55 protein-coding genes (2 of these 55 running past the window's edge) are annotated in these 56,013 nt (G+C 60.5%); 29 read left to right on the top strand and 26 right to left on the bottom strand.

Annotation, left to right across the window (positions count from 1 at the left end; all coding sequences use genetic code 11):
- A protein-coding gene (locus ACN0SW_RS00825; protein ID WP_417725986.1) for an alpha/beta fold hydrolase crosses the window boundary here: on the bottom strand, positions 1-411 show its 5' portion. Its footprint begins 384 nt before the window's first position; the window shows 411 of its 795 coding nt (coding positions 1-411); its start codon is at positions 409-411; its stop codon lies beyond the left edge, outside the window.
- On the bottom strand, positions 412-1,008 hold the full coding sequence (locus tag ACN0SW_RS00830) for an amino acid synthesis family protein (protein ID WP_417725987.1): 597 nt from the start codon (positions 1,006-1,008) through the stop codon (positions 412-414).
- A gap of 129 nt (positions 1,009-1,137) precedes the next feature.
- Between ACN0SW_RS00830 and ACN0SW_RS00835 the strand changes: the two genes are divergently transcribed.
- Positions 1,138-2,025, top strand: a complete 888-nt coding sequence (locus ACN0SW_RS00835) for a LysR family transcriptional regulator (RefSeq protein ID WP_417725988.1) — start codon at positions 1,138-1,140, stop codon at positions 2,023-2,025.
- 50 nt (positions 2,026-2,075) lie between these two features.
- Here ACN0SW_RS00835 and ACN0SW_RS00840 read toward each other — a convergent pair whose 3' ends face one another.
- Positions 2,076-3,170, bottom strand: coding sequence for a LacI family DNA-binding transcriptional regulator (locus ACN0SW_RS00840; RefSeq protein ID WP_417725989.1), 1,095 nt, complete (start codon positions 3,168-3,170; stop codon positions 2,076-2,078).
- Positions 3,171-3,312: 142 nt separating this feature from the next.
- Between ACN0SW_RS00840 and denD the strand changes: the two genes are divergently transcribed.
- Genes denD through ACN0SW_RS00880 form a run of 8 tightly spaced genes read left to right on the top strand, consistent with a single transcriptional unit; the run spans position 3,313 to position 10,716 of the window.
- On the top strand, positions 3,313-4,296 hold the full coding sequence (gene denD, locus ACN0SW_RS00845; RefSeq protein WP_417725990.1) for a D-erythronate dehydrogenase: 984 nt from the start codon (positions 3,313-3,315) through the stop codon (positions 4,294-4,296).
- A gap of 56 nt (positions 4,297-4,352) precedes the next feature.
- Positions 4,353-5,321, top strand: coding sequence for a TRAP transporter substrate-binding protein (locus ACN0SW_RS00850; protein WP_417725991.1), 969 nt, complete (start codon positions 4,353-4,355; stop codon positions 5,319-5,321).
- 60 nt (positions 5,322-5,381) lie between these two features.
- Positions 5,382-5,882 (top strand): TRAP transporter small permease, encoded by a 501-nt coding sequence (locus tag ACN0SW_RS00855; protein WP_417725992.1) that lies wholly within the window; start codon positions 5,382-5,384, stop codon positions 5,880-5,882.
- Complete coding sequence (locus ACN0SW_RS00860) at positions 5,879-7,165, top strand: TRAP transporter large permease (protein ID WP_417725993.1); 1,287 nt, start codon at positions 5,879-5,881, stop codon at positions 7,163-7,165. Before ACN0SW_RS00855 ends, ACN0SW_RS00860 begins: the two co-directional genes overlap by 4 nt.
- Entirely contained in the window at positions 7,162-8,052 is an 891-nt protein-coding gene (gene ltnD, locus ACN0SW_RS00865; protein WP_417725994.1) for an L-threonate dehydrogenase, read from the top strand. The genes ACN0SW_RS00860 and ltnD overlap by 4 nt, the downstream gene beginning before the upstream one ends.
- Complete coding sequence (gene otnK, locus ACN0SW_RS00870; protein WP_417725995.1) at positions 8,052-9,302, top strand: 3-oxo-tetronate kinase; 1,251 nt, start codon at positions 8,052-8,054, stop codon at positions 9,300-9,302. Before ltnD ends, otnK begins: the two co-directional genes overlap by 1 nt.
- Positions 9,299-9,943, top strand: a complete 645-nt coding sequence (otnC, locus tag ACN0SW_RS00875; RefSeq protein ID WP_417725996.1) for a 3-oxo-tetronate 4-phosphate decarboxylase — start codon at positions 9,299-9,301, stop codon at positions 9,941-9,943. Before otnK ends, otnC begins: the two co-directional genes overlap by 4 nt.
- On the top strand, positions 9,943-10,716 hold the full coding sequence (locus tag ACN0SW_RS00880; protein ID WP_417725997.1) for a hydroxypyruvate isomerase family protein: 774 nt from the start codon (positions 9,943-9,945) through the stop codon (positions 10,714-10,716). The genes otnC and ACN0SW_RS00880 overlap by 1 nt, the downstream gene beginning before the upstream one ends.
- 257 nt (positions 10,717-10,973) lie before the next feature.
- Here the strand turns inward: ACN0SW_RS00880 and ACN0SW_RS00885 are convergent, their stop codons facing one another.
- The 4 genes from ACN0SW_RS00885 to ACN0SW_RS00900 form a co-directional block, all read right to left on the bottom strand.
- A complete protein-coding gene (locus ACN0SW_RS00885) occupies positions 10,974-16,184 on the bottom strand; it encodes a calcium-binding protein (RefSeq protein WP_417725998.1) in 5,211 nt (1,736 codons plus the stop codon).
- 331 nt (positions 16,185-16,515) lie between these two features.
- Positions 16,516-17,550, bottom strand: coding sequence for a hypothetical protein (locus ACN0SW_RS00890; RefSeq protein WP_417725999.1), 1,035 nt, complete (start codon positions 17,548-17,550; stop codon positions 16,516-16,518).
- A gap of 13 nt (positions 17,551-17,563) precedes the next feature.
- Complete coding sequence (locus ACN0SW_RS00895; RefSeq protein WP_417726000.1) at positions 17,564-18,538, bottom strand: sulfotransferase; 975 nt, start codon at positions 18,536-18,538, stop codon at positions 17,564-17,566.
- 37 nt (positions 18,539-18,575) lie between these two features.
- Positions 18,576-19,847, bottom strand: a complete 1,272-nt coding sequence (locus ACN0SW_RS00900; RefSeq protein WP_417726001.1) for a rhamnan synthesis F family protein — start codon at positions 19,845-19,847, stop codon at positions 18,576-18,578.
- 1,100 nt (positions 19,848-20,947) lie between these two features.
- Here ACN0SW_RS00900 and ACN0SW_RS00905 point away from each other — a divergent pair.
- From ACN0SW_RS00905 to ACN0SW_RS00915, 3 genes are read left to right on the top strand one after another with little or no spacing between them, the layout of a single operon-like run.
- Entirely contained in the window at positions 20,948-21,781 is an 834-nt protein-coding gene (locus ACN0SW_RS00905) for an SGNH/GDSL hydrolase family protein (protein ID WP_417726002.1), read from the top strand.
- Positions 21,778-23,619, top strand: coding sequence for a carbamoyltransferase (locus ACN0SW_RS00910; protein ID WP_417726003.1), 1,842 nt, complete (start codon positions 21,778-21,780; stop codon positions 23,617-23,619). The genes ACN0SW_RS00905 and ACN0SW_RS00910 overlap by 4 nt, the downstream gene beginning before the upstream one ends.
- Positions 23,606-23,926, top strand: coding sequence for a hypothetical protein (locus ACN0SW_RS00915; protein WP_417726004.1), 321 nt, complete (start codon positions 23,606-23,608; stop codon positions 23,924-23,926). Before ACN0SW_RS00910 ends, ACN0SW_RS00915 begins: the two co-directional genes overlap by 14 nt.
- Before the next feature lie 56 nt (positions 23,927-23,982).
- On the opposite strand, the gene ACN0SW_RS00920 is transcribed toward ACN0SW_RS00915, so the two are convergent.
- The 3 genes from ACN0SW_RS00920 to ACN0SW_RS00930 all read right to left on the bottom strand — a co-directional run bounded on the left by ACN0SW_RS00920 (position 23,983) and on the right by ACN0SW_RS00930 (position 25,976).
- Entirely contained in the window at positions 23,983-24,609 is a 627-nt protein-coding gene (locus ACN0SW_RS00920) for a phage tail protein (RefSeq protein ID WP_417726005.1), read from the bottom strand.
- A 76-nt stretch (positions 24,610-24,685) separates the two neighbouring features.
- Positions 24,686-25,309, bottom strand: a complete 624-nt coding sequence (locus ACN0SW_RS00925) for a phage tail protein (RefSeq protein ID WP_417726006.1) — start codon at positions 25,307-25,309, stop codon at positions 24,686-24,688.
- 85 nt (positions 25,310-25,394) lie between these two features.
- Entirely contained in the window at positions 25,395-25,976 is a 582-nt protein-coding gene (locus ACN0SW_RS00930; RefSeq protein WP_417726313.1) for a phage tail protein, read from the bottom strand.
- Positions 25,977-26,232: 256 nt separating this feature from the next.
- Between ACN0SW_RS00930 and ACN0SW_RS00935 the strand changes: the two genes are divergently transcribed.
- Positions 26,233-27,114: a sulfotransferase gene (locus tag ACN0SW_RS00935; RefSeq protein WP_417726007.1), complete on the top strand. Its 882-nt coding sequence runs from the start codon at positions 26,233-26,235 to the stop codon at positions 27,112-27,114.
- 61 nt (positions 27,115-27,175) lie between these two features.
- Here ACN0SW_RS00935 and ACN0SW_RS00940 read toward each other — a convergent pair whose 3' ends face one another.
- The 3 genes from ACN0SW_RS00940 to ACN0SW_RS00950 all read right to left on the bottom strand — a co-directional run bounded on the left by ACN0SW_RS00940 (position 27,176) and on the right by ACN0SW_RS00950 (position 30,539).
- Positions 27,176-28,219, bottom strand: coding sequence for a patatin-like phospholipase family protein (locus ACN0SW_RS00940; RefSeq protein ID WP_417726008.1), 1,044 nt, complete (start codon positions 28,217-28,219; stop codon positions 27,176-27,178).
- Between the two features lie 111 nt (positions 28,220-28,330).
- Entirely contained in the window at positions 28,331-29,344 is a 1,014-nt protein-coding gene (locus tag ACN0SW_RS00945) for an NAD-dependent epimerase/dehydratase family protein (protein ID WP_417726009.1), read from the bottom strand.
- A 22-nt stretch (positions 29,345-29,366) separates the two neighbouring features.
- Positions 29,367-30,539, bottom strand: coding sequence for a MalY/PatB family protein (locus tag ACN0SW_RS00950; protein WP_417726010.1), 1,173 nt, complete (start codon positions 30,537-30,539; stop codon positions 29,367-29,369).
- 98 nt (positions 30,540-30,637) lie between these two features.
- On the opposite strand from ACN0SW_RS00950, the gene def (ACN0SW_RS00955) reads away from it, so the two are divergent.
- From def (ACN0SW_RS00955) to ACN0SW_RS00975, 5 genes are read left to right on the top strand one after another with little or no spacing between them, the layout of a single operon-like run.
- Positions 30,638-31,156 carry a peptide deformylase gene (gene def / locus ACN0SW_RS00955; protein WP_417726011.1) on the top strand — a complete coding sequence of 173 codons (519 nt, stop codon included), beginning with the start codon at positions 30,638-30,640 and terminating at the stop codon, positions 31,154-31,156.
- Between the two features lie 3 nt (positions 31,157-31,159).
- Complete coding sequence (gene def / locus ACN0SW_RS00960; RefSeq protein WP_417726012.1) at positions 31,160-31,654, top strand: peptide deformylase; 495 nt, start codon at positions 31,160-31,162, stop codon at positions 31,652-31,654.
- Positions 31,655-31,713: 59 nt separating this feature from the next.
- Positions 31,714-32,622 carry a methionyl-tRNA formyltransferase gene (fmt, locus tag ACN0SW_RS00965; protein WP_417726013.1) on the top strand — a complete coding sequence of 303 codons (909 nt, stop codon included), beginning with the start codon at positions 31,714-31,716 and terminating at the stop codon, positions 32,620-32,622.
- Between the two features lie 4 nt (positions 32,623-32,626).
- The gene (locus ACN0SW_RS00970; protein WP_417726014.1) at positions 32,627-32,869 is read left to right on the top strand and encodes a hypothetical protein; all 243 of its coding nucleotides are present in this window, start codon (positions 32,627-32,629) and stop codon (positions 32,867-32,869) included.
- Between the two features lie 3 nt (positions 32,870-32,872).
- Positions 32,873-33,112, top strand: coding sequence for a GlsB/YeaQ/YmgE family stress response membrane protein (locus ACN0SW_RS00975; protein ID WP_417726015.1), 240 nt, complete (start codon positions 32,873-32,875; stop codon positions 33,110-33,112).
- Positions 33,113-33,115: 3 nt separating this feature from the next.
- On the opposite strand, the gene ACN0SW_RS00980 is transcribed toward ACN0SW_RS00975, so the two are convergent.
- The 3 genes from ACN0SW_RS00980 to ACN0SW_RS00990 are packed head-to-tail and all read right to left on the bottom strand — an operon-like array spanning position 33,116 to position 34,655.
- Positions 33,116-33,739, bottom strand: coding sequence for a trimeric intracellular cation channel family protein (locus ACN0SW_RS00980; RefSeq protein ID WP_417726016.1), 624 nt, complete (start codon positions 33,737-33,739; stop codon positions 33,116-33,118).
- Entirely contained in the window at positions 33,736-34,203 is a 468-nt protein-coding gene (gene rnhA, locus ACN0SW_RS00985; protein WP_417726017.1) for a ribonuclease HI, read from the bottom strand. Before rnhA ends, ACN0SW_RS00980 begins: the two co-directional genes overlap by 4 nt.
- Complete coding sequence (locus tag ACN0SW_RS00990; RefSeq protein ID WP_417726018.1) at positions 34,203-34,655, bottom strand: DUF3429 domain-containing protein; 453 nt, start codon at positions 34,653-34,655, stop codon at positions 34,203-34,205. Before ACN0SW_RS00990 ends, rnhA begins: the two co-directional genes overlap by 1 nt.
- 130 nt (positions 34,656-34,785) lie before the next feature.
- Here ACN0SW_RS00990 and ACN0SW_RS00995 point away from each other — a divergent pair, with 130 nt between their 5' ends.
- Positions 34,786-36,198 (top strand): FAD-binding oxidoreductase, encoded by a 1,413-nt coding sequence (locus ACN0SW_RS00995; protein ID WP_417726019.1) that lies wholly within the window; start codon positions 34,786-34,788, stop codon positions 36,196-36,198.
- A 289-nt stretch (positions 36,199-36,487) separates the two neighbouring features.
- On the opposite strand, the gene map is transcribed toward ACN0SW_RS00995, so the two are convergent.
- Both map and sfsA read right to left on the bottom strand, forming a co-directional pair.
- Complete coding sequence (map, locus tag ACN0SW_RS01000) at positions 36,488-37,276, bottom strand: type I methionyl aminopeptidase (RefSeq protein ID WP_417726020.1); 789 nt, start codon at positions 37,274-37,276, stop codon at positions 36,488-36,490.
- Between the two features lie 94 nt (positions 37,277-37,370).
- Complete coding sequence (sfsA, locus tag ACN0SW_RS01005) at positions 37,371-38,072, bottom strand: DNA/RNA nuclease SfsA (protein ID WP_417726021.1); 702 nt, start codon at positions 38,070-38,072, stop codon at positions 37,371-37,373.
- A gap of 45 nt (positions 38,073-38,117) precedes the next feature.
- Here sfsA and ACN0SW_RS01010 point away from each other — a divergent pair, with 45 nt between their 5' ends.
- From ACN0SW_RS01010 to ACN0SW_RS01025, 4 genes are read left to right on the top strand one after another with little or no spacing between them, the layout of a single operon-like run.
- The gene (locus ACN0SW_RS01010; RefSeq protein ID WP_417726022.1) at positions 38,118-38,840 is read left to right on the top strand and encodes a competence/damage-inducible protein A; all 723 of its coding nucleotides are present in this window, start codon (positions 38,118-38,120) and stop codon (positions 38,838-38,840) included.
- Positions 38,837-39,556, top strand: coding sequence for a GNAT family N-acetyltransferase (locus ACN0SW_RS01015; protein ID WP_417726023.1), 720 nt, complete (start codon positions 38,837-38,839; stop codon positions 39,554-39,556). The genes ACN0SW_RS01010 and ACN0SW_RS01015 overlap by 4 nt, the downstream gene beginning before the upstream one ends.
- A gap of 3 nt (positions 39,557-39,559) precedes the next feature.
- Positions 39,560-40,132 (top strand): peroxidase-related enzyme, encoded by a 573-nt coding sequence (locus tag ACN0SW_RS01020; RefSeq protein WP_417726024.1) that lies wholly within the window; start codon positions 39,560-39,562, stop codon positions 40,130-40,132.
- Positions 40,133-40,138: 6 nt separating this feature from the next.
- A complete protein-coding gene (locus tag ACN0SW_RS01025; RefSeq protein ID WP_417726025.1) occupies positions 40,139-41,074 on the top strand; it encodes an OmpA family protein in 936 nt (311 codons plus the stop codon).
- A 4-nt stretch (positions 41,075-41,078) separates the two neighbouring features.
- Here the strand turns inward: ACN0SW_RS01025 and ACN0SW_RS01030 are convergent, their stop codons facing one another.
- The 3 genes from ACN0SW_RS01030 to ACN0SW_RS01040 all read right to left on the bottom strand — a co-directional run bounded on the left by ACN0SW_RS01030 (position 41,079) and on the right by ACN0SW_RS01040 (position 45,636).
- Complete coding sequence (locus ACN0SW_RS01030) at positions 41,079-43,100, bottom strand: capsular polysaccharide biosynthesis protein (protein ID WP_417726026.1); 2,022 nt, start codon at positions 43,098-43,100, stop codon at positions 41,079-41,081.
- Positions 43,097-44,197, bottom strand: coding sequence for a polysaccharide biosynthesis/export family protein (locus tag ACN0SW_RS01035; RefSeq protein WP_417726314.1), 1,101 nt, complete (start codon positions 44,195-44,197; stop codon positions 43,097-43,099). The genes ACN0SW_RS01030 and ACN0SW_RS01035 overlap by 4 nt, the downstream gene beginning before the upstream one ends.
- 146 nt (positions 44,198-44,343) lie before the next feature.
- Positions 44,344-45,636, bottom strand: coding sequence for a capsule biosynthesis protein (locus tag ACN0SW_RS01040; RefSeq protein WP_417726027.1), 1,293 nt, complete (start codon positions 45,634-45,636; stop codon positions 44,344-44,346).
- A 149-nt stretch (positions 45,637-45,785) separates the two neighbouring features.
- Between ACN0SW_RS01040 and ACN0SW_RS01045 the strand changes: the two genes are divergently transcribed.
- Positions 45,786-46,373 (top strand): riboflavin synthase, encoded by a 588-nt coding sequence (locus ACN0SW_RS01045; RefSeq protein WP_417726028.1) that lies wholly within the window; start codon positions 45,786-45,788, stop codon positions 46,371-46,373.
- Positions 46,374-46,380: 7 nt separating this feature from the next.
- Here the strand turns inward: ACN0SW_RS01045 and ACN0SW_RS01050 are convergent, their stop codons facing one another.
- The 5 genes from ACN0SW_RS01050 to ACN0SW_RS01070 all read right to left on the bottom strand — a co-directional run bounded on the left by ACN0SW_RS01050 (position 46,381) and on the right by ACN0SW_RS01070 (position 50,507).
- Positions 46,381-47,244, bottom strand: a complete 864-nt coding sequence (locus ACN0SW_RS01050; RefSeq protein WP_417726029.1) for a DUF2189 domain-containing protein — start codon at positions 47,242-47,244, stop codon at positions 46,381-46,383.
- Positions 47,245-47,368: 124 nt separating this feature from the next.
- Complete coding sequence (locus ACN0SW_RS01055; protein WP_417726030.1) at positions 47,369-48,154, bottom strand: ABC transporter permease; 786 nt, start codon at positions 48,152-48,154, stop codon at positions 47,369-47,371.
- Entirely contained in the window at positions 48,151-48,903 is a 753-nt protein-coding gene (locus ACN0SW_RS01060) for an ABC transporter permease (protein WP_417726031.1), read from the bottom strand. The genes ACN0SW_RS01055 and ACN0SW_RS01060 overlap by 4 nt, the downstream gene beginning before the upstream one ends.
- A 5-nt stretch (positions 48,904-48,908) precedes the next feature.
- Positions 48,909-49,670, bottom strand: a complete 762-nt coding sequence (locus ACN0SW_RS01065) for a transporter substrate-binding domain-containing protein (RefSeq protein ID WP_417726032.1) — start codon at positions 49,668-49,670, stop codon at positions 48,909-48,911.
- Positions 49,671-49,709: 39 nt separating this feature from the next.
- Entirely contained in the window at positions 49,710-50,507 is a 798-nt protein-coding gene (locus ACN0SW_RS01070; protein ID WP_417726315.1) for an ABC transporter ATP-binding protein, read from the bottom strand.
- A gap of 95 nt (positions 50,508-50,602) precedes the next feature.
- Between ACN0SW_RS01070 and ACN0SW_RS01075 the strand changes: the two genes are divergently transcribed.
- The 5 genes from ACN0SW_RS01075 to ACN0SW_RS01095 form a co-directional block, all read left to right on the top strand.
- Entirely contained in the window at positions 50,603-51,256 is a 654-nt protein-coding gene (locus ACN0SW_RS01075) for a TetR/AcrR family transcriptional regulator (RefSeq protein WP_417726033.1), read from the top strand.
- On the top strand, positions 51,253-52,440 hold the full coding sequence (locus tag ACN0SW_RS01080; protein WP_417726034.1) for a pyridoxal phosphate-dependent aminotransferase: 1,188 nt from the start codon (positions 51,253-51,255) through the stop codon (positions 52,438-52,440). Before ACN0SW_RS01075 ends, ACN0SW_RS01080 begins: the two co-directional genes overlap by 4 nt.
- A 26-nt stretch (positions 52,441-52,466) precedes the next feature.
- Positions 52,467-53,249: a dimethylarginine dimethylaminohydrolase family protein gene (locus ACN0SW_RS01085; protein ID WP_417726035.1), complete on the top strand. Its 783-nt coding sequence runs from the start codon at positions 52,467-52,469 to the stop codon at positions 53,247-53,249.
- An 81-nt stretch (positions 53,250-53,330) separates the two neighbouring features.
- The gene (locus tag ACN0SW_RS01090; RefSeq protein WP_417726036.1) at positions 53,331-54,653 is read left to right on the top strand and encodes an NAD(P)/FAD-dependent oxidoreductase; all 1,323 of its coding nucleotides are present in this window, start codon (positions 53,331-53,333) and stop codon (positions 54,651-54,653) included.
- A gap of 208 nt (positions 54,654-54,861) precedes the next feature.
- Positions 54,862-56,013 carry the 5' portion of a porin gene (locus tag ACN0SW_RS01095; protein WP_417726037.1) on the top strand. The gene runs 24 nt beyond the window's last position, so the window shows 1,152 of its 1,176 coding nt (coding positions 1-1,152); it begins with the start codon at positions 54,862-54,864; the stop codon falls past the right edge of the window.

The raw sequence follows: 56,013 nt of genomic DNA on the forward strand, positions 1-56,013 counted from the left end.
GGCATCGCGCGCTTGTTCCTCGACCCGGGCCTGAAGCTCTGGGGCGCGTTCATGCGGCGAATTGAGGATGGCTACAGCCGACACGCGCGTCGGGTGATCGAGGGCGACACGCCGGTTGATCATGCCGCCAAGTGAAAAGCCGGTCAGCGCTGCTTTGGGCAGGCCGAGCCGGTCCATCAGGGTGATGATCTGGGTTGCGAGCGTGGTGAGGGTGAGCGGCCCCGTGTGGGGCGCGCTCTCGCCATGGCCGGGCAGGTCGTAGCTGAGCACACGGAAGCGCTGCGCCAAGAGCGGCGCAATCACGCCCCATGTGCTGTTACGCGAAAGACCGAGGCCGTGGATCAGCACTATGGCTGGCGCGTCCGCCGAGCCGATCAGGTCATATGCGGTGCCGTCCGGGGAAAGGGCCATTCAGACCCCCGCCGGATTATCGGGATCATGCCCCATTTCGCGCAGGTCATCGTATCGGTTGCCAATGCGGTGGTGCGGGTGACCGCCAACCGAGGCACCAAGGGCGAGGATGATCTCATCTTCGGCGGGGGCATCGGGGACGCTGGTGTGGATAGTCTGGTAATGTGAGCGCCGCCCGGCGTCGTCCTTGTCCATCAGCGGGATCATGAGCGAGGCCCCGGCGGCACCACGGGTATTGGTAAAGGCGAGGTAGGTCTTGGCCTTGACCGCATCGCGGAATTGATTGCCGAACCACAGCGTATGGGTGAGCGCCATGGCGTGCTCCAACTCGCCCCCCATGCCCACGATGCTGGCCTTGCCATAGCCTTCGAGCCGGTCGCCCGTCACCTCAAGGATCATGTCGGTCAGCATACGGCCCAGTTCCGGGCCATGCGCGCGGATTTCGGGGCTGAGATCCTCGACATGACCGCACCCGAACCACGGGTTGCGGATGATCGCCATGGCCGCGACCAGCAGCGTGGGTTCTGCCACCTCTTGCCACCCTTCGCGGTAGGTGCGTTGCACAAGAGTGAGGCTGCGGCGAAGCTCTATCGTCATGGGTCTGTCCTAAGTGATCTGGGGCGCCGATGCGGCGGGTCGGAGGAAAGTCGCACAAAAGGAGCATTCTTGAAAACGAATTGTTTTGCTGCAAATATGCGGAAAATCCGAATTGAGAGCGCCCCCACGATGAACATCACCGCCTTGCAAACCTTTTTGGCCATTGTCGACACCGGCAATTTGGTGCGCGCGTCGCAAAAGCTGAACGTGACGCAATCGACGGTCACGGCGCGGCTCAAATCGCTGGAGGATGAATTGGGCCAACAGCTTCTCAATCGGCAGAAATCCGGCACCACGTTGACGCCTGCGGGCACCAAGCTATTGCGCTATGCGCGGATCATGACCGGGCTCTGGCGGCAGGCGCGCTATGAGACGGGCCTGCCTGCGGGGCTGAGTTCGGTTTGTACCTTTGGTTGCGATCGTGAGCTGTGGCACGGGCCGGGGCGGCTGTTCTTCGATGGGGTGGTGCAGGGACACCCGGATATGGCCGTGTCGGTGCAGCAGGGCAGCGGGCGCGAGTTGGAGGATTGGCTTGCGGCGGGGCTGGTGGATGTGATCCTGACCTATGGGGCCTCGGCGCGGGGTAACCAGACCGCACATGCGCTGCCACCGGAGGAGCTGGTGCTCTATTCCGACCGGGAAGTGACCTCAATCCGGGCCGACCCCAAGTATATTTTCGTCGATCACGGTGAGGAGTATCGCCGTGCCCATGGCGAGACCTATCACGATGCCGGGATTGCGCGGGTGAGCTTTGACAGCTCTTGGTGGGCGCTGCAATTTCTGTTGGAGCGTGGCGGGTCGGCCTATTTGCCGCGCGCGCTGGCGGCGCCGCATGTTGCCGACGGGCGATTGTTCGAGTTGCGCGAGGCACCGATTTACAGCCGCAAGAAGATGCTGGTGGTCAATGACAGTGCTGCCGCGAATTGGGATTGGTTCGCGCCATTGGTCGGTGCGTTGAGGGTGCAAACCGCGGATTGGCTGGAGCATCCGGACCGGCGCTTTGTCATCCCGGAATAGCGCCGGGCTGAATCTGGCGCGCGATTGTCAGCGTCGCCTTGTGCCGGGCCTTAGGCGGTGCTGCCCGGCACGAGGCGGAAATCTATTCGGGTGATCTTGGGCGGGGTATCGCCTGTGAGGCTGCGCAAGATGTGATCGGCGGCGACATAGCCGATGCGTTCGCGGTTGGAGGCAATGGTGGTCAGGGGGGTGGGCAGAGCCTGACCGATGCTGAGTCCGTTGAACCCCGCCAGAGCAATGTCACCGGGAATGGAGAGCCCGGCGGTTTGACAATGAAAGACGCCCCCTACGGCCATATCGTCATTGGAGAAAAACACGGCCTCGGGGGGCGGGGTGGCTGTGCTGAGAAGCTGCGCCAGACCTTCGCGCCCGAGTGGCACCGACGAGGGGCCAGAAAGCACAAGGCTGTGCGCGAGGGTAAGGCCCACTTCGGCCAGACCGTCCTTGAACCCGTCAAGCCGGGCCACTGCACGAAAATCGGTTGAAATGTCATGGCCGATATAGGCCAGTTTGCGATAGCCGCGCCCGATCAGGTAATGCGCCATCGAGCGTCCGGCGGCACGGTGCGAAAATCCGACAGCCATGTCGGCCACATCTGATTCGATATCCATCACCTCGACCACCGGCATTTCGGCGGCGTGCAACAGGGCGCGCGTGGCCTCGTTTCCGGCGGTGGGTGCCAGAACGATGCCCGCAGGGCGCCAAGACAGAAGGTCACGCAAAAGATGCTCTTCTCGGGCCGCGTCGTAATGTGAAATGCCCAAGATCGGGTGATAGCCGTCGCGTTCGAGCCGGGTCTCTAACCCCTTGAGTACATCCGCAAACACAATGTTCGAGAGCGAAGGTAGTACAACGCCCACCTGTCGCGAGGTGCCGCCCGCGAGTGTGCCTGCCAGACGGTTCGGCACATAGTTGAGGGCGCGCGCGGCCGTTTCGACCTCCTGACGGGTCTGCTTGGCAACGGAACTGCTGCCGCGTAAGGCGCGGCTTGCGGTGATTTCACTGACGCCTGCGGCCTTGGCCACTTGCGACAGGGTCGGGCGACGGGACGGTGTGTCTGGTGCGTTCGGGTCCATACTGTCCAGATTGCGCAAAATGACTGCGCTGTCATTTAGAATCTGTGTGATCTTGATGATTTGTTGCACGGGGCCCCGGCTGTTAAAGCGATATTTTATGAGGAATACACAATAAATTCATGTCTGCTCTATGGGGGGTTAGTGAGGAGGGCAGAAGAATATTGACAGCGCTGTCATAACTTGGTTGAGTTCGCGGCGAGGGGGATTTGATGTGCGTATACTGATTACCGGAGCGGCAGGCTTCATCGGCCAAAGAGTCGTGCGTGCACTGTCCGAGTGTGACAGTCTGGTGGTGGATGGGCAAGAGCGCCGGATTGCGGCTATTCTTGCCACCGATATTGCCGAGGCACCCTTGCGCGAGATGGAGCGGTCCTGTCGGCGGGTCCATGCGGTGCCGGGAAATCTGGACGATGCAGAGGTGTTGGCGCGCATCATCGAGGATGCGCCCGAGCTGGTGATCCATTTGGCGGGGGTTGTCTCTGGTCAGGCCGAAGAGGATTACGCGCTGGGGATGCAGGTCAATTTACAGGCGACCATTGCGTTGATCGACGCCTGCCGCACGCTGCGCAAGCCGCCGGTTTTTGTCTTTTCCTCGTCGGTCGCGGTGTTTTCCTGTGCCGATAATGACACGATTTCCGAAATCACGCAGCCTGCGCCGCTGTCGTCCTATGGCACGCAAAAGCTGATGGGCGAATTGCTGGTGCGGGACGCCAGCCGCAAAGGGTTCATCAAGGGCCGAGCGCTGCGCTATCCGACCATCGCGGTGCGTGCGGGCAAGCCGAACCGTGCTGCCTCAGGCTTTGCCAGCGGGATCATCCGAGAGCCATTGGCGGGTGTGGCGGCGGAGTTGCCGGTGGGGCGGGCGCTGCGCATGCATCTGGCCTCGCCCGCCAAGGCGCTGGAGTATACGCTGAAAGCTGTCGCGCTGGCGCAATCCGAGCTTGGTCTTGAGACCACCGTGACCTTGCCCGGCATTTCGGTGACCGTTGGGACCATGCTCGACACGCTGGAGGCGTTGGCGGGCGCGGAGGTGGCGGCGCTGGTCGTGGAACGGCCTGATGCGGCCATTGAACGGATCGTGGCCACATGGCCGGGGCAGATCGTGACGCCGCGCGCCGAGGCCTTGGGCTTTGCGCCCAATGAGGATTTCGCCGAGATTGTACGGGAGTATATGGCCAGTCTGGCAGCGGAGTGACCGGGGTCGGAAATCCCTGAATTTAAAGCAACGAGAAACCAAGGAGGAGGAAATTAATGAAACATTTCGCATTGGGTGCGATTGCCGCACTGGGTCTTGCGACCGCGGCTGAGGCACAACAGAACATCGTGGTGGGGCATGCTCTGTCGCCCACGTCGCATTACGGGGTCGGGGCGCAGGCGTTTATCGATACGCTGACCGAATTGTCAGGCGGGACCTTTACCGGAGAGCAAGCCCCCGCCGGGCAGTTGGGCGGCGAGCGCGACATGATCGAGGGTTTGCAGATTGGATCGCTCGATGTGGTGATCACATCGACCGGACCTTTGGGCAATTTTGTGCCGCAGGTCTATGCGCTCGATCTGCCGTTCCTGTTCCGCGATTACGACCATGCGCGCACCGTGCTGGATGGTGAGATCGGACAGGAATTGCTGGATGAGATCAGCAAGAACAATCTGGTGGCGCTGGCATGGTCGGAAAACGGATTTCGGCATGTGACCAACTCGCAGCACGCCGTGCGCACGCCCGGCGATCTGGCCGGACTCAAGCTGCGCACCATGGAAAACAAGGTGCATATGGCGGCGTTCGAAGGCATGGGGGCTGCCCCGACGCCGATGGCTTTTCCTGAGTTGTTCACCGCGCTGCAACAGGGTGTGGTCGATGGTCAGGAAAATCCGGTGACGGTGATCACCGCGTCCAAGTTCTGGGAGGTGCAGAAATATGTATCCCTCACCGGACATGTCTATTCGCCTGCAGCAGTTCTGGCTTCGCCTGTGCTGCTTGACAGTCTGACCGATGAACAGCGCGGCTGGTTCCAAGCGGCGGCCAAGGCCTCGGCGGCGGCGACGCGTGCCGAAGTCAACCGTCTGGAAGAGGCCGGTGTCGCGCTCTTGCGGGAAAATGGCATGGAGGTGATTACCGATATCGACAAGGCGCCCTTTGCGGCGCTTGCCGAAGAGGCGTCCTATTCGGTCTACACCGACCAACATGGCAGCGAGATGGTCGAGCGAATCAAGGCGGTCAAGTGATCCGCAGTGCAATCTTGGAACTGGCGCACATCTGCGCCAGTTTCTGACGGAAGGACACCTATGAAGCTGTTTCTCAAACTAGAGGCCATGACGACCCGGCTGGCCTTGCGGTTGTCGATCGTCTTTCTGCTGATCGCAACGGGACTGGCGCTCTATCAGGTGACGACACGGTTCGTTTTCGGGCACCCCTCGACATGGTCAGAGGTGATCACGCGGTCTGCGATGATCTGGTGCGTGTTTCTGGCTGTCGCCCCGGCATTTCGCGAGGGTGCGATGATCGCGGTCGAGATCGTGCAAAAGATGCTGCCGCCGCGATTGGGCTTTGCGCTCTATCTCGTGTCGATGGGATTGTCGGTGGTGTTTTTCTGCATCCTTTTCTGGCAGGGCTGGGCGATGACCGAGCGGGTGATGTCGCAAAAGCTGGCGGCGCTGGAAATTTCAATCGCATGGGTCTACGCGGCCCTTCCGGTGGGGTCCGTGTTCATTCTGCTGGCTATTCTGGGCTGCGTGCTGCGCGCGATCAAGCAAGGCGCGCATGAGTTCGCGGCGGGTCTGCAATGAACGCGGCGCTGGCTCTTTCTCTTGCAATTTTCTTTCTCGCCGGAGTGCCGATTGCCGTGGCGATCGGGCTTGCGTCCGTCATCGGTATCGAGGCGAATGGCCGCCTGCCGCTCTTGTTGGTGGCGCAGCGGATGTTCACGGGGATCGACAGTTTCCCGCTGATGGCGATTCCGCTCTTTATTCTGGCGGGCAATCTGATGTCTGCCGGGGGCATCTCGCATCGGTTGGTGGAACTGGCGAAATCTATCGTGGGTGGCGTTCAGGGCGGGCTTGCCGCGTCCTGCGTTTTGACCTGTATGATGTTTGCGTCGGTTTCGGGCTCATCGGTGGCCACGACCTTTGCGATTGGTGCAATCCTTATTCCGGCGATGGTGAAACACGGCTATCCGGCGCCGATGGCCGCCTCGGTGCAGGCAAGCTCTGCCGAATTGGGCGTGCTCATTCCGCCGTCGATTCCGCTGATCCTCTATGGTGTCTCGACGGACACCTCGATTGGTCAGCTGTTTCTGGCAGGGATCGGGCCGGGAATTCTGGTGGCTGGGTCGCTGATGGCTCTGGTGCTGATCCTTTGCCGTCTTCGGGGTATCGGGCTTGAGGATGGGCGCGACCGCCCGAAAGTGGGTCCGGCGCTCTGGGCGGCGCTGCCCGCGCTGATCGTGCCCGTGGTCATTCTGGGCGGGATCTATTCAGGTATCTTTACGCCGACCGAGGCGAGCGCGGCTGCTGTGGCTGCCGCTGTGATCGTCGGCATGGGATTCTACCGTGAATTGCGGTTTATGGACCTGCCCGAAATCCTGAAGCGGACGGTTTTGTCGACGGCGGCGATCATGCTGATCATTTCCGCGGCGGCGCTGTTTTCCTTTTTGATCACGCGCTCTGGCCTGCCCAATGAAATCGCGGCCTGGTTCAAGGATATTTTCGAGAGCCGCATCGCGTTTCTGCTGGTGGTCAATCTGATGTTGCTGGTGGTGGGCATGTTTATCGAGACCTCGGCAGCGATTCTTGTGCTTGCACCAATCCTGGCGCCGATTGCGGTGTCTTACGGGGTGGATCCGGTGCATTTCGGGCTGATCCTCGTGGTCAATCTTGCACTGGGGATGATCACGCCGCCGTTGGGGGTAAACCTCTTTGCGGCGTGTGCGGTGGCCAATCTGTCGATTGAAAAGGTCATCCCACACCTCTTTTGGTTCGTGTTGACCGTGTTCGGGGCGCTGATGCTCATCACCTATATCCCGGCCATCACGCTCTGGCCGATGCAAATCATTCTCTCGGTAGGTCCATGACACAAATCGTTCACTTCGCGGGGCTGGGGTCGATGGGCCTTGGCATGGCGCAGTCGGCCCTGAGGGCTGGCCTTGACGTCTATGGTTATGATCCTGACGCGGGGCGCTGCGCGCTCTTGTCGGGGGCGGGCGGTAAGGTTCTGGACCGGACATCGCCCAAGGCGGGTATCCTTGTCTGCGTTGTGCTCAATGCCGTCCAAATGCGCGCGGCGCTCTTTGGCCCGGAAGGCTGGGCCGAGCGGTTGGAAAAGGGCGGTGTTATTCTGGGCTGTGCGACGGTCGCGCCAGAGTTTGCTCGCGAGATGGAGGCAGAGGCGGCAAGCCGTGGTTTTCTCTATCTCGATGCGCCAATTTCCGGTGGGGCGGTCAAGGCTGCCGAGGGGCGGCTCTCGATTATGGCGTCGGGGCGGCCTGAGGCGTTTGATCGCGCGGCAGAGGGGCTGGCGGCGATTGCCGAAACTGTGCATCGGCTTGGCGATCGTGCCGGGCCGGGATCGGCGATGAAGGCAGTCAATCAGTTGCTGGCTGGCGTGCATATCGCCGCGATGGGCGAGGCGCTGAGCTTTGCCGCCTCGCAGGAGTTGGATCTGGCCCGTGTTCTGGAGGTGATCAAGGTCTCGGCGGGCAATTCATGGATGTTTGAAAACCGCGCGCCGCATGTGATCGAGGCGGATTACAGCCCGCGTTCGGCGATCGACATTTGGCCCAAGGATTTGGGGATCGTCACGGATATAGCCGCGCGCGTGCCCCTGCGCTTGCCGCTGGTCGAGGCCGCGCTGGCCGAATATCGCGCGGCGTCTGAGGCGGGGCTTGGGCGCGAGGATGACGCGGCCATCACCAAACATATCGCCGCCCGCGCCGGGCTGCGGTTGCCGGAGGGCGACTGATGCTTTTGGGCTGCATCGGTGATGATTTCACCGGATCGAGCGATCTCGCCAACACGCTGACCAAGGCCGGGATGCGGTCGGTGCAATATGTGGGTGTGCCTGATACGTCTGCGGCGGCAACGGTCGAAGCGGGGGTTGTCGCGCTAAAATCTCGGTCTATTCCGGTGCAGGATGCGGTGGCGCAATCGCTTGCGGCGCTGGCGTGGCTGCAGGCGCAGGGGTGTCGGCAGTTTTTGTTCAAATATTGCTCGACCTTTGATTCCACACCTGAGGGGAATATCGGCCCGGTGGCTGAAGCGCTGGCCGATGCCTTGGGCGCGCGTCAGGTGATCGTCTGTCCGGCCTTTCCTGGGGCAGGGCGGACGGTTTATCAAGGGCATCTCTTTGTGAATGATCGCTTGCTGAGCGAGAGCGGGATGCAGCATCATCCGCTGACGCCGATGTCCGATCCGGATATTCGCCGTTGGTTGGCGGTACAGTCACGCGGAAGCGTCGGGCATATCGGTGCGCAGATCGTGCGGCAGGGGGCACAGGCGATCACCGAGGCGCTGACGGCGCAGGATGTGTGCGGGCATCGCCTGATTGTCACGGATGCGGTCAGCGAGGATGATCTGATGGCATTGGGGCGCGCAGCGGCAGATTTGCCGCTGGTGACGGGCGGCTCTGGGATTGCCATGGGCTTGCCCGAGAATTTTCGGGCGCGTGGCGAGCTGTCGGTGCAAGAGAAGGTTTGGCGCGGTCAGATGGGCCCTGCGGTGGTGCTGTCAGGCTCTTGTTCCGAGGCGACGCGGGGGCAGGTGGCGCGGCACGCGGCCTGCAATCCGGCGCGGGAAATTTCGGCCGATGCGGTTATGGCGGGGACGGTTTCTGCTGGTGATCTGGCGGAGTGGGCATTGGCGCAGGAGGGCATTCCGATGATCTATTCCTCTGCGGACCCGGCCCGCGTGGCACAAGATCAGGCGCGGTTTGGCGCGGCAGCTGTCGCAGCCGCTATCGAGGCGTTCTTTGCCGGGGTGGCGCAGGCGCTGGTTGCGCGCGGCGTGACCCGGCTGATCAGTGCGGGGGGTGAAACGTCGGGTGCTGTGGTGAGTGGTCTGTCGCTCGGACAGCTGGAAATCGGCCCCGAGATTGCCCCCGGTGTGCCGGTCATGCGGGCGAATGATGCCCTTGTTCTGGCGCTCAAGTCCGGTAACTTTGGCGGGCCAGACTTTTTTGCAGAGGCCGCTCGGATAATGGAGCATCCCGCATGACCGAGAGCCGTTTGCGCGAGGATCTGTGTTTTTGGGCCAAGTCGCTGTTTGATCGGGGGCTGACCGGCGGGGCGTCGGGCAATATCTCGGTGCGCACAGAGGATGGCGGCCTGTTGGTGACGCCGACGGGGGTTAGTCTTGGCCGGTTAGACCCGGCCCGTCTTAGCCGGTTTGACGCTGCTGGCCATTTGATCTCGGGCGATGCGCCAACCAAGGAAATGCCGCTGCACGCAGCCTTTTACGAGACACGGCGGAGTGCGGGGGCGGTGGTGCATCTGCATTCCACCCATTCGGTCGCGCTGTCGATCCTGCCGGACACCGACCCGGAAAATGCCGTGCCACCGCTCACCGCCTATGCCGTGATGCGGGTGGGCAAGGTGGCGCTGTTGCCGTTCTTTGTGCCCGGCGATGCCGCGATGGCGGATGCGATCCGGGGGCTGGCGGGACGGCGGTCTTCGGTTCTTTTGGCGCATCACGGCCCGGTGGTGGCCGCCAAGGATCTGGATGCGGCGGTGTTCGCGATGGAAGAGCTGGAAGAAACCGCGCGTCTGGCGCTGCTCTTGCGCGGCGCGGGGGCCCGTCCGCTGGATGCGGCGCAGATCGGCCAAGTGGTGCGTAAATTCGAGGTGGAGTGGGACTGATGCGCTTCTCCGCAAACCTTGGGTTTCTTTTTACCGACCGGCCCTTGCCCGCGGCGATTCACGCTGCGGCTTCGGCAGGGTTCGCGGCGGTGGAGTGCCATTTTCCCTATGATTTCCCTGCCTCAGAGGTCAAAGCCGCACTGATCGAGACCGGATTGCCGATGCTCGGCCTCAACACCCATCCGGGTGACCGTGCGGCGGGGGATTTCGGGCTGGCGGCGCTGAGTGGGCGCGAGGCTGAGGCGCGCGGGGCAATCCGTCAGGCCGTGGATTATGCGCAGGCGATCGGCGCGGGTGCTGTTCATGTCATGGCGGGCTGCACCGATGGCGGTGCAGAGGCCGAGGCGAGCTTTCGCGCCAATCTCGCCTATGCCTGCGATCATGCCGCGCCGTATGGTCTGAATATCCTGATTGAGCCGATCAATCACCGGGATGTGCCGGGATATCACCTGTCATCGAGCGCGCACGCGGCAGCGATTATTGGGGCTCTGGGCCGGGATAATCTGCGGATGATGTTCGACTGCTATCATTTGCAGATCATGGAAGGTGATCTGTTGCGGTGCTTTGCACGGTATCAGCCAATCATCGGCCATGTGCAAATCGCCGGAGTGCCGGATCGCGGGGCACCGGACCGGGGCGAGGTGAATTATCCGTGGCTCTTGGCGCAGATCAACGATCTGGGCTGGACCACGCCGTTCGGGGCCGAATACCGGCCGGGCGACGCTGGCACCGAGAGCACGCTGGATTGGTTGCCGCGGTTCCGGGCCTTGTGAGCCATCGTTAAGCGCGCCAAGCGTTAACGCTGCTCCGCGCGATCCCCTGTATCCCGACTGCCAGATGGGCCGCACATCAGAGACCTCAGTTGTGCCCCCTCTCAGGGCGCTTGCATTTCCGCCATTTGTGTCTGGCCCGCTTTCTTGCAGGGAAGGGGATGCAATTCTTTACAAGAATGAGTTTGGCATCATCTGACCGGCCAAAGCATTGGAGGCTCTGGCGTGTTCGCATGTTGGAACCGCGTGGGTTCTCGATCTTAGAGGAACTGGAAATCATCCACGGTCAGATTTGCCGCAGCTACGCCCTCAACCAGCAGCTGATGGCCGTTGACGTTGATCTGTGCCCCCGCAATCGTATCAATAATCCCCAAGGCCGCGACAAAGCCCGCAAGCCCGTTGCCACCGTTGGTGATGTTGGGTGTGCCGGTGTCCGGGTTGTTGATGCGGATAAAGATTCGGTCGATTCCATCCTCGAAATCGGTGATCACGTCGCGTTCACCCTCGGCAAATGCGCTGAACACGAACTGATCCGCGCCCGCGCCGCCGGTCATCGCGTCATTGCCTGCACCGCCGTTGACCGTGTCGTTGCCGGTGCCGCCAACGATCACATCGTCGCGCCCGCCGCCCGCAAGGAAATCATTGCCCGCTCCGCCAAGGATCGAGTCATTGCCCTCACCACCACCGACCCGGTCATTGCCAATGCCTGCATCAATCGTGTCGCGCCCTGTGCCACCCCCGATATCGTCCTCTCCACCGCCGCCACTTATCATATCGTTGCCAAAGCTGCCGGACATGCTGTCATTGCCCGCGCCGCCGTCGAGCGTATCGTTGCCCGCGCCGCCCGCGACCACGTCATGGCCAAGGCCACCTGACATGGAGTCGTCGCCAAAGCCCGCCCCCATGATGTCGTCACCATCCCCACCGCTCAACGTGTCATTGCCCGGCCCCCCCCCGAGCGAGTCATTTCCAGCGTCCCCACTGACCACATCATCGTCATCCGCGCCGGCCACCGTGTCGTTGCCGTCACCACCAGATAACGTGTCATTGCCGGCCTCGCCAAACACGCCATCATCTCCTTCGAGACCGAGGATCGAATCATCCCCGCCCTGACCAATCAGAGTGTCGTCTCCTGCGTCGCCAGTGATGGCGTCGTTGCCCGCCGTTCCGGTTATTTGCCGTCCTGCAGGCGGCAGGGCAAGCACCTGACTGAGCGTGAGGGTGGCGTCAGTGAAACGGAAGCTCTCGATGCTCTCTACGGTATCCTCGCCCTCGAGCGAGATGAGGGACAAAAGCCCGTCCACCTCTGATATGCGCACCTCTGTTGAGGCCACATCGAAGATCGCAAGATCAAAGCCTGCGCCGCCCAGCAGGCTGTCGTTGCCTGCGCCGCCCTCTAGGGTGTCATCGCCCGCGTCACCGTTGAGCGTGTCTTCGCCCAGACCGCCGCTGAGCTGGTCATCGCCCGCAAGGCCCGACAGGTTGTCCTGTCCCCCCGCGCCGGAAAGATGATCCGCTGCGGTCGTCCCGGTAAAGCTGTCATTGCTATCGCCGCCGATCACGCGCTCGAAATCAAGAAAGCTGCCAAAGGCAGCGCTCGCGATGTCGATCAATTCGATTTGAAAGGCGGCAAAGTCGGTATCCGTGAGAGAGGGCAGGACGCGGCTCAGGTCATCTGCGCTGTTGGATTGAATGGGGTTGGCTTCGAGCACGTCTTGCGGTGTCAGCGCGACCCCGCCAAAGATACGGGCCTCGGTTCCATCACTCTCCGCGATGCCGTCGCCGTTGGGATCAAGGTCCGCCCAACGCGGCGATTTGTCGAGCAGGTTGCCAGTGTATGTGCCGGTGCCCAAGTTCAGGGCCACGGAGCCGGAGACCGTGCCAAAGTCGAGCGTATCGAACCCTGCGCCGCCACTCAGGTTTTTGGTGCCGAGGCCAACGACGACGGTGTCGTCACCAGCCCCCCCCGAAACCGAGTCATTGCCCGAGCCTGTGATCAGAATGTCATCGCCGCCTGCGCCCTCAAGGCTGTCGTTGCTGCCGCCACCTGAGAGCATGTTGTCGAGGTCATTCCCGGTCAGAATGTCGCCTGCGCCAGTGCCGATCACATTCTCGATTGAAATCAAGGTATCGGTGCCGAATGCGCCTGTCGCTGTGCCGGTTGCCAAGCTGACCGTCACCGCGCCGAAACTGTCGGCCAATATTTCGCCGGTGAGACCGCCGGGCCGGGCCCATGCATAAGACGCAGTATCGCTATCGGCACCGCCATCAAGGCGGTCATTGCCGGGGCCGCCGTGCAACAGGTCCTCGCCAGCACCACCTTCGAGCGTGTCATTGCCCGCACCGCCAAAGAGTTTGTCACGGCCATCTGCGCCGCGGAGCGTGTCGTTGCCGCCGCGCCCCAGAATCTGTTCCGACAGGCTGCTGCCGTCGATCAGGTCGTTGAATTCGGTGGCGATGATCACTTCAAAATTCTGCAGGGTCATGTCGACCTGCTCGGCATTGTTGACGATCAGCCCTTTGAACGACACCACCGTCCCTGCCGCCAGATCAGCGACAATGCGCGAGTTAAAGTTCACGTCGAAGGCAATCGTGTCATAGCCGGTGCCGCCATCGGCATTGCCGCGGAACCGCTCGATCCGGACGACATCGTTATCCGCCCCCATGATCGCGGCATTGTCGGTATCGGTGTCGTCGAAAACAGCGAAATCGTCGCCCGCGCCTGCGCGAAAAATGCCTCCGCCGCCACGGTTGAAGTTTCCGATGTCATTACCATTGCCAGCATGCACATCGGCAAAGCCGTTTTCGCCGTCAAAGCGGTCATTCCCATCCTGAAGGAAGAACACTGCCGTCGCGCTGCCGCCGGGGGCATAGATCGCGTGGTCGTTGAAATTGCCAAGCGAGATTTCCTCGACGCTGGTGGGTTTGAGCGAAAAGAACACGTCGTTGGCGTTGCGCAGGTCTTCACCCTGAACGGTGGTCTTGTGCGCCCGGAGGGTCAGAGAAATCGCGCTTTCGACGCGATAGAACCAGCGCGCATCGCCCACGCCTTCGAGCAGCAGCCGGTCGAAACCACTGCCGCCTTCGATCTGAAGTGCGGTCGAGCCGCCATCGACCTCTTCGACGAGGATGAGATCGTCGCCGTCGCCGCCGTTGATGTTCTGGGTGCCGCCGGTGTGGATCACATCATCGCCGCCCGCGCCATGCAAAAGCGTGGCCGTCGGCGCGCCAAAGAGCGTATCCGCGAGATCGGAGCCCATGAACCCTTCAACACCATCGGTCGTGTCGGTCGTAACTGCGTTGCCCGCGAGATCGAACCGGGTCACACGCCCTGTGCCCGCGTCGATCCGTACCGGACCGCTGGCCTCGAGGTCCTGCATGTAATTCTTGAGTTGTTGGAGGATCGAGGGGTCATCGCTTTGATCGCTGACATCAAACTTGATCGTGTTGGACGAGCTCGTGTAGGACAAAACGTCAAACCCGTCGCCGCCGATGTAATGATCGCTGACCCCGGCCTGTGCCGCGCTGCCGGAAATCATGACGTCGATACCGCCAGCCCCCGCATTGATCACATCGGCCCCGGCCCCGCCGACGATATAATCATCCTCGCCCCCTGCATCGATGGTATCGTTTCCGCCAAGGCCGCTGATCACGTCGATCCCGTCGCCGGTAAAGATCACATTGGCGCTGTTGGTGCCACGGATCATGTGATCCTCATCGGGTGAGGCGACGACGTTCTCGATGGAACTGAGCGTGTCCTGACCCTGTCCAAAGGATGTGCCGTCGATCAAATCCACCCTGAGACGCGAATTTGCCCCTCTGAGCACCTGAAACGTATCAGTGCCGGAGCCGCCATTCGCCTGATCGTTGCCAAGGCCGGGCAACAGCACGTCGTTGCCTGCCCCGCCGTTCAGCTGATCATTCTGTGTCGAGCCAAAAATCCGGTCGTTTCCGCCCAGACCGTTTGCGACATGAAATCCGTTAATCGGGGTGCCGGAGGCATTGAGGAACATCAAATCGTCTTGGGCGAATCCCAATTGGTCGCCATTCAGAATTGAACCGCCGATGCGCGCATTGTTGAGCTCGGCCCCCGTGAAAGAGATGTCGGTAAACACGACGTTGTCGATGTCTTGAAGTGCGACCAGAACGTCGATGCCGGTGTTTACATTGGTTTGAGGCGCAAGGTGGCTAACGATGATATCCCCGGTATCCGGGTCGCGTGCCAATTCATATTCGGTAAAGCTGGCCGCGAAATAGAACAGATCAGCGCCCGCGCCGCCGTTGAGACTGTCAGAGCCCGCGCCTGCAATGATGACATCGTTGCCGCCACCGCCAAAGATTATGTCACTGCCGTCAAGGGCATCAAGAATGTCATCGCCGTCATCCCCCGCAAGCAGATTGGCGACATCATTGCCCCAGCCTGTGGGGCCTTGATCGGCCTCGCCCACGACATTCCCGAAAAAGGCCGATTCAACCGTGTCCAAAAGCGGAATGGTGCCAAGCCCGTCCACGATGTATTCCAGTAGGAAATCCTGCAGCGGCTGGATCAGCTGTTCGAACGCATCCAGAAGGTCGATCGAAGGAATAAGCGCATCAATTGCCGCCTCTGTGGCCTCCAGAATGCTGTCGAGATTCAGAGTTTCGATCACGAAATCTATGATCGGATTGACGATCAGCCCGATCAGTGCGTCGATCGCATTCAAAAGCGGCTGGATTGGAGCAAGCAGGCTCTCGGCTGCACTGAGTGGCGCTTTCAGGAAATCGAAGATCTTGCCTATCTCATCGAGATCAACAAGATCACCAAGGATTTGCTCGAAGTCGATATCCACCAGCACTGCAAGGAATGCGTCCACCTCTGCCTTGACGTTGGTATACAAGGTTTCAACGCCCTCGATCAGCGCATTGCGCGCAGCCATCTGCGCCTCAATGGCAGAGTTGAGGGCGGTGTAGGTTCCGCTCCAGACCTCTGCGCCGCGCGTGGCGACGCTGATCGCTTCCTTGAAATTTCCCGTGGCCTCAGAGGCGATTTCGAGCTGTCTCACTCTGAGCGTAAGCGCGTCCGAGACGATGCTGAGTGTCAGCTTTGCGCCAGAAAGGCCGGTTTCGAGATTCTCGACAAACTGGCCATCCCCTTCTGTTTCGGGTGTCGAGCTGTCATCCTTGCCGCTGATTTCGTCAAACTTGTCGTCGATCTTGTCTACTGTTGGCTCAATCCGGTCCAAAACCCTCTTTAACGCAGTTACCGGTGTCTTGAGCGGCGCAACAAATCCGGCAACTGTGAGCAGATTGCTCACCGTAAACAGGGAATCGTCTATTTTTTCGGCAGTCTTATCGGCGGTCTTGTATTTCTTGATCCCAAATTGTGCTACGGAAACGAGTGTGCTAATTTTTGATGTGACGTCTTGAAGTGCTTGTAATCTAGGGATTGTTTGATCTGTGCGCGCCTTATAGGCGTCGAGTTCAATGCCCATTGAATCTATCCTTTTGTCGCCTTTAGGAGAAAATTCCTTCAGGTTGGAAATGGTGGTTGTTCAGAAAAATCATCAATCTTATGCTCATGTATCGTAGCAAGAATGGCTTAATCTGACAACAAAACGCTGTCGCCTTCGCCGCGTACAAGGGCTTTGGCGGAGATCCCGCCTGAAAGGTGTGTCGTTGTGCCGGTCAGGAACGGCCTGTCAACCGATGAAGAGTTTTGAGCGTCACGCGTGGCCAGCCCCGCCCCACAAATCTGCGCGGGCGATAGAGGCGTGCCGCGCGACGGTGAGGCCGCCATGTGGACACATGATCGCAGCCTCAGGCTTATGCAAAGGACATGAAATAACGCGAGATGAGGGCCTTGAGGTCACGCGGCAGATCGGAAATGCCGACGGTTGATCCGAGGTAATCTCGGATCTGCTCGATGGTGCGGGGCTCTACTTCGCTTAGGAAGAGATCAAGGGCCTCGGGGGAAAAAACAGGTGCATGTTCTTCTTCATCAGACCGGTATTCAATCCTTGTATTCTCGTAGAGCCAGCTTACATCTGCGGCGTCAACAAGCCCGGAAATCAGGTCACGCGGTAGCTCAAAGCGACCGGGGAAAAGGGCGCGCAGATGCGCGATGCATCTTGCACGCGTCTGTGTCAAAGCTCTTGGGTCGGCGATGGTCGTCTCGAGAGTGTTGAGGTGGTAGATTACCCGCACCGCTTCGGTCGATAGGGATAGGTTCTCATCCCGCGGTCGTCGCGGCACGGGGCAGCCGATCAGATCGGCAAAATCCTCTACGATATCCCCATTCTTGAGCGTGCTACGGTGATAGTCACGAATGATGGTGGCTTCCCTCCCGAAGACGTGAAAAACACGCTCCAGCTTTGCGCGGTATCCGGGTGGTACCGGAGCGTGACCCATGCCACCGTATTTTATGCGCTCTTGCAGTTCGCTTGATATGAACGACACCGGATCGCGCACATAGGCGATCACAACGATGCGGGGAGTGTTCTGGTTCAGGACCGCGTGCAAATGCTGCAATGCCTCTTGTGACATGACCGAGATATCCTCGCCCGAGAGGATCACGTCACGCCGCTGCTCTTGGCGAAAGAACTGGATCGTGGTGGCGGCCAGCTTGTCCCGATGGGCCTCGATCTCTGGAGCAGTCATTCCGGCGCTTTTCCAGATGTGATAGCTTTGGTGATGGCCCGAAAAGATTGTGTAGATCGGAATGGAATGGTTTTCATAGCCGAGCTTGGCATAGCAAAATGCGGTGTCCGCGTAGCCATTGAAACTCGACTGGATGGCGGAACTGCCGGTCTTGTGAAAGCCGATGTGAAGATAGATGGTCTGGCGGCTGGCGTTGCTCATTTGCCCAATCCCTCTATGCGGGCCTGCGGTTTTCACCGCGCCCATGCCGGATGTAATGATCCACCGGGCTGAGCCCGCTGTTGAGGACGTCAAAATAGCGCAAGAGATAGGTTAGTGGTTCAAAGTATACGCCATCCACATTGACATTGGTCGCGGCCAGGCCGAATTGGCCAAGCCGTTCCTTAGCAAGCCCGTGCCTGTCTTGCCAGACTTGACCGTGTCTTGCCCGTTCAACCGGGCCTGCAAAGAAAAGTGAGGCCAATTCTGTCGCCTTCAGAATGCGCCTCTGCAACGCTTCGGGCAGAAGCCCGTCGAACTCTATGACCTTTTCAATGTCCATTTCCGCGGATGTGACATTCTCAAATCGGGATGGGGCGGAGAGCGGCAAAAAGGGTGCTTTGCCCGTAAAATAGCCCAAGACCCTGAGCCACGTCTGCTGCCTGCTGACCAGTTCTTCGAAGGGGACGAAAAGCACATTCGGACGGTCTATGTGGGCAATACATCCGACGAAATATGAGATGTAATTCGAAACAAGCTGGTTGAAATGCTGCTCAATCGTGGCGACGATGTCCTGCGCAGGCTTCAAACGCTTGGAAACCGATACGAAAACTGCCCGAGGATCGCGGTGGATTACGACCGCGCCGCGTACAAAGGGGGCCCTATGCAGGGATTGTCCCAGCACCTCCATGTATTTGGGGGTTTTGTCAAAAAAACCGCCGCTGTGATTGGGAAAAGCCTGCGAAAATACGCTGTTGTAGAATGCGGCAAAATCACCTTGAACCGCCTCGTTTAAGCTCTCTGCGGACAGGGGCCAATATTTGGTCATATTGTCCCAATACGGCTGAATTTTTGGGAATTCGGGCGGCGTGCGTGCCATGAGCACTCCGCATTCAAAGCCCGACTCGTAACCGTTGGCCCGAAACAGCTCGGACAAAAGTGTGGTGCCGCCGCGTTCATAGCCCGCGAGAATAAAGTCAGGGGAGATCATCGGTTTCCAAGCCTCAGTGCCGTGCGCGCTCGGACCATCAGATCAACCCGCGCATAAAGGCTGCGCGCTTCCAGCCCTGCAGCATCTGCGCCCCGAATGGGCGGTCTAGCAATAAGGCACTCAGTTCCTGTGCCTCGTCCGGGTCGAGTTTGCGTTGCAGGCGCAGCAAGTCGTAGTTGTTGAAGGCACCCCGATACAGACCGTCCAACTTTATGATTGGCAGGCCAAGCTCTAGCAGGATCGCCGCATTCTGATGAATCTGGCTTCCCGTCATGAACACTTCGGATGCGACCGCCGTCAGCGCGTCGGTCAGGATGGCGTCGAAGTTTTCCGTTTGCGCCCCGTCTGGAACATGGCGCAACAGATAGTTTGCCAGTTCGGCGCGTGTGGTGATCAACGCATCCTCATGCATTTCGTTGAGTGGTGTGTCGGTTGTGACCTCGATATTAGCTGCAGTTGAGTAGTACGGCACGATAACCCGACCCGCGAGGGATTTGGTTACTTTTGAAATGTCAAAGCGCGGCCATAAAATAGAGCTGCTGGTGCGGCTATCTTCCAGCAACAGGCCCTGCAGGTCCGGACTGCTCTTTAACTTGGTTAAAAACCAATTCGTGCCATAGAGCGCGCGGATCTGATCGGGGGCAGAGATGCAGCGTTTGAGTGTTTTCGACAGCTTCATTTCACCCTGCTTGATCACAATCGGGCGCACGTCTGTCAGTCTGTATGAGGTCCAGTACCTCTGAAAGCTGGGGGCATTCACAACAGTTTGCGCCATTGAGATACAAAAAGAGCCGAGGTGATATTCGATCTCGTAATTCTCGGTTGCACCCAACACCTCGGACTGTGTGCCCATCATGTCCCGGAGGAATTTTTCCAGCCCCCTGCTGCTGTAATACACGCTATCATTGATCATCAGCACGCGCGGACAGCTCTTGTGCCATTTCTGCCTGAACAGATGCAGGAACCCGGTGCGAAAGCTTCCGAAATCGCGCCCGAAATTCGGCCGCTCGATATAACAGTCGACCAGCTCTTGCAGCGCTTCGGGTTGCTTCAGCGTTAGGGTGTTGACCGCCAGAATATACAGGCCCTGCGCCTTGGCCACGCGCAGCATGCGCTTAAGATCGGGTCTCAGAGCACCTTTCTGATAGAGCGCCAAGAGCATGATCGGCTGGCCTGCGTAGGGTCGCTCAAAGTGGCAGATTGACCCCTTGCCAAGCGATTTAACCTGCTGAACCCTCGATTGCAGTTCTACAATGACGCGCGCCATCGGGAAGAGCATCACCGTGTGCAGTTGAGATAATAGCCTCATGCTTTTTCTCCAGAATTCCTAACGGATAAGATCAGGACATCACCCAGAGCGGATGTGCGCAGGGCACGGGCGTGAAGGGACGCGCTGTGGCAAACTTTGGGTCCGCCGTGCGGTTGCAGGTTTTGCCAAACTGCCGAAGGCTAAGCCCTGAGCGCTGACAGATAACGAGAACAGGCTTCATTGTGCTATGCAATCTGTGATTGTGGTTTGTTCGGAGTCATGCCAACGCGGCAAAAGCAGGGCATGGGATTTTTTTTCAATCATCCGTTGGTATTTTTGCGCCCATGCCGCAGTTTAATCCAATTGAGCCGACTAGACATCAAGCGCGCATCCTCTGCCGTCAGAGGGGGCAATAAATATTGTCTGTACCAGTCTGAAACGCCGATGAGTTTTTGAAACAGAAACGCGCGGCACCGTTGGAAAAGTTGAAAAACCAGAGTTTGCATTCCTTTACCAATCAAAAGGGGCTACGGGTGTTAATTGATCCGACAGCCAAACGGCGCTGCCCGATATTCTGCTATAGGAGCTACTCGCAAAAATTGTTAAATTCAGTATTATCTATTACCTAGGGCGGTATTCGTCAATCCGCTATCCCCTCGGGATGGTTTCTGGAAACTCTCTGAAGAGTTGCATTTTTCTATATTCTTCAAGTGGTTGGTTTCGGTAAATCCACCCGATCTTAAGCCCAAACAAACATGAGACACCCGGACTTTCGCCAAGAAGGCAGGTGCTCGAACAGGTCCTCTGCGATCAGTCTGATTTTATGCCGGTGGATTATCGTTTACTCCGATACTATCGCATTGCGTATAGGTCATGCTGTGACACGCGTCACTGTCGTGTTCGGCGTGTCGGATTTACTTGCGCGAGATGTCCGGGATGAGGCCTGCCTCAGGCGCGAACGTGGGTATGTCTGTGTGGCTGCGGCGATCTCAGGCAACAATCATCCTCTCGCCTATTGCGTTGACCTGCTTTTCAACCTTTGGCGGACGTGATTAGACTTGGTCAAAATGCCCTTCCACAGATCCGGGCCGAAACACTGTCAGAATATTATGTCAGCTCATATCTCTGCCGCGCCTAGAATTGTCAGTAAGCCCCGGCTCATGTTTCAGCCGGATCCGGTGTTGGGCTGGCGGTTGACGCCAAACCATGCCGTACAGGTCGGTTTTCGCAAGGACCTCCTGCAACATGTCGCTGCCGACGGGTGGCGCCATGTTCCGGGCTCAGATGCGACCGTGGGGCGGCGCGTCGCCATTTATGGTTGTTCGTTCACCTATGGCACGGGTTTGGCCGATGATGAGACGTTCACCGCGCTCCTGCAGCGCGGTCTACCTGCGGTCCGCATTCTGAACCGGGGGGTTGGCGGTCACGGCACGGTGCAGAATCTCTTGCAACTGCGCCGTGATATTGCCTGCGGTGCAATTGATGCCGCCGTCTTTGCCATTATCAGCGATCACCGGTTTCGCAACATCGCCCATCCGCAACGCATGCAACAGTATCTCAGTCGGGAGTGGTATCAGCTGGGGGTGGAGCATGTCCCTGTTGCGCGGCTCGACTCTATGGGAGGGGTGCGGATTATCTATCCTCCAATCTGGCAGCCGGTGCTGCGCGAGGCTGATTTTCAGATATTCCTACCGGACGACCACATGATCAACACCGCGACCTTTGCGGTGCTTGATCTGGTCCGTGCCACGGCTCAGGCTGCGGGCATTCCGCTTGGGTTTGTCCTGCTTGATGATCTAGACCGAGATTTTAACACCGCCGTCTGCGCCCGGTTCCCCGAGACCCGCGATATTTCGACCCCGTATGATCGGGACCATACTTTTTTGCCGCAGGACATTCATCCCAACGTGCGCGCCAATGCGCTCTTTGCTGATCGGTTGGCCCCGCTGATCGCCGGGTTCAGTGACGGGCTATGGAGCGGGGCAAGGTCATGAACAGCCCCCGGTATACACTCGGAATTTCGTCATATTTCCACGATTCCGCTGCGGCTCTTGTGCAGGGGGATCGCATTTTGGCCGCAGTCCAAGAAGAACGCTTTACTCGCCAAAAGGCCGATTGGCGGTTTCCAGACCATGCCATCCGTTATTGCCTTTCTCATCTGCCGGATGGTGCGGTGCTCGATCGCGTCGCTTATTACGAAGACCCCGGTCTCAAGGTGCGCCGCATGGTCGAGGTGGCACAGACCCGGATGCCGACGGGTGCGCGGCTCTGGCCTCGGATGGTCGAGACTCTGAAATGTCTGGCCGACGATCTGCCAAGGCAGTTGATGCAGGTGGCCGGTGATCCGGGTCGGATCGTATTTGTGCCGCATCATCGGTCGCATGCGGCGTCGGCTTTCTATCCCTCTGGCTTTTCTGAGGCGGCAGTGATGGTGCTGGACGGGGTCGGCGAATACTCCACGACGACGCTATGGTCCGGGGATACCAACGGCCTGCAGGCGCAGGCCGAAATCAGCTTTCCGCACTCTCTTGGTCTCTTCTACAGCGCGTTCACCCAATATTGCGGCTTCAAGGTGAATTCGGGTGAATACAAATTAATGGGCCTCGCGCCCTTTGGAACCCCAGAATTCCACGGGAAAATCCGAGATGAATTGATCGAGCTTGAACCGGACGGCGGCTTTAGTCTCAACATGGCCTATTTCGATTTTGACCGGGGGCTCAGCACCACTGGACCGCTTTTTGAAATGCTGTTTGGACACCCTCAGCGTAAAGCGGCAGAGCCGGTCACGCAGCTTCATATGAATCTCGCGGCATCTGTTCAGGGGGTGCTTGAAGAGGCGGTGCTTGCCCTTGCCAAATCCGCGATGCGGCGCGCAGACAGTTCTAATCTCTGTCTCGCAGGTGGGGTCGCGCTCAATTGTGTTGCCAACCGTCGCATTCTGCGGGATTTGCCCGGCTTGAAGGGGCTGTGGATTCAGCCTGCTGCGGGTGACGCGGGTGGCGCGCTTGGCGCGGCCCTTGAGGCGGCGCGCAACGATCTTCCGTCGCGCGCAGACCGCACCGTCGGTGACTCGATGAATGGCGGGTTTCTTGGCCCCGGCTTTTCCGATGCCGCCATTCGCGCGGAATTGGATGCGGCCGGGTTGATTCACGAAGAGGTGACTGACCCAGAAATCTACGCTGGCCTTGTCGCTGATGCCTTGGCGCATGAGCAAATCGTCGGACATTTCCATGGTCGGATGGAGTTTGGTCCGCGCGCCTTGGGCAACCGTTCGATCCTTGCCGACCCTCGGGGCAAGCACACCCTCAACCGCGTCAACCAATCCATTAAGTTCCGAGAGGGCTGGCGCCCGTTTGCGCCGATGGTTCTGGCTGAGCAGGCCCCGTCCTATTTCGAAGAGCCGAACGATAGCCCCTACATGATGCTTGTTGCTCAGCTAAGGCCCGAATTTTGTGGTCCGGTCGGGTTGCAAGAGGCCCGCGCGCAGGGTCTGCACGGTCCAATTCAGTTGCAACATGCGGTCGCCAGCGATTTTCCCGCTGTCAGCCATGTAGATTTCAGCGCTCGGCTGCAAACCGTCAAACCCGGTGTTGGCACACGCGCCGCTGCGATCCTTTCCGCGTTTCACAAGACAACCGGCTGCCCGATGCTGCTCAATACCTCGTTCAACGTGCGTGGAGAACCAATCGTCTGCAGTCCCAAGCATGCGATTGATTGCTTTCTCAACACAGAGCTTGATCTGTTGGCGATCGGCGGATTTCTGGTTCGTAAATCGGCCCAACCGGATTGGGTGCACGCCAAGATCGGAAGGATGCGTTTTGCCGCAGATTGACCACTCGGAGTTTTTGCAACGGATGATGACCCTGCTTGGCGCGCAGGCTGGATCAATTCCGACAGGCACTGGTGGCCTCAAACCGCCGATGGCTGATCTGAACGTGGCCCCGCTGCAGTTTGCAGAGGTTTATGGTCCTGATGGGCTGCTCAGGCAAACCGCAGGTCGCGCCACGGCCACGGGAAATGCAGAGCTTTCAGCCTTGCTTGTCGCGCTGAGCGAGGCCCTGCAAGACGGCCAGCTCGATCTTGAGCCCTCACCGGCGCGAAAGCGACGATTGATCGGGTATGTCTACCCGGTTGTCTGATCAGTTCGGCCCCCTCTTGCGGCAGTACCCGCGCCGTAAGAGGGGGCTGTTTGGCCTTAGTTCCGTGAGGGGAACACCCCTTCAAGCGCAATGCAATAGCGAATGACCACTGTCGGATCCTGAACCGCGACGGGCAGGTTTTGTCCGGTGGGGGCGATCATCAGCGGCGACATCTGCACAGTGGCCGCCTGATCCGAATAGATTGTCTCCTGACCGCTTCCACCTTCTGGCGCGGCACCCAGTATCTTGCCTCCTGGCCCCGGAAAGTTGCCGTCGCTGTTGGTCGCATGCACCGTATGGCTGTGAGTGGCCATTTCGTTGGTCGTTAATGTCAGCCGTTCCTGACCGCCTGTCTGCCCCCAGACTTTGGGTGTCAGGCCCGGGCCGCTGCCTTGGCCCATTGGGATGCGCCCACGCAGATCAGGCAGACCAAAGGTAGTGCGCCCGTCACCGCCAAATGTGGTGCCAATCAGGGCAAACAGAGGTTCATTCTGAGTGATCGGGAGAAGCTGACCCTCTGCGCTGGCCCACCTGACAGGGCAGAAGCCGACGATGCTCATTGGCGCAATTTCGCCCAAATATGGATCGGAATCGGCGCGGGCCTGTTCTGGCAGGGCGAGGGTGGCAACCCCCAGAAACAGCACGGAAAGTGCGCCACACAACTCGGATTTAAAATATGTCATAGAAATCTCCAAAGTCTTGATATGGATCAGAGGTCCTTAGCGCCACGCGCGTCAGCCCCTTGAGAAAGGACCATGCTCAGCTGCGCGACGGAAATGTGCCTTGGGTGGCTATGCAGTGATAGAGCGCCAGAGAAGGATCCTGCGTATGGATCGCGGTACTTCCTCCGGTCATGCCAATCATCGCAGCATTCATCGTCACATTGGGACTGGCTTGGGAATAGATCGTCTCGTTTCCGGTGCCGCCTGTCGGGGCTGCGGCCAATAGCTTTCCACCGGGACCGGGCAAATCGCCGTCCAGATTATTGGCATTCACCATGTGACTGTGCCCGGGCAGGGTGGCCTCGGTCATGACCTCGGTTTCCGCACCAATTTTCTGGCCCATCTGCCGCGGTGTCAGTCCCGGCCCGGCGCCTTGCCCGAGAGAAAGGCGACCACGCAGGTCAGGCAGGGCAAAGGTGGAAACGCCGTCCCCACCGAATCGTGTTCCCAAGAGGGCAAACAGGGCCTGGTTTTGCGAAATGGATAAGATCTGCCCTGCGGCTTCGGTCCAGCCGACTGGGCAGAAATTAAAGCCAACGATCATGATATCCCCAAGGAAAGGTTCCAAGCCAGCCTCTGCGCGGTTCGGGGTTCCTGTTAGTCCCAGTGACAAGGTCAACGTGCATACGACGGCAGACAGGTTCTTTTTCAAATCTCTCATGTCTCTCTCCGAATTCTTGAATTGCGTTTTTGTTGCGCGGCCGGGCAATCGGAAAATAAATCAGATCGCCGCCAATGGCGCTTGTTCAGGGCCGCTGGGGAAAAACCCCCTCGGCTGCGATGCAGTACCGCACAACCAATGATGGGTCTTGAACATTGAATGGCTGGCTCTGGCCGGTGGTTCCTATCATCGCTGCTGACATCGTGACGGTGGCGGGCTGATCAGAATAGATCGTTTCGGATCCCGCACCGTTTGGCGGGGCCGCCGCCAGCAATTTGCCGCCCGGTCCCGGCAAGTCTCCATCAAGATTATTGGCGTTCACGGTATGCCTATGGCTTGGTAACTGATTAGGGGTCAGGGTCACTGCCTGTGTTCCGAAAACCTGACCTTGCATGCGCTGGCTCAATCCCGGCCCCGTGCCCTGACCCATCGCCACCCGGCCGCGCAGATCTGGCAACCCAAATGTGGTGGTGCCATTGCCGCCATAAGTTGTTCCAATAAGTGCAAACAACGGTGTGTTTTGTGAGATCGCCAAGATCTGCCCTTCCGCGCTTAGCCATCCGCGCGGACAAAAATCGTATCCAACGGCAACGATATCCCCGATGAATGGAGTAACTCCGGCCTCCGCCGGCCCTGGCAGGACGCTTGCCGAGATAGCCAAGGCCAAGCCAAGAGCGCCAACATGTGCGGTTTTGTCTAGGAAATTCATTCAATGCCTCCAAATCAATTTTAAACCAAAGGTTGAATTTTTACCTTCCTATGATTCCCTGAAAAACGCAAAAGCTATTCTCTTTTTCCGCTTTCAGGGGCTTCCCGCCTTGTAAAGCACAACCAATAATTGGGTGGCTTTGTCGGTGCGAGACGTGACAGCACCGCATGGCACGGGCTACATATCGAAGACGAACCCAACTCATGAGGTCTGCGTGTCACATCCTTCTCCGGCAAATCCGCTGGTTGCTATCGGTGGTCTGGGCGGCTCTGGCACGCGGGTGTTTGCGGCAACGCTACGGGCGGCGGGTATTTGCATCGGATCCTGCTTGAATGATCCTCTCGACAACCTCTGGTTTACGGTGCTGTTCAAGCGCGCGGAATGGTGCCGATTGTTGCCATCTGCCCAAGAGGTTTCTGAGGCCGCTGATCTCTTTCGCCGTGCCATGACCACTGGCCTGCGTGGCACCCTGAACCCGGAGGAAATCGCGCTGCTGACCCGGCTTCGAAACGATCTCCCGCCAGGCGGGTCTTGGCATTGCGGGGCGAGTGCGGCCGATGCAGATGCCCTTATGGGCAGCGCTGCGCCGGGGGCTGACCCGGACCAGCCTTGGGGTTGGAAAGAGCCGAACACGCATGTGTTTCTGTCACATCTCGCCAGATGCTATCCCGGATTTCGCTATATCCATGTGGTGCGTGACGGACTCGATATGGCGTTCAGCCGGAACACATGGCAGGCCCAGCACTGGAGCCATCTTTACGGGCTTGAACGGACCCCGGACACACCTTTGCCGTTGCATCAGCTGCGCTATTGGGTCTTGGCAAACCGCGCTGCGCTTGACCTTAGCGCGGTTCAGATGCGCGGTCGGTTTCTCGTTGTGTCATATGAGGCCTATTGCGCAAACCCCGAGCAATACTGGCCCCGGTTGCGTCGATTTCTGGATCTGCCGCGCACTACGGCTCTGCCGGACAATCTGCTTCAACCCACCACGATCGGGCGCAGTCAGCACCACGATCTTTCGGTCTTTCCGCCTGACCTTCTGGCTGCGGTTCTAGAAATGCAGGCCGAAGTCGCCCGACTGAGTACGCCAGACTGAAGCCAAGCTATCATAGGGTTTTTGCTGGGGCTTGCCCTTTGGGGGGGGGACGCAGAAGCGCTCAGCCCTGATGTTCGGCCCCGATTCCCTGGAACATGGCGCGCAGGTCGACTGTGCTCTTGACCCCAATGTTGTCATAGGTGGCATCGAGCCATTCCGCCGCTGTGTCACGCCCGATATCGCGCAGCCGGGTCAGAAAGGCCCATTCGACATTCATCTTGGACGAGGCCCCCATCGGCTTCAGAGCGTTTTCGTTCTCAATCAGGTGCACTTTGACGGGGCGATATTCATCCGTCGAAAGCTTGCCCTGCGTGATCAGCCGGTCCACGAAATCAATCGCCCGCAGCTCTTTCAACAGGCTGGCGTTAAAGCTGATCTCATTGAGGCGGTTCTGTATGTCCTGGGCTGTGCGCGGTGCGCCCTTGCGTTCGACCGGGTTGATCTGAATGACGATGATATCATCTGTTCCGGTCTTGCCATAAAGCGGAAACAGGGCCGGATTGCCCATAAAACCCCCATCCCAATAGGGAATGCCGTCGATCTCGATTGCCTGATACATCTGTGGCAGGCAGGCCGAGGCCATGACCATGTCCACTGTCATCTCCTCTCGGGAAAAGACCCGAACACGGCCTGTCTCGACATTGGTCGCCGAGACAAAGAGCTGAAACGCCGTGCATTTGCGTACCATCTCGAAATCTATGCTTTTCTCCACCAGATCGCGCAGTGGATTTATGTTCATAGGGTTGAGTTGATAGGGCGAGGCGACGCCGGTGAGCGCGTTCATGAAATGGTAAAAGGGATTGTTTTCCAGCCCCCAATTGCCGGCCAGACGATCTATGGGGGTGCGTTGCAGCGGCGAATTCTTGACGCTCTCGCTCATTGACCGCCAAAAGTGATCAAGAGCCTCGCGCGCGCCATCGCGACCGCCTCGGGTATAGCCGTCGGCCAGTGCCACGGCATTCATCGCGCCCGCTGAGGTGCCTGAAACGCCAGCAAGGCTTAGCCGTCCATCTTCCAGCAGGTAATCCAGCACGCCCCAACTGAAGGCGCCATGCGCGCCACCGCCCTGCAGGGCCAGATTGATCGGTTTGCCGGTGCTGCTCATGGGATGATATGTCTCCGTGGTTGTGCCCCGCGCCTGCGGTTCAGCCGCAGGCTATCAGTGTGAACCGGTCTGCGCTACGGCTCTCACTGCCGCATCCTATCACTTTCCGGCTCAGACCCGGTAATACGCGCGATACCAGGTCACGAATTGGGCAATTCCGTCGCGGATATCTGTTTGGGGCCGATAGCCGGTCAGCCGTTCCAGCAGGCGTGCATCGGCCCATGTGGCGGGCACATCGCCCTTTTGCATCTCCATCAGGTTGCGGATGGCGGGGCGGCCAAGCGCCTCTTCGATGGCGGCGATGAAATCCAAGAGGCGCACCTTGTCGGAATTGCCGATATTCACAATCCGGTAGGGGGCGACGGGCGACAGGCTGTCGCCGGGGACGATGTCTTCGGGGCGGTCGGGACGTTCGGGGGCGGTCTCCATCAAGAGGCGGATGCCGCGCACCAGATCACCGACATAGGTGAAATCACGATACATCTCGCCGTGATTGTAAATGTCGATCGGACGGCCCGCCAGAATGGCCTCGACGAACTTGAAATAGGCCATGTCGGGCCGTCCCCATGGGCCGTAGACAGTAAAGAAGCGGAACATCGTGGTGGGCAGGTTCCACAGATGAGCGTGGGCATGGCCCATCGCCTCGGTCGCCTTCTTGGTGGCGGCGTAGATCGTCATCGGGCTGTCGGCCTTCATCGTCTCGGCATAGGGCATCTCGGTATTGGCACCGTAAACCGAAGACGTAGAGGCCATCAAAAGGTGGCGCACCGCGTGGCGCTTGGCCGCTTCCATCACGTTGAATGTGCCGATGATGTTGGCGTCAAGATAGGCGCGCGGGTTCTCAAGGCTGTAGCGCACGCCCGCCTGTGCCGCGAGATGAACGATGATGTCGGGCGCGCAGGCGTCAATGGCCGTATCCACCGCCACCTGATCCTCTAACAGTGCTTCGGTCGCGGTAAAGCCAGGCTTTTGCATCAGCATCTGGTGGCGGCGCTGTTTCAGCGTGACATCGTAGTAATCAGTCATGCCGTCGAGACCGTGCACGGTCATGCCCTCATCCAGCAAAAGATTTGCCAGATGATACCCGATAAACCCGGCGGTGCCGGTGATGAAAACCCGCGTCATGCCCGTTTTGTCCCGGTGCGGGTCATTGAAGATCGGCAAACGCGGTTTGCAGCCGCTCGACCGCCTCGGCCACGCGTGCGCGCGGGGTGGCGATGTTGAACCGGAGGCAGTTCTCGCCACCGGTACCGAACCCGGTTCCGATTGAGGGGACAAGGCGCGCATCCTCATGGATCCGGCGCAGCACCTCCGACATTTCCATGCCCGTATCGGCGAAGTTGACCCACGCAAGATAGGTCGCTTGCATGGGCATCGCTTTCAGCGCCGGAATTTGGCCGATCCCGTCGAGGAACAGCCGGTGATTGCGGTCAATGTAGCTGACCAGCGCGTCCACCCATTCAGCGCCCCCCGGCGAATAGGCCGCCCGCGTCAATTCGACGCCGAGAAGATTGGGCTGTGTCTGATGTTCCACAAGCGCCTGACGGAACCGTTGGCGCAGGTGGTCATTGGGGATGGTGACGGTCCCAAGACGGGCCCCGGCGGTGTTGAAGGTTTTCGACGCTGCCGTCAGGATAAAGCAATACTCCGCTGCCTCGGGCGCCGCATTGAGAAAGCTGGTGAAGCTCTGGCCGGGGTAGACAAGGTCGTGGTGGATTTCGTCGCAGACCATATAGAGATCGTGGCGGCGGCAGAAATCGGCCAACTGGCGCAGTTCCGCCGGTGTCCAGATCCGGCCTGCGGGGTTGTGCGGCGAGGATATGAGCATCATCCGCTCTTTGCCAGTCAGGCCCGCTTCGAGCGCATCCATATCCATGTGATAGACGCCGTCGCGGATCACAAGTGGAGCCTCGTGCACCACACGCTTGTTCAGTTTAATCTTGTAGGCGAATTCGTGGTAGACGGGCGAGAAGATGATCACCTCGTCACCGGGATTTGTATAGGTTTCAAGGATCAGGGCGATGGCATGACCCAGTCCGGCGGTGCTGCTCATGTGGTCGGGATCGACGGTCCAGCCATGGCGCTCTTTCATCCACCACGCGGTGGCCTCTTTCATCTCGTTCTCGCCGGTGAAATAGCCGTAATTGGCGCGCTCGAGCAGGTTGCGCATGGCGTCCTGCAACACATCTGCAGCCTGGAAATCCATATCCGCGACCCACATCGGGATGCCCACGTCTGGGGAAACGCCGCCATATGCTTCCATATTGTCCCATTTGGAACTGAACGTACCGCGGCGGTCGATGATCTCGTCAAAATTCATGGGGCTCTCCGGGATGGTATTCGCGGCGCAGGCTAACGGATCGCAGCCCGAGCGCAAGAGGCGTTGCAGAATGTCCGACCATCGCCTAAATAACCGCCATGAAACGGCCGATCCTGATCCATCCCGACCCACGCCTGAGAAAGGTTTGCACGCCCGTTCCGGACGTGTCCGATGCCTTGCGCAAACTGTCGCAAGACATGCTCGAGACCATGTATGACGCGCCGGGCATTGGCCTTGCCGCGCCGCAGGTGGGGGTGATGGAGCGGCTGATCGTTCTCGATTGCGTCAAGGACGAGGGTGCAACACCGCGCCCTGTCGTGATGCTGAACCCCGAAGTTCTTGCCTCCTCCGATGAGAAAAGCGTCTATGAGGAGGGGTGTCTGTCGATCCCCGACCAGTTCGCCGAGGTCACCCGGCCTGCAGAGGTCGAGGTGCGGTGGATGGACCTTGATGGGGCGGAGCACACGGAGAGCTTTGGCGGTCTCTGGGCCACTTGCGTGCAACATGAGATCGACCACCTCGATGGCAAACTCTTTATCGACTACCTCGGCGCAATGAAACGCCAGTTGATCACCCGCCGCATGCAAAAACTCAAGCGCGAAATGGCGCGGGGCTGAGGGGTGGCGCCGCGCCCCTGCCTGCGCTGGCCTGACAAGCGCTTGCGTTTGCCCGCAGCCCCCGTTGCGGAGATCACCGACGAAACCCGCGCGATCTGGTCCGAGATGATCGCGGTGATGGAGGCCATGCCCGGCGTCGGCCTCGCCGCCACGCAATTGGGGGAAATGCAGGCGCTTGCCGTGGTCGATGCCAGCGAGGCGCGCGGACAGGCGGTGCGCATGGCCAATCCGGAAATCCTGCATGCCAGCGTGCATCTGCGCCCCCATGACGAGGCCAGCCCTTGTCTGCCTGGCGTGTCTGCGGTGATTGAACGCCCGCGCGCGGTGACAGTGCGGTTTCTGAATGATGCGGGCGTGGTTGAAGAGCGCGATTTCGTTGGCCTCTGGGCCACGAGCGTGCAGCATCAGATCGACCATTTGCAGGGCCGGATGTATTTTGATCGCCTGAGCAAAGTGAAACGCGACATGCTGTTGCGCCGGGCGCGCAAGATCCGCTGAACGCGCGGCCTGTCGCTGGGGCGGAATTGAGTATTTTGGGAACAGTGAAAGGCGTGGGCATGCGTGTGATTTTCATGGGAACACCAGAGTTTTCGGTGCCTGTCCTTGACGCTTTGGTTGCCGCGGGGCACGAGGTGGCGGCGGTATATTCCCAGCCCCCGCGCCCGGCGGGGCGTGGCAAAAAGGACCGCCCCAGCCCGGTGCAGGCGCGCGCCGAGGCGCTTGGCCTGCCGGTGCGCCATCCGGCAAGTTTGAAGGGCGCGGCTGAGCAAGAGGCGTTTGCCGCGTTGCAGGCGGATGTGGCGGTGGTGGTGGCCTATGGGCTGATCTTGCCGCAGGCCGTGCTGGATGCGCCCGCGCGCGGTTGCCTGAACATTCACGCCAGCCTCTTGCCGCGTTGGCGCGGGGCCGCCCCCATACATCGTGCCATCATGGCGGGCGATGACGAGACCGGCGTTTGCATCATGCAGATGGAAGCGGGGCTCGATACCGGGCCGGTTCTGATGTGCGAATCGGTGCAGATCGGGCTGCAGGAGACCACGGGGGGCTTGCATGACCGGCTGTCGGCCCTTGGCGCGCGGCTGATCATCGAGGCGCTCGGACGGCTGGATGCGTTGAGGCCCGATCCGCAGGCGGAGGTTGGCGTCACCTATGCCGCCAAGATCGACAAGGCTGAGGCGCGGGTGGATTGGACCCGTCCTGCCGTAGAGGTGGATCGGCTGATCCGGGGTCTCTCGCCCTTTCCCGGTGCGTGGTGCGAGGCGGGGGGCGAGCGCATCAAACTGTTGGGCTCGACGCTGGCCCATGGGCAGGGCGCGCCCGGCGTGGTGCTGGATGAGGCGCCAAGCGTGGCCTGCGGACAGGGAGCGGTGCGGCTTTTGCGCTTGCAACGGGCGGGGCGCGCTGCGCAGGATGCGGGTGAGTTTCTGCGCGGTATGGCCTTGCCGCGTGGCACGCAACTGGGGTGATGCAATGTTTATGCAACTCTTTGGCACGGTGGTGATCGCGGGCATCGTGGGCTATGCCAGCGAGAAAAGCGGCTTTACCCGCAATGGCTATCTGCCCTCGATCATCATCTGCATCGGCGGGGCGTTCCTGTTCTATTTTGTCCGCATCATGTTCGGCATCCGCTTTGGTGCGCCGGGGATCGATGCGGTCCTCTCATCGGTCGGGGCGCTGATCATCGTACCGACCCATTGGCGGCGGCGGAGGTAGGGGATGGGGATTATTGGCCTATTGATCGTGGGGATCGCGGCGGGGTTTCTGGCCACACGGCTGATGCGGGTCGAGATGGGGGTGGTTCCGACGATCCTCATCGGCATCGCCGGGGCGCTGATCGGGGCGGTGGTCATTCGCATGGTGCTGATGATCACGGGCCTTTTGGGCGGGCTGATCGGTGCCGTTCTGGGCGCGATGCTGCTGGTCTGGCTGTGGAAGATGATCGGCGCGCAGCGATAACCTTCAATTCCGTGGCGGGCGGGCGCGGTAAACCGGCAGGCGCCAGCCCAAGGCGAGCGAGCCCGCGCGCAGCGCCCAGGTGAGCGCGGCGCAGCTGCCCAAGATAAGCAACGGATCGTCGGTGAGCATGGCCGTCAGCACCGCGCCCAATGCCCCGGCAAAGGCGGCGGTGACATAAAGTTCGCCCTGTTTCAGCACCAAGGGCACCTCGTTGCACACCACATCGCGCATGAGCCCGCCCATGCAGCCCGTGACCATGCCCATAAGCACGATGATCACTGCGCTCTGCTCCATCGCCAGCGCTGCGCTGACGCCCGCAGGCACCGCCACGGCGAGAGCGAAACTGTCGAGCCAGAGCAAAAGGCGATAACGGCTTTCGACCAGATGCGCGGTAAAAAAGACCACAAGCGCCGCGCCGCAGGCAATCAGGATGTAGTCGGGATTGCCCAGCCAGAACACTGGATTGCGATCCAATAAAACATCGCGCAGCGTGCCGCCCCCGACCGCCGTCAGGCAGGCGATGAACGCAAAGCCCACGATATCAAGCTGTTGGCGCGAGGCCACCAGTGCGCCGGTCAGTGCAAAGATCAGCACGGATGCGTAATCAAGCAGGGTGAGCGCGTTCATGCCCCGGCCTTGCCCGGTTTGAACGGGGCCATGCCGGATCGGGCCAATTCATCCGCGCGCTCGTTCTCGGGGTGGCCTGCGTGACCCTTAACCCATTCCCAGGTGACGGTATGGCGTTTCTGTGCCTCGTCCAGACGTTGCCACAGCTCGACATTCTTGACCGGTTTCTTGTCAGCGGTGCGCCAGCCATTGCGCTTCCAACCGTGCATCCAGCCGGTGATACCGTTTTTCACATAGGCGCTGTCGGTGACGATGGTAATCGCCGAGGGGCGCGACAAGGCCTCAAGCGCGGCAATTGCGGCGCAGAGCTCCATCCGGTTGTTGGTGGTTTGTGCCTCGCCGCCACTCAGTTCACGTTCCTTGACGATGGTGTCGCCCTCAATCGCGCGCATCAGCACGCCCCAGCCACCGGGGCCGGGATTGCCCGAGCAGGCCCCATCGGTATAGGCATAAAGCGCGGGCATCAGACCAACACCCCCACGGCGAGACACGCGAGGACCACCGCCGTCAGCGGCGCGCGCAAGGCCATCCACCATGGCGGCGTGAGGCCCCAGCGGGAAAACTGCCAATCAAGCATCAGCACCCCGGCAAAACCAAAGATCAGGTTCATGCCCGCCGACATCGGTCCGCCCCCGGTCATGAAAAACGCCCAGAGCGCGGGGATGACCGACAGCGTATAGCCAACCGTGGCCAGTGTTCCTTGGGCTTGGGTGGCAAATCCCCACAGAATGCCCGACATGAACGACAAGATCACCGCCCCGTAAAACAACATCACATAAGGCCCGGCAAAGCGCGGTCCGATGTTTTGCCCGGTCCAGACCCCCAGATCGGGCAAGAGCACGGTCAGCGCCCCCCATAAAAAGGGCAAAAGGCCTGTAAGGCCGAGGAAAAGCGGAGCGCGCGGGATCATCTGCATGGGCGGCAAAATGGCCCGAGGCGCGGACGGTGGCAAGGGGGCAGCGGTGCATTTCTCCGGCTCTGTGCGCCTGCGGTTCTGGACGCAAAAGAGACTGGACCGATTGGGTCAAAGTGATAGGTAACAGAGTATGATGTGCAATCCTGCCACCCCCGATTTCATCGCAGCGCTTCGGGCGCAGCTGCCGGGCTCCGCCTTTCGCGAGTCGGCCCCCGGATATTTCGAAGAGCCGCGTGGCCGGTGGCACGGGCAGGGCGTGGTTCTGACCCCGAACAACACCGAAGAGGTGGCCGCGATTATCCGCGCCTGTGCGCAAGCGCGCGTGCCGGTGGTGCCCTATGGCGGTGGTACAGGCCTTGTGGGCGGGCAGATCGCCCCCGATGGCCCGATGCCGATCATCCTCAGTCTAGAGCGGATGCGCACGGTGCGCGGCATTTACCCGGAGGAAAACGTGATGGTGGTCGAGGCGGGCGCGATCCTGCAAGACATCCACGGGGCAGCGGCGGCGGTGGATCGCCTCTTTCCGCTCACAATTGCCGCCAAGGGATCAGCGCGGATCGGCGGCAATCTGGCCACCAATGCGGGCGGCGTCAATGTGCTGCGCTACGGCAATGCGCGCGATCTGTGTCTGGGGCTAGAGGCGGTGATGCCGGATGGGCGCATCTGGAATGGTCTAAAGCGGCTGCGCAAGGACAATACCGGCTATGATCTGCGCAATCTTTTGATCGGCTCCGAAGGCACGCTTGGCGTTATCACTGCCGCAGCGCTCAAGCTTTTTGCGCGCCCGACGGGCGAGGGCACGGCGCTGATGGTGGTGAAGGACCCGCGTGCGGCGCTCGATCTCTTGGCGATGGCACGCGATCAGATGGGCGAGGGGGTGAGCGCGTTTGAAATCATGCACCGCGCCGGGCTGGAATTTCTGGCTGAAACCCTGCCGGATATTCGTCAGCCGTTTCTGGACTTGCCCGAATGGTTCGTGTTGATCGATGTGGGTCTCGCAAGGGGTCTTGATCCGTCAGCAGCCCTGGAGGGGCTGTTTGCCGACGCGCTTGAGGCGGGTCTGGTCAGTGATGGAATGATTGCGCAATCGGAAACCCAGAGGCATCAATTCTGGGAAGTGCGTGAACAGATCCCCGAGGCCAATCGTCGTATTGGCTCGATCAGTTCGCATGACATCTCGTTGCCAATTTCTGAAATCCCTGAATTCATTGTGAAAGGCGCGGAGGTGATTGCCCGGCTCGGGGCGTTCCGGGTCAATTGCTTCGGGCATCTGGGCGATGGTAACCTGCATTACAACGTCTTTCCCGCACGGGGGCGTGGGCGAGAGGATCACATCGCGGAACGTGATGTGATCAAGCGTGTGGTTCATGATCTGGTGCATGCGATGGGGGGGTCGGTCAGCGCCGAGCACGGTATCGGGCGGCTCAAGATCGAGGATCTGGAGCGCTATGGCGATCCGGTGAAGCTGGATGCGATGCGCGCCATCAAGGCAGCGCTTGATCCGGTTGGGATCATGAACCCGGGGGCGGTGCTGCGGGGCTGAAGGTGGCGAATTGGGGGCTGTTGCTGAAGTTGGCTCCAATCGCCAATGCGCGGAATCAAAATGCGCGGAATCAAGGTGCCGCAGGCACCGCCGCGCAGCGCCCGTCCGCCCCACCGGGCGGGCGCTTTTGCATCGTCACAACAGACTGATAAAACAGGAATATTTCGCAGACATAAAGTGCCAGCCGACGAAGTGGCATCGCCCACCCGGCGGACGGGCACCGCGCGGCTCGTCACACGCGTCCAATGTCCCCTTCAGACCACACCCAACGCCAATCGCTGGCTTCTCTTCACTCCCAAGTCGGATGAAACTTGCCCGCAGGTGACAGGGTGAAAATCTCGGCCCCACTTGCCGTGACGCCAATGGAATGCTCGAACTGCGCCGAGAGGGATTTGTCGCGGGTCACGGCTGTCCAATCATCTGCCAAAACCTTGGTTTCTGGGCGGCCCAGATTGACCATCGGCTCAATGGTGAAAAACATGCCTTCTTCCAGAACCGGCCCGGTGCCCGGACGCCCGTAATGCAGCACGTTGGGCGGGGCGTGAAACACCCGGCCAAGGCCATGCCCGCAGAAATCACGCACCACCGACATGCGATGCGCCTCGACATAGGACTGGATCGCATGGCCGATGTCGCCAAAGGTATTGCCGGGCCGTACCGCGTCGATCCCCTTCATCAACGAGTCATGCGTGACCTGAATAAGCCGCTCTGACTTGCGGCTCAGCTTGCCTGCCACATACATTCGACTGGTATCGCCAAACCAGCCGTCAACGATCACGGTGACATCGACATTCAGGATGTCGCCATCTTTGAGCACCTTGTCGCCGGGAATGCCGTGACAGACCACATGATTGACGCTGATGCAGCTGGCGTGCTGATAGCCCTTGTAACCGATGGTGGCGGATTTTGCCCCGGCGGCATCGACCTTGTCTTCGATCAGCTTATCGATCGCGCCAGTGGTCTGGCCGACAAATACATGGTCCGCGACCTCGTCGAGAATTTGGGCTGCCAGAGCGCCAGCGCGGTGCATGCCCGCAAAATCCGCAGCCTCATGGATGCGGATACCCTCGCGCGTCATTCTCCCACGGTGTGTTTCACTCACGTCCGGCCTCGTATGGTGTTCCATTTATCGTTTATCTAGGACCATTTGCGACAAAGGACCAGAGGGGTGATTACTGTAGTGACAGACTGTGACCGATTGTAATCTCTTGGGGCGTAATATTTGCCCTGTATGACAGCATCATGACTCCTGCTTCGCGCGCCGCGTGCAGTGCCGTGGCATAGGCCGGGTCAATGTCATGCGCCACGGTGACCGCCTGCGCATCGGTGCGTTGCACCAGATAGAAAAGCACGGCGCGCTGTCCCGCCCGTGCCATGGCCGCCAGTTCGCCCAGATGCTTTGTGCCACGCGCGGTCACGCTGTCGGGGAATTCGGCCAGACCGGGCTGACGTAACAAGGTGACGGATTTTACCTCGACATAGGCATCTGGCAGGCCGTCGCCCGAGAGCAGGAAATCCACCCGACTGCCGGTGCCATAGGCCTGTTCAGGGCGCACGATATCATAGGCCGACAACTCGGGAATCGTCCGGGCCTCCAGCGCCGCACGGACAATGCGATTGGCAAGGGAGGTATCGACACAGCTGAAATCCCCGCTCGCATGCGCGACGAGCCGCCAGCCGAATTTCAGCTTTTTGCGCGGGTCATCATTTGGCTCGACCCAGATGCGCGTGCCGGGTTCGGCCAATCCCATCATGCTGCCGGGGTTGGCGCAATGCGCTGTCACCTCGCGCCCATCCATCAGTCGGATATCGGCCAGAAAGCGTTTATAGCGGCGCAGCAGCACAGCCTGCACAAGAGGGGTTTGAAAGCGCATGGCGTGCGCCTATACCGGGTTTGTCCTCAGTTCAAGGAGCCAGCCATGCCCAACCCGACCGCCGCCATGCTTGTGATCGGAGACGAAATCCTCTCGGGGCGCACGCGCGATGCCAACATGTATTATCTGGCGGGAGAGGTGACAAAGGTCGGGATTGATCTCAAGGAAGTGCGGGTGATCAGTGATGAGCCCGAGGCGATCATCGATGCGGTGCTTGTGCTCAGCAGGGCCTATGATCATGTGTTCACGTCGGGCGGTATCGGCCCCACCCATGATGACATCACCGCCGAGAATGTGGCGCGCGCCTTTGACCGGCCCATTTCGGTGCGCGACGATGCCCGTGCGATTTTGGCCGCGCATTATGACGCGCGTGGGCAAGAGTTGAATGACTCCCGGTTGCGTATGGCCCGCATTCCCGACGGGGCGGCCCTGATCGACAACCCGATCAGCGCGGCGCCGGGGTTTACCATCGAGAATGTGCATGTGATGGCCGGAGTTCCCTCGATCTTTCAGGCGATGCTGGCCTCTGTTTTGCCGACGCTTACGGGGGGCGCGCCGATTCTGTCGCAGACGCTGGAAATCCGGCGTGGTGAGGGCGATATCGCGGGGCCGCTGTCGGATCTGGCAGGGCGCTTTCCCGACCTCAGCATTGGCTCTTATCCGTTCATCCGTGATGGCTGTTACGGGGCGCAGATCGTGATGCGCGGGCAGGATGGCGCACGGCTCGATGCCGCAATGTCCGAGTTGGCGGGGATGTTTCCGGCATGACACCCGATGTGCAAACCCTCTATGCGGTGACAGAGGCGACATGGCCCCCCGCACACATTCAGAGCCTTGGCCCCGTCACGATTCGGGAGGGGCGGGGCGGCGGCAAGCGCGTGTCAGCGGCCACGGTGACGCGGATGATCACGACGGATGAATTGGCCGAGGCCGAAACCGCGATGCGCGCCCTTGGTCAAACACCGCTCTTTCAGTTGCGCGAAGGCGACGGCGCGCTCGATGCGCTGCTGGCGGCTGAGGGCTATGAGGTGGTCGACCCGGTTAATCTCTACGTCATGCCGGTTGAGCGCCTGACCGTCGAAAAGCCGCCACGCGTCAGCACGTTTTCAATTTGGGAACCCTTGGAAATCATGCGCGAGATCTGGGCGGATGGTGGCATCGGCCCTGCGCGTATCTCTGTGATGGAGCGCGTGATCGGCCCCAAGACTGCGCTCTTAGGCCGTCACAAGGATCAGCCCGCCGCCACCGGCTTTGCGGCCATTCACCAAGGTATTGCGATGGTGCACGCGCTTGAGGTGCATGCCCGCCATCGGCGTGCAGGGATGGGGCGGCTGATGATGCTTCAGGCCGCGCATTGGGCGCAGGCTGAGGGCGCGCAACATCTGGCGGTGATCTGCACCAAAAGCAATCAGGGGGCCAATGGGCTTTATTCCTCGATGGGATTTACCCATGTTGGGGATTACCACTATCGGCAAAAGGACTAAGCAATGACCAAATCTGACCAACCCACCGCGCTCAATCTGCCGATGATTGATCCGCTGCCTGAGGCCACGCAGAAATACTTTGATATCTGCGATGAGAAGCTGGGGATGATCCCCAATGTTCTCAAGGCTTATGCCTTTGATATCGAAAAGCTTAATGCCTTTACCACGCTTTACAATGATCTCATGCTCGCCCCGAGCGGTCTGACCAAGCTGGAGCGCGAATTGATCGCAGTCGTGGTCAGTTCGATCAACCGCTGCTGGTACTGTCAGGTGGCGCATGGTGCGGCTGTGCGGCAACTCTCTGGTGATCCCGCCTTGGGTGAGGCGATGGTGATGAACTGGCGTGCCGCACGACTTGATGCGCGACAAAGTGCAATGCTGGGCTTTGCTGAGAAAATCACGCGTGCCTCGTCCGAGATCACCGAGACCGATCGTCAGACGCTGCGGGATCAGGGGCTGACGGATCGTGATATCTGGGACATTGCCAATGTCGCGGGGTTCTTCAACATGACCAATCGCGTTGCATCAGCCACGGGGATGCAGCCCAACCCCGAATATCACGCGCAGGCGCGTTGATCCGGGATGCGCCGTGCGGGTCCCCTTTTGCTCTGGATGATGCTGGCCTGCGGGCCGGTGTGGGCGCTCGATCTCAACCTGCCCGCCAGTGCTGCCATGACCCGCGAGGTGATCCGCGAGGCTGATACGGTGATTTTGCCAACGGGGCCCTATTCCGGTCTGGACGGGCCGCGCCTGCGCCTTGATGGCCGGATCGTGACCAGCGCTTGGCGGTTTCAGTCACAGGGGATCACGACACTGCAAATTCTCACGCCGCTGCGCGATCAGTTGGAAACATCCGGCTGGGATGTGCTGTTCGAATGTGCGACCGAGGAATGCGGCGGGTTCGATTTCCGCTTTGCCTTGCCGGTCTTGCCGGCACCTGACATGTTCGTTGATCTGTTCGAGTATCGCTATCTGGTGGCGCGGCGCGGCTCCGGATCGAAGCTTGAGCATGTCGCATTGATCGTGAGCCAGAGCGGGCAGAGCGGCTATGTGCAGATCGTGCACGCCACACCGACAGACCGGGATTTGACCGTGGTGGCGGTGGATTCCTCACGCCCGGATGAAGCGCCGAAATCCGATATGATTCAGGCGTTGCATGACCAAGGGCATGTGGTGCTGGACGGGCTCGATTTCGGGTCGGGTGCCAATACTCTTGGCCCCGGTCCGCATCCCAGCCTCAATGCGCTTTCTCTCTACCTGTTGGCTGCGCCCAATGCTCGCGTGGCCCTAGTGGGGCATACGGACAGCACCGGTGGGCTGGAGGCCAACATCGCCCTCTCGCGCGCCCGCGCCGAGGCGGTGCGGAACCGTCTGATGGGCGATTATGGCGTGCCTGCCGCCCAGATTGAGGCGCATGGCATCGGTTATTTGGCCCCGATCGCCCCGAACACGCACGCAGAGGGGCGCGACCGCAATCGCCGTGTCGAGGTCGTGCTGCTCAGCTCCGAGATGCAATAACCCGTCACCGCCACCATGCGGCATGCGAGACCAACGCGCCTTGCAGCTTGGCCAAAAGACGATTGGCCGGGCGGGGCCGGGGCAGGGGCCCGTGCGCCAGCCTGTCAATCACCACCTCGACCGGGCAGGGCCGTCCGGTCACCGGATCGACATAGCGCGGATACTCAATCAGCGTGGCATGTACGAGGCCGGCAATGGCAGGGCGTGCGCTGCGCCGTGGCGGGATATCCCCAAGATCGCGGGTCAATCCCCATCCGGCATAAAACGGCGCGCCGGTTGTGGTCACGCGTACCCCGCGCAACAGCGCCTCGAACCCCAAAAGCGATGTCATGGTCCAGACCTCCTGAACCATAGGCAGCAGGCGCGCCGGATCGGTTTGGCACAGGACGAGATCGGCCAATTCCGCCAGCGCCTCTGGTGGCACTGCACCGGGGCGCAATCCGGCCGCAACATCGGGATGCGGCTTGTAGAGGATCACAGCCCTCGGATTGGCCGCGCGCGCCGCCTGCAAGAGCGCGAGATTGGTGGCGATCCCCCCGGCCCCAAGGCGAATGGAGGCGTCATCCTCGACCTGTCCCGGCACCAGAATGCGATGCCCCTCGGGCAGGTCAGGGATCGACTGACCGAGATTGTATTTGCTCAGCCCATGATGCACGAGCGCCGCGATCAGCGCCTCGGCGCGCCGTTCTTGATCGGGGCGCAGGCGGGCGCGGCTGGCGATTAGGCGCTCCAATCTGCTCTCGCGCGTGGGGTCATAATAGATGCCCAGATCGTCGCAGACCAGCGACAGAGGCGGGATGAGATCGGCCCCAAGCCCACGTGACCGCAAAAACCCGTCCTCGACGCGAACCGCGCTGTCCGGGGCGGTGTCCGCCAGCGACGCCCAGATCATCGTGGGGCGGTCGGGCCGGGGCCGCTTGGCAAAGACAACCCGCCGATGTTTGCCAAAGAAGCGCTGCAAGGGCGCGCGTTTCCACAGGCGCATGCCAAGGGCCGTCCAGCCCGTGTGATCCTCGCGCCAGGCGCGGGTTTCAGCCTCAAGGGTCGAGATTGCGGTGTCCAGATCGCAGAGCCTGTCGTGATAGGGGTCGTACCATTTGGGATAGAGCAGCATCACCCCGGCAAAGAGCTGTGCCCGCGTCAACCTGCGGCCCCGCCTGTTCAGAGGCAGAGGGTGACGATCATCGCTGAGATCCCACCCTGCGTAAAATGGCTTGCCAAAAACCTGAGGGCGGTGCCCTGCCAAGATGGCCTCGAATCCGAGTTGTGATGTCACGCAATAGACCGCAATGGCCCCCTCCATGAGCGCCCAAGGGCTGACCGGATCGGACAACAGGGAAATGCGTGCGCTCTCATCGGCTGCGCTGAAATAGCCCTGTCGGTGCCCCTGCGCGGTCTCTGGATGGGTTTTGATCACGATGCGCGCGCCGGGGTTATCCTCTTGCGCCCAATAGAGCATCTCACGGAATGTGTTGGCATCCGCCCCACCATGCGTGACGGAAGCATCGCCGCGCGTTTGGTCGATCACCAGCACATAGCCCGGATCGGGGCAGGGGTGGCCGGGATCAAAGGCGGTGTATTTGCTCAGATGCGCCTCTTGCATGCGCGCCATGCCGCCGCGCGCCTGATTGAGCAAGGCGGTGTCGTCAAGCGGATGCGTGGTAAGAAGATGCTCTAGATCCGAGGGCGCGTTGCAATCAAAGTAGATGCCGCGCTCGTCGATCACCAATCCCAGTGGCGGCGCACCGGCACGGCCCGGATAGAGCGAACGTAAAAATGCGTCCTCGACCCGCAAGAGGTGCGCGCCGGTCTGCTTTGCCACTGCCGCGCCGCGCCGTGCATAGGGGCTGTGACCCCATACCGCGATCCTGTCCTCGGGGCCGGGTCTGCCAAGGCTCAGCCGATACCCCGCGAGCGCCATGATGCGCCGCACGCGGCGTTGGCGCAGAAAACCAGCGTTAAAATACAAAACCCGCCGGAAGGCTTGCGCCCCGCCAGCGGGCTCCCCGTCAAAGGGGTGGCTCAAAACTCGCCTGTCAGCGTTGAGGACGCCGTGGACACTGACCCAACGGCACCGAGTGTGCCTGTGAAGGCGCCGATGACCTTGGACCATTGCGTAAACGGCGCTTCGGTCACATAGATCGTGTCATCGTCACGGATCGAGAAATCCCGAGCCATGAACATGCCGTTTGGTTTGGTCAGGTCAAGGACGTAAACCAGTCGTTGTGCCCCCTGCAAATCGTTGCGGCCGAGAACCTGATTGGCGATTTCCGCCGGTTCGTTGCGCAGCACAAAGACACCGGTCGGGTCGGCGGCGGCGGTCGACAAGCCACCTACCTGCGCGATCGCCTCAAGCGCGCTGAGCGTCTGGGTCTCGAAGGTCACGCGTGATTGTGCGCCGGTCGCGCCAAGCGCCGTATAGGCACGGGTATCGGCCTCGACCAGAATGCGGTCGCCACCGCGCAACGCAATGTCGAACTCCGGGTGTTTGAACAGGTCCTGAAACCAAACTTTCGACCGTTGATCGCCCCGGATTACCGTGATTTGCGCAACCTCTGGCGGAATGGCAATACCGCCCGCCGAGGCGATCATCGCCGAGAGGGTTCGGGTCGGGGCCTCGATCGGATAGACCCCCTGACCGCTCACCGCCCCGCTGATTGCCACGGTCGAGCCGTTGCCTGCGAGGCGGCGCACTTCGACCTGAGGATCCGGGGTCTGCTGTTCAAGTTTTTCGGTGATGATGCGACGCACACCCTCGGGCGTGTTGCCGGCGGCCTTGATACGGCCCGCATAAGGTACAAAGATAAAGCCCGATCCGTCCACCTGCACCTCTCCGAGGGTGGTCTGGTTCGTCGCCTCGCCTGCCAAAAGCCCGTCATCGACGTTTTCCCAGATGGTCAAGCCCAGCGTATCACCGGGACTGATCATGTCAGATCCCAAGAGTCCCGCATTGCGAAACGCATCGGTGAATCCAAGTGCCGGTTGCACGGCAGTGGCGCGGGTCACGCGATCATTGACCGTCACAACAAAGGCATCGCCCTGTTTCTGGACCGAACCGGCGTATATTTCACGTTTGTTTGGTCCCACGCGCGGCAATCCGCATCCTGCAAGTATGGATACGATAGCCAAAAGCGCGACAGACCGCGCGCATCGGGAATGTCGGGGTATCACTGCTCGGTCTCCTCGACCTGTTCTTGTTCTGCCTCGGGTCTTTTTTTCTTACGCTACCGGACATGTTGGTCAAAATCCAGCATTTGTATTGATCCGGCTCAAGTGATGAGCCGCAACTGTTGCCGAGGGGCCGCGGTTCCGGAACGCAGCGCGTCATAAGGATCCTCTGGTGCCAGCATCATGTCGACCGCCTGACGCAGCAATTGCCGCCGCCCACGAGAGGAATAGAACCCCCCCGCGATCTGGCTGGTTTCCAGTAGAAAGCGCCGGTAATCTGTATAGGCGCGCCGGTCCGGGCGCTCGGCTCCGGCAAAGAAATCAGGCAGAGGTTTGGTCGAGACGAATTGCGGTTTGGCATAGACCGCCTGTCCGAAGGTGCGCAGCGGAATACCCCGCCAGAGCACCTGTTGCGCCGCCGTGGAATTGACCGTAACGGCAGAACGCGCCTCATCCAAGAGTTTGGCCAGTTTGCCGCCGCGCAGGTAATGCACCCGGCCGCGCAGGCCATGGGCGCGCACAAGGCGGCGCAATTCACTGCGAATGGGTGCGCGCCCATCCTCCAGCGGATGCGCCTTAATCACCAGATGATGATGCGGTGGCGCGCCCTTGGCAAACCCGTCGATCACGGTCTCAAGAAATTCGGTCATCGAGGAAAACGGTGAATGCGCCTGAAACGAGGCGTCATGTTCCAGTTGCAGCAACGCAATATGATAGGGAAAGCCGCCGGTGCGCACCCGCCACGTCGTCAGACGCCGCTCAATCGCCTGAAACGGCATCAGCACCAACCGCTTGAGATAAAGCTTGAATTCCTGTCCCACGGTCAGCGCGCGATGCGGTCGGAAATGCCGGTAGCGTCGATTTAGCAAAAGCACGAACCCGTGGTAGAGCGCTCCATAAAACACATGCTGACGCATGTCGCCCCAGCTGGATGGGGGCAGCGCGGTGTCCATGTCCGAATTTTCCAGCGCTTGCCGCATCTCTGGCACGCTCATTTCCATCAGACGGGAATTGCCATTGGTGCCGCCGCGCTCATATGTCACCCAATAGGGGCGCATGTAGCCTTCTTCGAACACATGGATTGTCAGCCCCCGCACGCGGGCCATGGCGACGGCCTGAGCATGAATGGGCCGTGTGTCCCCATACAGCACGAGATCGGTGATGCGCTTGTCGTCCATGATCTGGCGCAGGGTTTCGGGCCAATCCTCTGCCGTTCCGAGAAATGGGAAATAGCTGGCGCGCTCGTGCCAGAACACCTGATCGCCAGCATTGAATCCCACCCGCCAGACATCCGCCCCCGCCCGGCGCAACATCTGCCCAAGTTGGGAAAAAAACGGTCCATGCGGTCCCTGAAGAAACAGAAACGTGCGGCTCTTGCCGGTCAGACCTGTCATTTCGGCTCTCTTGCCTTTGTGCTCGATTATGCTTTGTTACCGCAAAAACCGGGCAAAAATAAGCCCCCTTGGTTGCGGTGCCTTGTCTTGCGGACGCCGCGGCGCTAGGGCGGGTTTGCGACATGCGGACAGCATAAGGAGAGTGGGCAATGTTCACCGGTATCATCACCGATGTGGGGCGGATCAAGTCAGTCGAGCATCGTGGCGACCTGCGGGCACGGATCGGCACCGGCTATGATACGGCAAAGATCGAAATCGGTGCCTCTATCGCCTGTGACGGGGTGTGCCTGACGGTCGTGACGCTCGGCTCTGATTGCTTTGATGTTGATATCTCGGCGGAAACCTTGTCCAAGACCAACTTGTCAGGTTGGACCGTAGACCGACGGGTCAATCTGGAACGTGCCCTGCGCGTTGGCGACGAATTGGGCGGGCACATCGTCTCGGGCCATGTCGATGGGCTAGCAGAGGTGGTAGAGATGCGCGATGAGGGTGACAGCACCCGCGTCACCCTGCGCGCGCCCCAAGCGTTGGCGCGGTTCATTGCCCCCAAAGGATCCGTGGCGCTGAACGGTACTTCGCTCACGGTCAACGAGGTGTCGGGCCGTGATTTCGGGATCAACTTCATCCCGCACACCAAGGCCGTGACCACTTGGGGTGACGTGGCCGTAGGCGACATGGTCAATCTCGAGATTGACACATTGGCGCGTTATGTGGCGCGGCTGGCCGAGGCGGGCTGAACGCGGATCAATCCGACTGTGGCACGGCGGCGCGGTAGAGATGCCATGTGGCGTGCCCCAAGACCGGCAAGACGATCACCAGACCCAGAAAAGCGGGCAGCATTGCGACCGTCATGCTCACTGCCACGATCAGGCCCCATGTGGCGACGATGCCGGGATTGCGCCGGGCCATGGCGACAGAGGTCATCACCGCCACGGGGATGCCCGCGCGCCGGTCGATCAGCATGGGAAACGAAATCAGGCTGATCACCAGCACGGCGGCGGCAAAGACAAAGCCTGTGGCCATCCCCAGCACGATCATCTGCCATCCCGCAGTGGTGGTCAGCACATCCTGAGCAAAGCCCGAAAGGCTCGTCGGTGGGAGCGGTCCCAAGGTGATGTCGTAGATATATTTCGCGGCGAACATCCAGACCACGAACAGCCCCATAAGATAGATCCCCAGCACCAAGACGGGCCCCAGCACATGCGCACGCAAGGCCCGCAGGGCCGTGCCCCAACTGGTCGGTTGCCCGGTTTCGCGCTGACGGCTCATTTCATAGAGCCCGGTCCCGATCACGGGGCCAAGCAGGGTAAAGCCCGCCGCCAGCGGAAAGAGCAGGTGCAGATTGGCCGAATGAAACGCCGTGAGCGCCAACGTGATGCCAATCAGCGGGTAGATGGCGATGAGAAAAAACACATCGCTGCGCAGGGCCACAAAATCCGCCAACCCCTTGCGCAGGGCGATCGTCAGGTCTTCGCGGCTTAGGTGGCGCACCTCGGGCGGGGTGGTGATTTCGCTGCCGAGCGCCTCGGCGGCGTCGGACGCGCTGCGTCCCGCGCTTGCGGTGGTGCCCGCCAGCCATGTTAATGGATTGCCGATGGTCTTGGTCATTCTGGCCTCCCTTTTTCGGGGCGCGCATGCCGATGCTCGGGCATCGCGCCGTGGCGTTGCCGTGAGTAATGATACCACGCTTTGCACGCGCAGTCATATCACGATGGGGCGATGCCGTGCGGCCTCAGCCTTGGTGCGTGCGGGAGGGCACGCGGTTTTCCACCCAGCGGAACATCAAGGCGATAAACCCGGCGATGATCATATAGACCAAGGCCAAGAGCAAAAGCGGCTCATAGACGATGAAGGTATCGGCACGCACGCGGCTGGAGACGGAATAAATCTCGATCACGGTGATGGTGGCCACCAGCGGCGTTGCCTTGAGTTGCAGGATGGTTTCGCCCCCCAAGGTGGGCAGCACGTTGCGAATGGCTTGCGGTAGCCATATCCGGCGAAAGATCGTGAAACGCGGCATGCCAAAGGCGCGCGCGGCCTCGATCTGGCCCTTTTGCACGCTGGCAAAGCCGCCGCGCATCACCTCGCCCTCGTATCCCGCATAGGACAGCGTGAGGGCGAGCACCGCATAGGGCCAAGCTTGGCGCAGGTAGGGCCATAGCTCTGATCCCCTGATCCACGGATATTGCGGAAAGAGCGAGCCCAATCCGTAGTAGAGCAACCAGATCTGCAAGAGAAGCGGCGTGCCGCGGATGATGGTGCAAAAGGTCCGCGCGGGGCCCGCCAGATACCAGGGCCCCGCCGCCTGAGCGAGACCCAAGGGTACCGACAGCGCAAAGCCCAGCACCACGGTCACCACCATAATCCAGATCGTGCGCCACAATCCCTCAAGCGCCAGTGGCAGGTATTGCGGCAACCAGTCCCATCGCAGCGACAGCGCGCACCAGAGCACGAACCCGGCGAAAAGCGCCATCAGGAACAGGCGTCGCGGAATCAGGAGGGCGCGCAGATCGCTCATCGTCCGCCCTCGCGCAATGAGGGCTGGCCGCGCCGCGCCCATTTCTCGATCCGGGCAAAGATCACTCCGGAAAAGAGTGTGACAACGAGATAAAGCGCGCCCGCCGCGAGGAAAAAGGTGAAATAGGCCCGCGTGCTGCCCGCCGCCTGCCGGGTTTCCAGCGTCAATTCGCTAAAACCCACTATGGCCAGCAGCGCCGTGTCCTTGGTGGCAATAAGCCAGAGATTGGCCAGCCCCGGTGTGGCAAAGCTCATCATCGCCGGGATTGTCACCCGCCGCAGCGTCATCATGGGCGGCATGCCAAAGGCGCGGGCAGCCTCAAGCTGTCCGGGCGGGATCGCCTGAATGGCCCCGCGCAATACCTCGGTCGCATAGGCCCCCTGCACCACGCCCAAGACCCAGATGCCCGCGACAACACCGCTGATCTCAACCCGGCCATAGCCCATGGCGATGGAGGCCTGATTGATCAGGTCGGAGCCCACATAATAGAGGATGAGGATCAGCACCAGTTCCGGCACGGCGCGAATGACGGTGGTGTAGATCGCCAGAAGATCGCGCAAGAGCGGCCCGCCGTAGAGCTTGCCATAGGCCCCGGCCAACCCGATCCCGAGGCCAAAGCCAAAGGCCCCGAGTGCAATCTGAAGTGAATTGGCCAGCCCGCGCAACAGGTTGCCGCCCCAACCCGGAGGCTGAAGCGACAGCAGGCTGGCGGTTTCCGCCAGCCCCAATGTGTCAAGCAGCGCCTCCAAGGGGTTTAGTAGATGCTGGCTTTGAAGTAACGCGCGGTGATGGCGTCATGGGTGCCGTCGGCCAGAATGGCGGCTATACCCTTGTTGAGCGCTGCGCGCAGCGCGTCATCGCCCTTGCGCACGCCGGCCCCCACGCCAAGACCCAGAATGGCCGGATCATCGGCGACATTGCCCTTGATCTCACAGCAGGCGCCTGCCTCGGTGGACACGAAATCCGCCATAGCGATGCTGTCAGCCTGGGTGGCGTCGATCCGGCCCGCGACCAGATCCTGATTGGCCTCGTCCTGCGTCTGGTAGATGCGGATTTCAGCGGCGTCCTTGAAGTATTCCTGCGCATAGGCCTGATGGATGGTCGAGGCCTGAACGCCGATGATCTTGCCTGTCAGGCTCTCGGGGCTGGCGTCCATCTCAAGCGCCTTGTCAGCCACGACGACCGTCGGAGTGTTATAATACGCATCTGAAAAGTCGATGGTTTTAAGCCGTTCTTCGGTGATCGACATCGAGGCCATAATAGCGTCGATCTGCCCGCCGGTGAGCGAAGGGATAATGCCGTCCCACGCCACGGGCGTGATCACGCAATTCAGGTCTGCTGCCTTACAAACCGCGTCGATCACATCGACCTCCCAGCCGACCCATGTGCCCGAGCTGTCGAGCGAGGCAAAGGGCGGATAGGGTTCGGCGGCGATGCCGATCTTGACCTCTTGCGCCGCAAGCCCGGTGCCGAGGGCCGCGAGCGTCGCGGCGGCGAGGATGGTTTTCAGTGTCATGGTCGTCTCCCTTGTTGGTTTGGGGTGATCTGCCCCGCCTTATCCGACGGTTTGCAGGAATTGCCTGAGGCGGGCCGATTGTGGCGCGCCAAAGACGCATTCGGGTGGGCCTTCCTCTTCGATCCGGCCCTGATAGAGATAGACCACATGGCTGGCCACCTCGCGGGCGAATTTCATCTCATGGGTGACGATCAGCATGGTGCGCCCCTCGGCGGCGAGATCGCGGATCACGCTCAGCACCTCGCCCACCAATTCGGGGTCAAGCGCGCTGGTGGGTTCGTCAAACAGCATTACGGCGGGATCGACGGCGAGCGCGCGGGCAATGGCGGCGCGCTGCTGCTGGCCACCCGACAAAAAGGCGGGAAAGGTATCGGCCTTATCCCCGAGGCCAACCCGGTCAAGCAACTGCCGCGCACGCTCAACCGCCTGATGTTTTGGGGTTTTCAGCACATGAACCGGCACTTCGATCACGTTCTCTAGCAAGGTGCGATGGGTCCAGAGGTTAAAGGCCTGAAACACCATGCCAAGTTTTGTGCGGATACGCTCGATCTGGCGGCGGTCGGCGGGGCTGCCATCGGCGCGCATGGCGATCTCCTCGCCATTCACCACGATACGGCCCGAGGTGGGCGTTTCGAGGAAATTAATACAGCGCAGCATGGTTGATTTTCCCGACCCCGACCCGCCGATGATCGCCACCACATCGCCCTTTTGCGCGGTGAGGGACACGCCTTTCAGCACCTCAAGCGGGCCAAAAGATTTATGCAGGTTTTCGACAACAATTGCGGGCACCTCGGGGGTGGTCGCGGTGGATTGTCGGGGCTCTGCTGTCACGGGCATGTCTCTGGCATTGGCACTTTGCATGGGCACTTTTCGGCTTGTAGTAAGGCGGAAGACAAGTAATTATGCAAGCGTATAATTAACTGCGCCGCAGAATGGAGATGACCGTGACGGGCGAACGCCGCAAATTCAGGCGCGAAGGCGCTGATAGCCGTCGGCAGGCGTTGGTCCGTGCGACCCTTGATCTCATCGCCGAACAGGGGGTGCGCGGTGCCACTGTGCGCGCAATCGCAGAGCGCGCCGATGTTACCCAAGGCCTTATAAGGCATTACTTTTCCACCAAGGATGAATTGGTGCAAGAGGCCTATCTTGCGCATATGGCAGGGTTGACCGAGCAGACCTTTGCCGGAGTTCAGGCTGACGATCCAGCGCGTGATCGGCTGGCGGCGTTGGTGGTGGCCTCGGTCACGCCGCCGGTGGTGGATGCGGCCTCGGTCGGGCTCTGGGCCGGGTTTCTCAACCATGTGCGGCAGGATGCGCAGATGCGCGATGTGCATGCGCGCACCTATCACGATTTCCGCGATCGGCTGGAGCGGTTGATCGTGGCGGCGCTTGACGAAGATGGGCGCACGCCTTTGCCCGCCGAGGCGCGGCGGCTGGCGATTGCCTGCAACGCGGTGATTGACGGGCTATGGCTGGAAGGTGGCGCACTGCCTGAGGCGTTTGCGCCGGACGAATTGATTGGAATCGGCCTGCATGCGGTGGGTGCGATTCTAGGACTGCAACTGACAGAAAGCACGCGAACATGAGATTTTCTTCGATGAATGAAAGGCTTGCGGGCCTCGGCGGTGCAAAGTGGGCGGTGCATGCCCGCGCTGGGCAGATGGCGCGCGCGGGTCGCGATGTGATCCGTCTGACCATTGGCGAGCCGGATGTGCCGACGCCGGAACACCTCAAGGACGCCGCTTATGCCGCGATGAAGGCCGGGCGCACCGGGTATTCCGACGGCCGCGGAGAGCCGGGATTGCGGGCGGCCTTGGCGGAAAAATACAGCAAAAACAGAGGCCGGGTGTTTCAACCTGATCAGGTCATGTGCTTTCCGGGAACGCAGACCGCGCTTTTCGCGGTGATGATGGCGGTGGCGGAAGAGGGCGCGGAGGTGCTGGTGGGCGATCCGATGTATGCGACCTATGAAGGGGTGATCCGCGCCACGGGGGCTGCGATGGTGCCGGTGCCGCTGCGGCCCGAGAACGGGTTTCGCATGGCGGCGGCGGATGCCGCGCGCCTGATAACCCCTAGAACACGCGCAATTTTATTGACTACACCGCATAATCCCACAGGGGCGATTCTGACCCGTGAGGATATTGCCGCCTTGGGTCGACTGGCGGTCGAGCATGATCTGTGGATCATTTCGGATGAGGTCTATGAGGAGCTGGTGTTCGAGGGGGCCGAGTTTGTCTCGCCTTTGTCGGATCCGGCCTTGGCCGAGCGGGTAGTGGCGGTGTCGTCGATTTCCAAGAGCCACGCCGCGCCCGGATTTCGCAGTGGCTGGTGTGTTGGGCCGTTGGAATTTACCGCGAATCTGCTGGCCCTGTCAGAGACAATGCTCTTTGGGAATCAACCGTTTATCGCCGATATGACCGAACAGGCGGTGCGCCAAGGCTCGCCCGTGGCGGCGGGCATGCGGGGGCGGTTCGCGGCGCGGGCAAATCTCTTGGCGGAGCGGTTGCAGGCTGAGACAGCGTTGCGGGTGCATCGGCCCGAGGCGGGGATGTTCGCGATGGTGGATATTGCCACGACGGGTCTTGATGGCGAGAGCTATGCCTTTGATCTTTTAGATAAAACCGGCGTGGCGGTGATGCCGGGTGCGTCCTTTGGCAAGACGCTTGATACATGGGTGCGGCTGGCGTTGACGGTGGAGGATACCCCCTTTGCCGAAGCCATTGACCGGATCGTCGCCCATGCCAATGCGCGACAGATCAAGATTGCCTAAAATAAGTATAATCAGAGGGTTACGAGATGAATTCCAGCTTTGAGTTCCGCCGGGCAATCACCCGGAAACCGGGGAAGAGTATTGTGGGCGGGTTACGGGCCGAAGATATTGGCACGCCGGATCTGGTGCGGATGCTGGAGGCGCATGCCGCCTATGTCGCGACGCTGCGCAGCACTGGGGCCGAGGTGGTGGAACTGCCCGCGCTGGAGGCCTATCCGGATGCAGTTTTCGTAGAAGATACAATGCTTTGCCTGCCTGAGTTGGCCATCGCCATGCGCCCCGGCGCGCGCACGAGGATGGGCGAAGTGGCCGAGATGCGCCCGGCGATTGAAGCGTTTTACGGGGATAAGATTGCCGAAATCACCGCGCCCGGAACCATTGAGGGGGGCGATATTCTGGTGACAGGGCGCGAGATTCTGGTGGGGTTGTCGGCCCGGACCAATCGCGAGGGGGTTGCTCAACTAACTGATATTGTGGGAAAATATGGATATACCTTGCGGCTGGTTGAGACCCCGGAAGGGGTTTTGCATTTCAAGACCGACTGCGGTCTCTTGGCCCCAGAGACGATCCTGAGCACGCGCAGGCTGGCGGTGTCGGGCTGTTTTGAGGGCTACGAGGTGCTCGAAGTGCCCGAGGGCGAAGAAGCCGCAAGTAACTGTATTCGCTTTAACAATCTGGTGATCATGGCGGCGGGGTTCCCGCGCACGGCGCAGATGCTGGATGCCCATGGCTATGAGGTGGTGCAGATCAACAACAGCGAATGTGCCAAGCTTGATGGCGGGATGTCTTGCCTTTCGTTGCGATTCTGATCTTACACTCCTTACGAAATGAGCCGGATTTTGTAAGGTCTACAGCCGTGCCCAACCACAGTGCGAGATCGGGAGAATGTCATGAAGATCGAATGGGCGCGGGAGGCCGATCTGGGCACCCCTTATTGGTGGTCGGCGCTGGATGCGCCCGAGATCGGAGAGGATCTGCCCGACACCTGTGATGTGCTGGTCGTGGGGGCGGGTTATGCCGGGCTGTCGGCGGCGCTGGCGGCGCATGACACGGGCGCGCGGGTGGTTGTGGTCGATGCGGCCGAGCCGGGGCATGGGGCGTCTACCCGCAACGGCGGCATGTTCGGGGCGCACCCGCGTTTGGGCTGGGCTGATCTGTGCGACAGGTTCGGGGCCGAGACGGCGGACACCCTCTTTGCCGAGGCCAAGCCCGCGCTCGACTGGGCCAGGGATCTGATCGCGCGCGAGGGGATTGATTGCGATCTGCAACAGACCGGCCGCATTCAATTGGCCTATACACCGGCGCATTTCGCCAATCAGCGCAAGATGGCGCAGGTCGTGACTGCGAAATCCGATGTGCAGGTGCGGCTCGTCGAGCGGGCCGATCTGGGACAAGAGATCACCACCAGCAAATATCACGGCGGGTTGCTGTTTCCGGAGCATGGTGCGATTCATCCCGCCAAATTTCATCAGGGCCTGTTGCGGGCGGTGCGCCGCCGCGGTGTGCCGGTGGTTGCCCATGCGGCGGTCACCGGGCGCACGCCCGAGGGCGCGGGTCACCGGGTCGAGACCGCCAAGGGCGTCATTCGCGCGGATAAGGTGGTGCTGACCACCAATGGCTATACCACCCGCGCGTTTCGCTGGCATATGGCGCGGGTGTTTCCGCTGCCCTCTTATATCATCGCGACCGAAGAATTGCCGTCAAACCTGATTGGCCATATCGCGCCGGGGCGGCGGATGATGGTCGAGACGCGGGCACGGCACAGCTATTTCCGGCTTTCTCCGGATGGCAAGCGGGTGCTGTTTGGCGGGCGCGCCTCGATGGCGGAAATAGGGCCAGAGCGCGCGGCGGAACAACTCTATCATATAATGGTGGGAATCTGGCCAGAGTTGCGGGGCGTCAAGCTGAGCCATTCGTGGCGGGGGTTCACCGGCTATTCGTTTTCACACATGCCGCATGTGGGCCATGATGCGGGCGTGCATTACGCGATGGGGTTCTCGGGGTCTGGCACGGTAATGGCACCATGGCTGGGATCAAAGGCCGCCTATCAGGCGGTCGGCGATGCGCGGGGGGCGACAGGCTATAGCGCCACGCCGCTGAATCGCAATTGGCTGCATCCGTTCGAGAAACCACATTTCCTGCAGGCCGCGAATCTGTGGTACCGGCAGGTGGTGGACCGGGTCGAGGATTGGCAGGCGGGGGCCGGGCGCTAGGGCCGGATGAGACAGGATACGCCTATTCTAAAGGCGATTTGACGGGCGTGCTGGCCCGGATGTGTCCGCCTTGCATCAGGGGCAACAGATTAACGATGCTCACATAACGGTGTTTTGACCGTGTGTTGGCTGTGAGTGTTTCTGTGATGAGCAGCCGACTGCGGAATTCGCCGTCGGCGCGGATCAGAACATTTCTGGAGGGACATCCATGAAACATCTACTCACGAGCACCAGCGCGATTGCCCTTGGCGTCGTCATGGTCACCCCGGCATCGGCCCAGGAATGGGATATGAAATGGGGCGGATATCATTCTGCGCATGTAGGCTTTGTATCCGTTGATTCGAACACGGCAGCGCATGTGGGCGCTGATTTTGACGGCGTCGATGTCTACACCGAAGCCGAGATCAACTTTACCCCCTCGGTGACGCTGGACAACGGCATGACCTTTGGCGTCAACGTGCAGATGGAAAGCACCAACAACGGTGGTGGCGCGACCGGCATCGACGAGAGCTTTCTGACGATCTCGGGCGATTCGTTCGGCAAGATCGACCTCGGCAACGAGAACTCGGTCGGCTATAAGATGATGGTCTCGGCGCCGCAGATCGACGGCAGCATCTGGATCAACTCGCCCTCGATTTCGGGCTTCATTCCGATTTCGACCGGCGCGGGCGGCAACCTGCCGTGGACCTTCCGCCAGTCGGCGATTTCGGCCTTTACTGAGGTTCTGGGCAATAACGACGTGCCGCGGATCAGCTACTATACGCCGTCGTTCAACGGTCTGACGCTGGGTATCTCTTATGCGGCGGCCAGCAATGTCGCGGGAACCGGGGCCAACGCGGGCAACAACTTTGGTGTGAACCACAATATCGGCGTCACGGATATCTTTGACATCGCCGCCGCCTATAGCGGGTCGTTTGGCGGGGTCGATCTCGATGCTTCCGCCCATTGGGGCACGGCCGAGAACAACACCGGTCTCGCGGGAACGGATGATCCCGAGGTCTGGGGGCTCGGTGCGACGGTTGGCTTTAACAATTTTGCCTTTGGTGGCTCCTATTCCGAGAACGACAATGGCGGGCTCTTGCCGGATGAAGAAGGCTGGGCGCTGGGCCTGACCTATGATTTCGCTGGCCCGTGGAAGCTCGGGATCGACACCTATCAGGGTGAATACAGCGGCACCGGCGCGGGATCCGGCGACAAGGCCGAGTTCGAAGCCTATCAGATCATCGGCAGCCGCGATATCGGACCGGGCGTGACCTGGGCGATCTATGCGGTCTATGCCGAAGGTTCTGTCAATGGCAACGCCGGGGGCACCTTTGCTGCGGGCACGGCGAACACCGAGGTAGAGGGCACGCTGATTGGC

Source organism: Roseovarius sp. (genome assembly GCF_048262375.1).
Classification (GTDB): domain Bacteria; phylum Pseudomonadota; class Alphaproteobacteria; order Rhodobacterales; family Rhodobacteraceae; genus Roseovarius.

Excerpts from the sequence above, each read along its gene's own strand:
- ACN0SW_RS00830 (WP_417725987.1), bottom strand. The coding sequence starts at position 1,008 with ATGACGATAGAGCTTCGCCGCAGCCTCACTCTTGTGCAACGCACCTAC.
- ACN0SW_RS00835 (WP_417725988.1), top strand. The coding sequence starts at position 1,138 with ATGAACATCACCGCCTTGCAAACCTTTTTGGCCATTGTCGACACCGGC.
- ACN0SW_RS00850 (WP_417725991.1), top strand. The coding sequence starts at position 4,353 with ATGAAACATTTCGCATTGGGTGCGATTGCCGCACTGGGTCTTGCGACC.
- ACN0SW_RS00855 (WP_417725992.1), top strand. The coding sequence starts at position 5,382 with ATGAAGCTGTTTCTCAAACTAGAGGCCATGACGACCCGGCTGGCCTTG.
- ACN0SW_RS00860 (WP_417725993.1), top strand. The coding sequence starts at position 5,879 with ATGAACGCGGCGCTGGCTCTTTCTCTTGCAATTTTCTTTCTCGCCGGA.
- ltnD (WP_417725994.1), top strand. The coding sequence starts at position 7,162 with ATGACACAAATCGTTCACTTCGCGGGGCTGGGGTCGATGGGCCTTGGC.
- otnK (WP_417725995.1), top strand. The coding sequence starts at position 8,052 with ATGCTTTTGGGCTGCATCGGTGATGATTTCACCGGATCGAGCGATCTC.
- otnC (WP_417725996.1), top strand. The coding sequence starts at position 9,299 with ATGACCGAGAGCCGTTTGCGCGAGGATCTGTGTTTTTGGGCCAAGTCG.
- ACN0SW_RS00880 (WP_417725997.1), top strand. The coding sequence starts at position 9,943 with ATGCGCTTCTCCGCAAACCTTGGGTTTCTTTTTACCGACCGGCCCTTG.
- ACN0SW_RS00885 (WP_417725998.1), bottom strand. The coding sequence starts at position 16,184 with ATGGGCATTGAACTCGACGCCTATAAGGCGCGCACAGATCAAACAATC.
- ACN0SW_RS00890 (WP_417725999.1), bottom strand. The coding sequence starts at position 17,550 with ATGAGCAACGCCAGCCGCCAGACCATCTATCTTCACATCGGCTTTCAC.
- ACN0SW_RS00895 (WP_417726000.1), bottom strand. The coding sequence starts at position 18,538 with ATGATCTCCCCTGACTTTATTCTCGCGGGCTATGAACGCGGCGGCACC.
- ACN0SW_RS00900 (WP_417726001.1), bottom strand. The coding sequence starts at position 19,847 with ATGAGGCTATTATCTCAACTGCACACGGTGATGCTCTTCCCGATGGCG.
- ACN0SW_RS00905 (WP_417726002.1), top strand. The coding sequence starts at position 20,948 with ATGTTTCAGCCGGATCCGGTGTTGGGCTGGCGGTTGACGCCAAACCAT.
- ACN0SW_RS00910 (WP_417726003.1), top strand. The coding sequence starts at position 21,778 with ATGAACAGCCCCCGGTATACACTCGGAATTTCGTCATATTTCCACGAT.
- ACN0SW_RS00920 (WP_417726005.1), bottom strand. The coding sequence starts at position 24,609 with ATGACATATTTTAAATCCGAGTTGTGTGGCGCACTTTCCGTGCTGTTT.
- ACN0SW_RS00925 (WP_417726006.1), bottom strand. The coding sequence starts at position 25,309 with ATGAGAGATTTGAAAAAGAACCTGTCTGCCGTCGTATGCACGTTGACC.
- ACN0SW_RS00940 (WP_417726008.1), bottom strand. The coding sequence starts at position 28,219 with ATGAGCAGCACCGGCAAACCGATCAATCTGGCCCTGCAGGGCGGTGGC.
- ACN0SW_RS00945 (WP_417726009.1), bottom strand. The coding sequence starts at position 29,344 with ATGACGCGGGTTTTCATCACCGGCACCGCCGGGTTTATCGGGTATCAT.
- ACN0SW_RS00950 (WP_417726010.1), bottom strand. The coding sequence starts at position 30,539 with ATGAATTTTGACGAGATCATCGACCGCCGCGGTACGTTCAGTTCCAAA.
- def (WP_417726011.1), top strand. The coding sequence starts at position 30,638 with ATGAAACGGCCGATCCTGATCCATCCCGACCCACGCCTGAGAAAGGTT.
- fmt (WP_417726013.1), top strand. The coding sequence starts at position 31,714 with ATGCGTGTGATTTTCATGGGAACACCAGAGTTTTCGGTGCCTGTCCTT.
- ACN0SW_RS00970 (WP_417726014.1), top strand. The coding sequence starts at position 32,627 with ATGTTTATGCAACTCTTTGGCACGGTGGTGATCGCGGGCATCGTGGGC.
- ACN0SW_RS00975 (WP_417726015.1), top strand. The coding sequence starts at position 32,873 with ATGGGGATTATTGGCCTATTGATCGTGGGGATCGCGGCGGGGTTTCTG.
- ACN0SW_RS00980 (WP_417726016.1), bottom strand. The coding sequence starts at position 33,739 with ATGAACGCGCTCACCCTGCTTGATTACGCATCCGTGCTGATCTTTGCA.
- rnhA (WP_417726017.1), bottom strand. The coding sequence starts at position 34,203 with ATGCCCGCGCTTTATGCCTATACCGATGGGGCCTGCTCGGGCAATCCC.
- ACN0SW_RS00990 (WP_417726018.1), bottom strand. The coding sequence starts at position 34,655 with ATGCAGATGATCCCGCGCGCTCCGCTTTTCCTCGGCCTTACAGGCCTT.
- ACN0SW_RS00995 (WP_417726019.1), top strand. The coding sequence starts at position 34,786 with ATGATGTGCAATCCTGCCACCCCCGATTTCATCGCAGCGCTTCGGGCG.
- map (WP_417726020.1), bottom strand. The coding sequence starts at position 37,276 with ATGACGCGCGAGGGTATCCGCATCCATGAGGCTGCGGATTTTGCGGGC.
- sfsA (WP_417726021.1), bottom strand. The coding sequence starts at position 38,072 with ATGCGCTTTCAAACCCCTCTTGTGCAGGCTGTGCTGCTGCGCCGCTAT.
- ACN0SW_RS01010 (WP_417726022.1), top strand. The coding sequence starts at position 38,118 with ATGCCCAACCCGACCGCCGCCATGCTTGTGATCGGAGACGAAATCCTC.
- ACN0SW_RS01015 (WP_417726023.1), top strand. The coding sequence starts at position 38,837 with ATGACACCCGATGTGCAAACCCTCTATGCGGTGACAGAGGCGACATGG.
- ACN0SW_RS01020 (WP_417726024.1), top strand. The coding sequence starts at position 39,560 with ATGACCAAATCTGACCAACCCACCGCGCTCAATCTGCCGATGATTGAT.
- ACN0SW_RS01025 (WP_417726025.1), top strand. The coding sequence starts at position 40,139 with ATGCGCCGTGCGGGTCCCCTTTTGCTCTGGATGATGCTGGCCTGCGGG.
- ACN0SW_RS01040 (WP_417726027.1), bottom strand. The coding sequence starts at position 45,636 with ATGACAGGTCTGACCGGCAAGAGCCGCACGTTTCTGTTTCTTCAGGGA.
- ACN0SW_RS01045 (WP_417726028.1), top strand. The coding sequence starts at position 45,786 with ATGTTCACCGGTATCATCACCGATGTGGGGCGGATCAAGTCAGTCGAG.
- ACN0SW_RS01050 (WP_417726029.1), bottom strand. The coding sequence starts at position 47,244 with ATGACCAAGACCATCGGCAATCCATTAACATGGCTGGCGGGCACCACC.
- ACN0SW_RS01055 (WP_417726030.1), bottom strand. The coding sequence starts at position 48,154 with ATGAGCGATCTGCGCGCCCTCCTGATTCCGCGACGCCTGTTCCTGATG.
- ACN0SW_RS01065 (WP_417726032.1), bottom strand. The coding sequence starts at position 49,670 with ATGACACTGAAAACCATCCTCGCCGCCGCGACGCTCGCGGCCCTCGGC.
- ACN0SW_RS01070 (WP_417726315.1), bottom strand. The coding sequence starts at position 50,507 with ATGCCCGTGACAGCAGAGCCCCGACAATCCACCGCGACCACCCCCGAG.
- ACN0SW_RS01075 (WP_417726033.1), top strand. The coding sequence starts at position 50,603 with ATGGAGATGACCGTGACGGGCGAACGCCGCAAATTCAGGCGCGAAGGC.
- ACN0SW_RS01080 (WP_417726034.1), top strand. The coding sequence starts at position 51,253 with ATGAGATTTTCTTCGATGAATGAAAGGCTTGCGGGCCTCGGCGGTGCA.
- ACN0SW_RS01085 (WP_417726035.1), top strand. The coding sequence starts at position 52,467 with ATGAATTCCAGCTTTGAGTTCCGCCGGGCAATCACCCGGAAACCGGGG.
- ACN0SW_RS01090 (WP_417726036.1), top strand. The coding sequence starts at position 53,331 with ATGAAGATCGAATGGGCGCGGGAGGCCGATCTGGGCACCCCTTATTGG.